At 41.3% G+C, this 54,958-nt stretch carries 50 protein-coding genes, 4 tRNA genes and 8 pseudogenes; 43 read left to right on the top strand and 19 right to left on the bottom strand.

The genetic code is table 11. From position 1 onward, the window contains the following. Nucleotides 1-196 precede the first annotated feature (196 nt). Nucleotides 197-451: pseudogene (locus IQ209_RS13250) on the top strand (tyrosine-type recombinase/integrase); the annotation flags it as partial. A 22-nt stretch (nt 452-473) separates the two neighbouring features. Here the strand turns inward: IQ209_RS13250 and IQ209_RS13245 are convergent. Continuing rightward, a tRNA-Lys gene (locus tag IQ209_RS13245) sits at nt 474-549 on the bottom strand. A gap of 233 nt (nt 550-782) precedes the next feature. Here IQ209_RS13245 and cycA point away from each other — a divergent pair. Beyond that, nucleotides 783-2,189, top strand: a complete 1,407-nt coding sequence (gene cycA / locus IQ209_RS13240; protein WP_193851742.1) for a D-serine/D-alanine/glycine transporter — start codon at nt 783-785, stop codon at nt 2,187-2,189. A gap of 56 nt (nt 2,190-2,245) precedes the next feature. Here the strand turns inward: cycA and IQ209_RS13235 are convergent, their stop codons facing one another. After that, entirely contained in the window at nt 2,246-2,632 is a 387-nt protein-coding gene (locus tag IQ209_RS13235; protein ID WP_193851741.1) for a DUF4440 domain-containing protein, read from the bottom strand. A gap of 237 nt (nt 2,633-2,869) precedes the next feature. Between IQ209_RS13235 and IQ209_RS13230 the strand changes: the two genes are divergently transcribed. Then, complete coding sequence (locus IQ209_RS13230; RefSeq protein ID WP_193851740.1) at nt 2,870-3,373, top strand: GNAT family N-acetyltransferase; 504 nt, start codon at nt 2,870-2,872, stop codon at nt 3,371-3,373. A 536-nt stretch (nt 3,374-3,909) separates the two neighbouring features. Here the strand turns inward: IQ209_RS13230 and IQ209_RS13225 are convergent. Both IQ209_RS13225 and IQ209_RS13220 read right to left on the bottom strand, forming a co-directional pair. Beyond that, on the bottom strand, nt 3,910-4,902 hold the full coding sequence (locus IQ209_RS13225) for a leucyl aminopeptidase (protein WP_193851739.1): 993 nt from the start codon (nt 4,900-4,902) through the stop codon (nt 3,910-3,912). 610 nt (nt 4,903-5,512) lie between these two features. After that, on the bottom strand, nt 5,513-6,427 hold the full coding sequence (locus IQ209_RS13220) for a LysR family transcriptional regulator (RefSeq protein WP_193851738.1): 915 nt from the start codon (nt 6,425-6,427) through the stop codon (nt 5,513-5,515). Between the two features lie 71 nt (nt 6,428-6,498). Between IQ209_RS13220 and IQ209_RS18780 the strand changes: the two are divergent. The 12 genes and pseudogenes from IQ209_RS18780 to IQ209_RS13165 form a co-directional block, all read left to right on the top strand. Next, nucleotides 6,499-6,914 (top strand): annotated as a pseudogene (locus IQ209_RS18780) (DMT family transporter); the annotation flags it as partial. A gap of 9 nt (nt 6,915-6,923) precedes the next feature. Next, nucleotides 6,924-7,478 (top strand): DMT family transporter, encoded by a 555-nt coding sequence (locus IQ209_RS18365; RefSeq protein WP_370588420.1) that lies wholly within the window; start codon nt 6,924-6,926, stop codon nt 7,476-7,478. Between the two features lie 43 nt (nt 7,479-7,521). Continuing rightward, nucleotides 7,522-7,884, top strand: coding sequence for a hypothetical protein (locus IQ209_RS13210; RefSeq protein WP_193851737.1), 363 nt, complete (start codon nt 7,522-7,524; stop codon nt 7,882-7,884). A gap of 179 nt (nt 7,885-8,063) precedes the next feature. Beyond that, the gene (locus IQ209_RS13205) at nt 8,064-8,465 is read left to right on the top strand and encodes a GFA family protein (RefSeq protein WP_193851736.1); all 402 of its coding nucleotides are present in this window, start codon (nt 8,064-8,066) and stop codon (nt 8,463-8,465) included. A gap of 342 nt (nt 8,466-8,807) precedes the next feature. Further along, complete coding sequence (gene uvrY / locus IQ209_RS13200) at nt 8,808-9,467, top strand: UvrY/SirA/GacA family response regulator transcription factor (RefSeq protein ID WP_193851735.1); 660 nt, start codon at nt 8,808-8,810, stop codon at nt 9,465-9,467. 23 nt (nt 9,468-9,490) lie between these two features. Then, complete coding sequence (gene uvrC / locus IQ209_RS13195) at nt 9,491-11,323, top strand: excinuclease ABC subunit UvrC (RefSeq protein WP_193851734.1); 1,833 nt, start codon at nt 9,491-9,493, stop codon at nt 11,321-11,323. A gap of 56 nt (nt 11,324-11,379) precedes the next feature. Beyond that, complete coding sequence (pgsA, locus tag IQ209_RS13190; protein ID WP_193851745.1) at nt 11,380-11,928, top strand: CDP-diacylglycerol--glycerol-3-phosphate 3-phosphatidyltransferase; 549 nt, start codon at nt 11,380-11,382, stop codon at nt 11,926-11,928. Nucleotides 11,929-12,070: 142 nt separating this feature from the next. Further along, nucleotides 12,071-12,146: transfer RNA gene (locus IQ209_RS13185), tRNA-Gly, on the top strand. A gap of 5 nt (nt 12,147-12,151) precedes the next feature. After that, nucleotides 12,152-12,225: transfer RNA gene (locus tag IQ209_RS13180), tRNA-Cys, on the top strand. 6 nt (nt 12,226-12,231) lie between these two features. Further along, nucleotides 12,232-12,318: transfer RNA gene (locus tag IQ209_RS13175), tRNA-Leu, on the top strand. A gap of 101 nt (nt 12,319-12,419) precedes the next feature. Beyond that, nucleotides 12,420-13,682 (top strand): integrase arm-type DNA-binding domain-containing protein, encoded by a 1,263-nt coding sequence (locus IQ209_RS13170; RefSeq protein ID WP_193851733.1) that lies wholly within the window; start codon nt 12,420-12,422, stop codon nt 13,680-13,682. Between the two features lie 603 nt (nt 13,683-14,285). Beyond that, nucleotides 14,286-14,492 carry an AlpA family transcriptional regulator gene (locus IQ209_RS13165; RefSeq protein ID WP_193851732.1) on the top strand — a complete coding sequence of 69 codons (207 nt, stop codon included), beginning with the start codon at nt 14,286-14,288 and terminating at the stop codon, nt 14,490-14,492. 143 nt (nt 14,493-14,635) lie between these two features. Here the strand turns inward: IQ209_RS13165 and IQ209_RS13160 are convergent, their stop codons facing one another. Further along, nucleotides 14,636-14,809, bottom strand: coding sequence for a hypothetical protein (locus IQ209_RS13160; protein WP_193851731.1), 174 nt, complete (start codon nt 14,807-14,809; stop codon nt 14,636-14,638). Between the two features lie 238 nt (nt 14,810-15,047). Between IQ209_RS13160 and IQ209_RS13155 the strand changes: the two are divergent. The 18 genes and pseudogenes from IQ209_RS13155 (at nt 15,048) to IQ209_RS13070 (ending at nt 38,900) form a co-directional block, all read left to right on the top strand. Then, a pseudogene (locus tag IQ209_RS13155) lies at nt 15,048-17,379 on the top strand (DUF5906 domain-containing protein). Between the two features lie 642 nt (nt 17,380-18,021). Then, complete coding sequence (locus IQ209_RS13150; RefSeq protein WP_193851730.1) at nt 18,022-19,833, top strand: non-ribosomal peptide synthetase; 1,812 nt, start codon at nt 18,022-18,024, stop codon at nt 19,831-19,833. Continuing rightward, on the top strand, nt 19,830-21,104 hold the full coding sequence (locus IQ209_RS13145; protein ID WP_193851729.1) for a hypothetical protein: 1,275 nt from the start codon (nt 19,830-19,832) through the stop codon (nt 21,102-21,104). Before IQ209_RS13150 ends, IQ209_RS13145 begins: the two co-directional genes overlap by 4 nt. After that, nucleotides 21,104-21,712 (top strand): thioesterase domain-containing protein, encoded by a 609-nt coding sequence (locus IQ209_RS13140; protein WP_193851728.1) that lies wholly within the window; start codon nt 21,104-21,106, stop codon nt 21,710-21,712. The genes IQ209_RS13145 and IQ209_RS13140 overlap by 1 nt, the downstream gene beginning before the upstream one ends. Further along, nucleotides 21,709-22,350, top strand: coding sequence for a phytanoyl-CoA dioxygenase family protein (locus IQ209_RS13135; RefSeq protein ID WP_193851727.1), 642 nt, complete (start codon nt 21,709-21,711; stop codon nt 22,348-22,350). Before IQ209_RS13140 ends, IQ209_RS13135 begins: the two co-directional genes overlap by 4 nt. 7 nt (nt 22,351-22,357) lie before the next feature. After that, nucleotides 22,358-22,582: a hypothetical protein gene (locus IQ209_RS13130; RefSeq protein ID WP_193851726.1), complete on the top strand. Its 225-nt coding sequence runs from the start codon at nt 22,358-22,360 to the stop codon at nt 22,580-22,582. After that, a complete protein-coding gene (locus IQ209_RS13125; protein ID WP_193851725.1) occupies nt 22,579-23,955 on the top strand; it encodes a 2-isopropylmalate synthase in 1,377 nt (458 codons plus the stop codon). The genes IQ209_RS13130 and IQ209_RS13125 overlap by 4 nt, the downstream gene beginning before the upstream one ends. After that, nucleotides 23,952-24,698, top strand: coding sequence for a class I SAM-dependent methyltransferase (locus tag IQ209_RS13120; RefSeq protein ID WP_193851724.1), 747 nt, complete (start codon nt 23,952-23,954; stop codon nt 24,696-24,698). Before IQ209_RS13125 ends, IQ209_RS13120 begins: the two co-directional genes overlap by 4 nt. Nucleotides 24,699-24,706: 8 nt before the next feature. After that, the gene (locus tag IQ209_RS13115; RefSeq protein WP_193851723.1) at nt 24,707-26,185 is read left to right on the top strand and encodes a fatty acid--CoA ligase family protein; all 1,479 of its coding nucleotides are present in this window, start codon (nt 24,707-24,709) and stop codon (nt 26,183-26,185) included. Beyond that, nucleotides 26,185-27,780, top strand: coding sequence for an asparagine synthetase B (locus tag IQ209_RS13110; RefSeq protein WP_193851722.1), 1,596 nt, complete (start codon nt 26,185-26,187; stop codon nt 27,778-27,780). Before IQ209_RS13115 ends, IQ209_RS13110 begins: the two co-directional genes overlap by 1 nt. Further along, a complete protein-coding gene (locus tag IQ209_RS13105; protein ID WP_193851721.1) occupies nt 27,777-28,730 on the top strand; it encodes a TauD/TfdA family dioxygenase in 954 nt (317 codons plus the stop codon). Before IQ209_RS13110 ends, IQ209_RS13105 begins: the two co-directional genes overlap by 4 nt. Beyond that, nucleotides 28,699-29,976, top strand: a complete 1,278-nt coding sequence (locus tag IQ209_RS13100; protein WP_193851720.1) for an MFS transporter — start codon at nt 28,699-28,701, stop codon at nt 29,974-29,976. The genes IQ209_RS13105 and IQ209_RS13100 overlap by 32 nt, the downstream gene beginning before the upstream one ends. Continuing rightward, nucleotides 29,973-30,599, top strand: coding sequence for an alpha/beta fold hydrolase (locus IQ209_RS13095; protein ID WP_193851719.1), 627 nt, complete (start codon nt 29,973-29,975; stop codon nt 30,597-30,599). Before IQ209_RS13100 ends, IQ209_RS13095 begins: the two co-directional genes overlap by 4 nt. Before the next feature lie 944 nt (nt 30,600-31,543). Then, complete coding sequence (locus IQ209_RS13090) at nt 31,544-32,170, top strand: integrase domain-containing protein (protein WP_193851718.1); 627 nt, start codon at nt 31,544-31,546, stop codon at nt 32,168-32,170. Between the two features lie 261 nt (nt 32,171-32,431). After that, nucleotides 32,432-32,701: a helix-turn-helix transcriptional regulator gene (locus IQ209_RS13085; protein WP_193851717.1), complete on the top strand. Its 270-nt coding sequence runs from the start codon at nt 32,432-32,434 to the stop codon at nt 32,699-32,701. 207 nt (nt 32,702-32,908) lie between these two features. Then, the gene (locus IQ209_RS13080) at nt 32,909-35,587 is read left to right on the top strand and encodes a DNA methyltransferase (protein ID WP_193851716.1); all 2,679 of its coding nucleotides are present in this window, start codon (nt 32,909-32,911) and stop codon (nt 35,585-35,587) included. Nucleotides 35,588-35,647: 60 nt separating this feature from the next. Then, the gene (locus IQ209_RS13075; RefSeq protein WP_193851715.1) at nt 35,648-37,654 is read left to right on the top strand and encodes a DEAD/DEAH box helicase; all 2,007 of its coding nucleotides are present in this window, start codon (nt 35,648-35,650) and stop codon (nt 37,652-37,654) included. A 1-nt stretch (nt 37,655) separates the two neighbouring features. Beyond that, complete coding sequence (locus IQ209_RS13070; RefSeq protein ID WP_193851714.1) at nt 37,656-38,900, top strand: GIY-YIG nuclease family protein; 1,245 nt, start codon at nt 37,656-37,658, stop codon at nt 38,898-38,900. A gap of 322 nt (nt 38,901-39,222) precedes the next feature. On the opposite strand, the pseudogene IQ209_RS13065 reads toward IQ209_RS13070, so the two are convergent. Continuing rightward, nucleotides 39,223-39,471, bottom strand: a pseudogene (locus IQ209_RS13065) (integrase); the annotation flags it as partial. Here IQ209_RS13065 and IQ209_RS13060 point away from each other — a divergent pair. The 4 genes and pseudogenes from IQ209_RS13060 to IQ209_RS13045 all read left to right on the top strand — a co-directional run. After that, nucleotides 39,468-39,629: pseudogene (locus IQ209_RS13060) on the top strand (phage holin family protein); the annotation flags it as partial. The pseudogenes IQ209_RS13065 and IQ209_RS13060 sit on opposite strands and share 4 nt — an antisense overlap. Beyond that, nucleotides 39,575-39,730: a hypothetical protein gene (locus IQ209_RS13055; RefSeq protein WP_193851713.1), complete on the top strand. Its 156-nt coding sequence runs from the start codon at nt 39,575-39,577 to the stop codon at nt 39,728-39,730. The pseudogene IQ209_RS13060 and the gene IQ209_RS13055, both read left to right, overlap by 55 nt. A gap of 226 nt (nt 39,731-39,956) precedes the next feature. Then, a complete protein-coding gene (locus IQ209_RS13050; RefSeq protein ID WP_193851712.1) occupies nt 39,957-40,442 on the top strand; it encodes a lysis protein in 486 nt (161 codons plus the stop codon). Further along, nucleotides 40,423-40,665, top strand: coding sequence for a hypothetical protein (locus IQ209_RS13045; RefSeq protein WP_193851711.1), 243 nt, complete (start codon nt 40,423-40,425; stop codon nt 40,663-40,665). Before IQ209_RS13050 ends, IQ209_RS13045 begins: the two co-directional genes overlap by 20 nt. A gap of 75 nt (nt 40,666-40,740) precedes the next feature. Here IQ209_RS13045 and IQ209_RS13040 read toward each other — a convergent pair whose 3' ends face one another. Beyond that, a complete protein-coding gene (locus IQ209_RS13040) occupies nt 40,741-41,142 on the bottom strand; it encodes a hypothetical protein (RefSeq protein WP_193851710.1) in 402 nt (133 codons plus the stop codon). Between the two features lie 190 nt (nt 41,143-41,332). On the opposite strand from IQ209_RS13040, the gene IQ209_RS13035 reads away from it, so the two are divergent. From IQ209_RS13035 to IQ209_RS18360, 3 genes and pseudogenes are all read left to right on the top strand, one after another. Further along, nucleotides 41,333-41,566, top strand: a complete 234-nt coding sequence (locus IQ209_RS13035) for a terminase small subunit (protein ID WP_228005875.1) — start codon at nt 41,333-41,335, stop codon at nt 41,564-41,566. A gap of 132 nt (nt 41,567-41,698) precedes the next feature. After that, complete coding sequence (locus tag IQ209_RS13030) at nt 41,699-41,920, top strand: hypothetical protein (RefSeq protein ID WP_193851709.1); 222 nt, start codon at nt 41,699-41,701, stop codon at nt 41,918-41,920. Then, nucleotides 41,901-42,125: pseudogene (locus IQ209_RS18360) on the top strand (PBSX family phage terminase large subunit); the annotation flags it as partial. The gene IQ209_RS13030 and the pseudogene IQ209_RS18360, both read left to right, overlap by 20 nt. Before the next feature lie 31 nt (nt 42,126-42,156). Here IQ209_RS18360 and IQ209_RS18595 read toward each other — a convergent pair. The 4 genes and pseudogenes from IQ209_RS18595 to IQ209_RS13010 all read right to left on the bottom strand — a co-directional run. Next, nucleotides 42,157-42,628, bottom strand: a pseudogene (locus tag IQ209_RS18595) (site-specific DNA-methyltransferase); the annotation flags it as partial. A 42-nt stretch (nt 42,629-42,670) separates the two neighbouring features. Beyond that, nucleotides 42,671-42,958 (bottom strand): annotated as a pseudogene (locus IQ209_RS18590) (DUF1367 family protein); the annotation flags it as partial. A 170-nt stretch (nt 42,959-43,128) separates the two neighbouring features. Further along, nucleotides 43,129-43,416, bottom strand: coding sequence for a HigA family addiction module antitoxin (locus tag IQ209_RS13015; protein ID WP_193851707.1), 288 nt, complete (start codon nt 43,414-43,416; stop codon nt 43,129-43,131). Between the two features lie 35 nt (nt 43,417-43,451). Further along, complete coding sequence (locus tag IQ209_RS13010) at nt 43,452-44,138, bottom strand: hypothetical protein (RefSeq protein WP_228005874.1); 687 nt, start codon at nt 44,136-44,138, stop codon at nt 43,452-43,454. Nucleotides 44,139-44,383: 245 nt separating this feature from the next. On the opposite strand from IQ209_RS13010, the gene IQ209_RS18775 reads away from it, so the two are divergent. Beyond that, on the top strand, nt 44,384-44,548 hold the full coding sequence (locus IQ209_RS18775) for a hypothetical protein (RefSeq protein ID WP_339378882.1): 165 nt from the start codon (nt 44,384-44,386) through the stop codon (nt 44,546-44,548). 585 nt (nt 44,549-45,133) lie between these two features. Here the strand turns inward: IQ209_RS18775 and IQ209_RS13000 are convergent. The 3 genes from IQ209_RS13000 to hxpB form a co-directional block, all read right to left on the bottom strand. Continuing rightward, on the bottom strand, nt 45,134-46,483 hold the full coding sequence (locus tag IQ209_RS13000; RefSeq protein WP_193851705.1) for an L-cystine transporter: 1,350 nt from the start codon (nt 46,481-46,483) through the stop codon (nt 45,134-45,136). A gap of 386 nt (nt 46,484-46,869) precedes the next feature. Next, the gene (locus tag IQ209_RS12995) at nt 46,870-47,463 is read right to left on the bottom strand and encodes a metal-dependent hydrolase (RefSeq protein ID WP_193851704.1); all 594 of its coding nucleotides are present in this window, start codon (nt 47,461-47,463) and stop codon (nt 46,870-46,872) included. A 182-nt stretch (nt 47,464-47,645) separates the two neighbouring features. After that, nucleotides 47,646-48,311, bottom strand: coding sequence for a hexitol phosphatase HxpB (gene hxpB, locus IQ209_RS12990; RefSeq protein WP_193851703.1), 666 nt, complete (start codon nt 48,309-48,311; stop codon nt 47,646-47,648). Between the two features lie 207 nt (nt 48,312-48,518). Between hxpB and IQ209_RS12985 the strand changes: the two genes are divergently transcribed. Beyond that, entirely contained in the window at nt 48,519-49,091 is a 573-nt protein-coding gene (locus IQ209_RS12985) for a YniB family protein (RefSeq protein ID WP_193851702.1), read from the top strand. A 151-nt stretch (nt 49,092-49,242) separates the two neighbouring features. On the opposite strand, the gene IQ209_RS12980 is transcribed toward IQ209_RS12985, so the two are convergent. The 5 genes from IQ209_RS12980 to IQ209_RS12960 form a co-directional block, all read right to left on the bottom strand. Next, nucleotides 49,243-50,106: a fructosamine kinase family protein gene (locus tag IQ209_RS12980; RefSeq protein ID WP_193851701.1), complete on the bottom strand. Its 864-nt coding sequence runs from the start codon at nt 50,104-50,106 to the stop codon at nt 49,243-49,245. A 132-nt stretch (nt 50,107-50,238) separates the two neighbouring features. Then, complete coding sequence (locus tag IQ209_RS12975; RefSeq protein ID WP_193851700.1) at nt 50,239-51,135, bottom strand: metal ABC transporter permease; 897 nt, start codon at nt 51,133-51,135, stop codon at nt 50,239-50,241. After that, on the bottom strand, nt 51,132-52,007 hold the full coding sequence (locus tag IQ209_RS12970) for a metal ABC transporter permease (protein ID WP_193851699.1): 876 nt from the start codon (nt 52,005-52,007) through the stop codon (nt 51,132-51,134). Before IQ209_RS12970 ends, IQ209_RS12975 begins: the two co-directional genes overlap by 4 nt. Then, nucleotides 52,004-52,915 (bottom strand): manganese/iron ABC transporter ATP-binding protein, encoded by a 912-nt coding sequence (locus IQ209_RS12965; protein WP_193851698.1) that lies wholly within the window; start codon nt 52,913-52,915, stop codon nt 52,004-52,006. The genes IQ209_RS12970 and IQ209_RS12965 overlap by 4 nt, the downstream gene beginning before the upstream one ends. After that, nucleotides 52,912-53,826, bottom strand: coding sequence for a metal ABC transporter substrate-binding protein (locus IQ209_RS12960; RefSeq protein ID WP_193851697.1), 915 nt, complete (start codon nt 53,824-53,826; stop codon nt 52,912-52,914). The genes IQ209_RS12965 and IQ209_RS12960 overlap by 4 nt, the downstream gene beginning before the upstream one ends. Nucleotides 53,827-54,120: 294 nt before the next feature. Here IQ209_RS12960 and IQ209_RS12955 point away from each other — a divergent pair, with 294 nt between their 5' ends. Continuing rightward, nucleotides 54,121-54,801 (top strand): transglycosylase SLT domain-containing protein, encoded by a 681-nt coding sequence (locus IQ209_RS12955; RefSeq protein ID WP_193851696.1) that lies wholly within the window; start codon nt 54,121-54,123, stop codon nt 54,799-54,801. The last annotated feature ends 157 nt before the right edge of the window (nt 54,802-54,958 follow it).

Below are 54,958 nucleotides of genomic sequence, written 5' to 3'. Positions count from 1 at the left end.
CCATAATTTGACAGGCTTTCGAGACATTACCGAGCTCCTTGGCGAGATTCAACAAACCGACTTGGTGTTTGATAATAGGATTGCTAGTATGAATCATGAGAGTTACCTCGTGTTTTGTATAAGGATTCGACACCCATATAGCAAAGTCGGTAACTCTCAACCTTTCAAGGTTCAGTGTCAGATCACGTCGTGACTAATACACATGAAACGGGCGGGAATAGAAGGATTTCGATTCCATGACCTGCGCCACACGTGGGCTAGTTGGCTGATTCAATCTGGTGTCCCACTATCAGCATTGCAAGAAATGGGGGGATGGGAGAGCATAGAAATGGTTAAACGATATGCTCATTTATCCCCAGTGCATTTGCAAGAGCACGCGAAAAATATTGACAGTATTTTATGCGTGCATGACACGAATATGGCACGCAAGAAAGTTGTTGGAAATAATTAACGCTATAACCTATTAATTTAATTGGTGGGTCGTGGGAGGCTCGAACTCCCGACCAATTGATTAAGAGTCAACGGCTCTACCGACTGAGCTAACGACCCAACACGATTAATTATTCTCCAATGGCAACTGAGCGTCAATGGCCTATATCCATTTCTTTACTAATTGAATAAAATACGCACAGCAAACTCTTAACTAATTGGTCGAATTGTAATCACTCTGTTTTTCATGTGAAATCCTTCTGTTAATAGCGCGGTTGTCTATGTCAAAATGTTCTATTAAACACAGCTTGAGGGTATTAAGGCCATGCTGTGAGAATAAATTGGATACAACTATGGAAGAAAAAATACAACCCACTCACACTACTGAAACTGGAAGTTCGCACTTGCAGCGAAGTCTCACCAACCGACATATACAGCTAATCGCGATTGGTGGTGCCATCGGTACTGGCCTGTTTATGGGCTCAGGCAAAACTATCTCTCTTGCGGGGCCATCGATCATTTTTGTTTATATGATCATAGGCTTTATGCTGTTTTTTGTTATGCGTGCAATGGGAGAGTTATTACTTTCTAATTTGCACTATAAATCATTTAGCGATTTCTCCGCGGATTTACTAGGGCCGTGGGCTGGTTTTTTTGTAGGCTGGACTTATTGGTTCTGCTGGGTAATTACTGGTATAGCAGATATTGTAGCCATCACTGCTTATGTTGGATATTGGGTACCTGGCTTTCCAGAATGGGGAACTTCGCTTTTGTGTGTTCTGGTATTGCTTACTCTGAATCTCGCGACTGTTAAGCTGTTTGGAGAACTGGAGTTTTGGTTTGCCATGATCAAAATTATTGCCATTATTGCCTTGATTGTGACAGGAGGCATTTTGATTGGCATTAACTTTAAATCACCAGCAGGACATGTTGCAGCATTTTCTAATGTCTGGAATGACGGGGGGATGTTCCCTATGGGGTTAAGCGGATTTTTCGCCGGATTCCAGATCGCGATATTTGCTTTTGTTGGTATTGAGTTGGTGGGAACTGCCGCAGCGGAAACTAAAAACCCGATGAAATCTTTACCAAAAGCGATCAATGCTATTCCTATCCGTATTATCACGTTTTATGTATTGGCTTTGATTGTCATTATGTCAGTCACACCGTGGCGAGTCATTAGCGCGGATAAAAGTCCTTTTGTGGAATTGTTCGTTTTGATCGGATTACCCGCTGCTGCCAGCGTTGTTAACTTTGTGGTTTTGACTTCTGCGGCATCTTCGGCAAATAGTGGGGTTTTCTCCACTAGCCGGATGTTGTTCGGTTTGGCGAAAGAAGGAGATGCACCAAAGCAGTTTAGCCGTCTTTCCCGCCGTTCGGTTCCGGCATCAGGGTTGATCTTTACTTGTTTGTGTCTCTCATTTGGGGTCATTTTGATCTATTTTATCCCCGATGTGATGCGGGTTTTTACTCTAGTGACAACCGTTTCTGCGATCCTGTTTATGTTTATTTGGAGCATGATCTTATGTTCCTATCTGGTTTATAGAAAGCGTCGCCCAGAACTCCATCAAGCTTCGGTGTATAAAATGCCATTTGGTATTGTCATGTCTTGGGTATGCCTGGTTTTCTTTGCTTTTGTTTTGGTATTGCTTTCCTTGCAGTCAGATACTCGCCAGGCGTTACTAGCCACACCAATTTGGTTTATTATTCTAATGATCGGGTTTCAGATTGTGAAAAAGCGTAAAATCCGTCTTGCTCATTAAGTAAAAGAAGCCTGCTAATTAATCTGGATGGCCCAAATATTGGGCCATTTTTTCTCTTAAACAGGTATGATCGTACCTTGATGGAATCTAAGCTGCCATTGACCAGTTAAAGATGATAATTGCCAAATTGATGAACGAAGTGCTTGATTGAAAAGATTACCAGTTAGATCTATTTCATAAGACTGATAAGTTAGTAATACAATATTCTTATCAAGATGGTTTATAGAAAAATTTTTTGAGAAAAGCTGAAAATTAGTTTTTATTTCTGTAGTTAATGCATCAAAAACATCTTTTTTAGTATAAATATAACCTGATTTACTAATTTCTAGAAAATCATCGTGTAATACTATAACTAGCCAATCGGGATTATTTCTTTTTTTACCGTGAAGACTCACTTCAAGATTTTTGAGTAATTCAAAAGTAGCTACATTTTCCTGAACCATATGAACTCCAAAAAAATGGGTATGAAATAACTTCAGTGGAAGGCTGAATTATTACTTTAAATTAATAAATAGCGTTTCAAAATGATAGGAATATTCCTTACCCCGCGCGCCGCGCGGGGTAAGGAACTCCAGCATCTGATACCCTCAGTATTATGAAAACCTATTTATTTAACACGTTATTTACATTTGTTTTTTTATCAGGTAGTTATAAAGAGGACAAGTCAAAAAGAGGTGTGTATGGGAATTATAATAAGGGCAACTGAGCCAGAGGATGCTGAGCATTATCAACGAATTTTTAGCCACCCTGATGTTTACTTCAATACGTTACAACGACTATGTCCTTCGCATGAAATGTGGCGTGAACGTTTAAAATTAAATAAAACACAAGGGCATATTGATTTTGTGGCTGAAGTAGATGGCAAGATCGTGGGTACAATAGCGTTATTTACCTATGCTAATCCGAGACGCAGACATGCCGTGGGGATGGGTATTGGTGTTGATGCGGCTTATTTTGGTAAGGGTGTTGGTTCAAAGTTGATGGCTTTTACCATTGACTATGCATTCAATTGGTTAGGCTGTATCAGAATTGAACTGGAAGTTTTTACTGATAATGAAAAAGCGATTGCGCTGTATAAAAAATTTGGTTTTGAAGCTGAAGGCATACGGCGTATGCAGTCGTTTAGAAATGGTCAATATTGTGATGTGATGGGAATGGCATTAATCAATAGTCGATTTGCATGATGTTTTTAGAGTTTATAGTAGTAAATAATAAATTGACTCTTGGCAAATGGGATTTTGCAGAAAACTTGAAATATAAGACGGAGAAATACCTCTCCGTCTTATATAATCATTAATATACTAATGCGAAGAATATATACTCTTTTAAATAGGCCACATGGCTGTTCCAACAGGAACAACAGCTTTTTCTTGCATAATTTCAACAGCCTCTTCAAAAGTTTCTTCTTCAAACCATTCGCTTAATTCGATAGTGATATCTTCCATATTAACCTCAATTTTACTAAGTTTATGATGATTAGACTATATGACGAATAATTTATCTATGATATGTTGCAGGTAACAATGCTATATAATAATGAAGTGAAATGGATTGTAAATAAATATGTTGTGCAAAAATAAAAATGCTTTCATTTGGTGTAATGGTACGATTTTATAAAGATTTTACTGTTTAGTTGATTTGTTTAGATTTTGAAGTAACTGTATTGTTGTTTTTATTGGTTTCCCTATATCAAGTTGAATTTTATGAAATTATTGTCAACCTAAATATTAAATAATTTATCATGAAAAAAGTTCTTCTTATCAAAGAATAGCTTTCCTCCTTGAAAAATAAGATCTAAATGGTGGCTACCTATTGCACCGCCACCTAATCCAAGATGCAGGCCAGGATGCCGTTCTTCAAAACCAGCGTTTAAACCGTACAGCCTTTTAACACCATAGTTTGTCCCAATCCCAAATTCTTCAATCACACTATTGCTTGGATTTGCGGATAAATATTTGTCAAAATCTTGGGAGAAAATAGGATCACGGCATGTAAAGTTAATGACTTGGCTATGTTTTACTTTTATTTTGAAAAAATCTTTTACGACACCATATTTAATAGCAAAAGGGATAGTACTGAGAAAAGTACCACTAAAAGTGATACATCCTTCTAGATTGTGCAGTTTTGTTGCTATTTCACCAGGAGTGATATCATAACTATTTTTACCATCAATTGATGTCCATGATTGGTTTTCGTTAATCGTTGCGGTAAGAATACAATCATTCCCTTGTTCAAAGATAATTTGTTTACTTGCCATGGCAAGATTTATGAGTGATTGGTTTCTATTACTCATTATTTCTATTTTCTCAGAGAAAGCTTCATAAAAATGATCACCATAATCCTTAAAAATAATTGATTTTCGCCAATTCTCTTGCATGACTTGCCTTATGGGAGACAAAAACTGAGGCCCAGATGATGTAAAAGGTTTTAATGTTGATGAAAGATAAAAAAACATGAAAACATCACATTTTTCAATTTGTTCAATTAAAATTGATGAAGGGGTAGAATCGAGAGGCAGTAAGTAAGTTTCCAGCAAAGGGTATTCTGTTGTGGCACTTGAAATATTTTCAATAATATTCTTATGTTGCTCATCCCATCCAATTAATAAGTTAATAATTTCTCCATTTTCTGTCTTTTTATTGACTGAAGGATGATGAAACAAGTTAGAAAACATGTTTCTTATGCTTTTGTTTTTTTCATCAATGATTAACATAATCACCTCGTGATTGAAAACGAGAAAGTATCTCCTCATTTTTTCTATATATGAGTATATTGGTATATTAATAATAAAGAATATATCCCAATTTTAGAGAAAACACTTGGCTGCCCGATAGTGAAGATAGTGATATCTTTCATATTAATCTCGAATTTACCTAAGTCTACGACTATTAGGTTATATTATAAGTTATACCAATCCAACTTCAAGATACGTGTTATATTTCCCCGCTGCGCGGGGAAATATAAGGCCTCGCCTTGCGGATTGCAATTTGAATTTTATTGAGTATATCATAACCACATCATAACGTGAATAAATAGATTGTAAATAATATGCATGTAAAATATTTTTGATTTATTAAAAATATTAACTTATTTGGTTTATTTTTGGGTTTTTTATTTGGATGATTTTACTTCTGTTTCAGTTAATTAATTTCTTATCAGAGTATTTGTTAACTTGCTTTAACAGGTAATCCTATAGAGACCGATATAATCGGATAGGAAAGATTTATTTATATTTAATATCTTAATATAAGTTTAAACGGGAGCCTGGCCGATAGCGATTGATTAGACAGGAACCCGGATTGAAATTAGTATATCCAGCATGGCTAACATAGTATGCCCGTTTGGTGTGACCGTCCTGACAGTTTATCCTGATTTTGAAAAACCACATCTGCCAAAAAATCTGCCACTTTCCGTATTCTGGGGGAATGGGCTAAATCAGATTGAATAACAAGCCAGATGGGTTTATCTATGCCTAATTCAGGCGAAATACACGTAAGCCCTGCACCATTGGCTGCAATATGAGGCAGCACGACTAATCCCAGGCCCGCAGTTGCTGCTGCAATTTGAGAACAAATCGAAGTTGTTGCGACTGAAAGAGAACGTCCTTGTAAGACTTGTTTAAGCCAGTTAACGGAAGGAAATTGCGAGTATTCACTTGTCCAGCCAATAAAATGGGCGTCGTTATATTCCCCTCTAAATATATCGGAAGTGCAGGTGGCTAAATAGGCTTCGCTTCCATAAAGGCCAAACCCCAGCGTTCCTAGTTGTCGGACATTGACATGGCCTTGTTCCGGTCTGATGATACGAAGAGCTAAATCAGCATCACGGCGGTGAAGGTTTACTGTGTAATTATCCGTTGTGATTTCTAATGTCAGGTTTGGATGATTTTTTTGTAAGGTCGGCAAGTTTGGCATAATTAAATAATTGGAGAGTGTTTCAAGTGTTGCAAGGCGTACATTGCCGGCAATAGTTGCTCGTAGATCGGCTTCAAACAGAAATGAATTTGCTGCCATCTCCATGGCTTTGGCTTTTCCCAATAGTTCTGCGCCATCTTCTGTTAGTTGATAACCTGTTTGATGCCGCAAAAATAACGGCATTCCAAAGGTATTTTCCAGACGTTCAATTTTTCTCGATACCGTTGCCACGCCAATACCAAGAAGCTCAGCCGCTTTACTGATAGTACCTGCTCGTTCGATTGCCAGGAATATTCGAATATCATCCCAAATAAGTGATTGCATGATTTGTTTTCCATTTCTGAAAATTTGATTATCAATTTTGCCTAACTATTTCAATTTTAAAAGATGCCACAATGATTTTACCAAGGATCACTTTGCTTAAGATAAATCAAGATAGGGTAATGAATATGAAAACAACTCCACAGTCAGCAGTTGTACTGACGTTAATTGCAACATTCTTTTGGGGATCAAATTTTCAGGTAACAAAATTTGCACTGGCGAGTTTGCCACCGTGGACAGCTTCTGTTGAGCGTTTTTTCTATGCAGTTATCTGTATTTTTATTTTTTTGCATGGAAAGAGGGGATTCACGGCAAGGTTTTGAAGCAAAACTGGTGGGCATTTATTGTTCTTGGGGCGATTGGTGTGGCGGGATTTAATGGGGCATTTTTTGTTGCTCTTCAAAGTTCCAACCCCGTTACGGCGGCGTTGATTGTGGCAACGACGCCTATCTCTGCCAACATTCTGGAAGCGATTATAAATCGTCGGTTACCTGGATTGATGAGAGTTATTGGTATGGCGATCAGTTTGTTGGGAGTTGCTTTAGTTATTACCAACGGTGAATTGATTTTGGGAGGTGTCTCTCAGATAGTAGCCGGCGATATAATCATTTTTATGGGAAGTCTTGGTTGGTCAATTTACACAGTGGGAACACGGATCTTTGTCAAAGATGCGACGCCATTGGCGACTACGAGCTGGACGATGCTTTTTGGTGCGATCATATTAGTGTTTATTGCGATTTTTGTGGAGTCGCCAATAACTGCATTATCTTCTGGAACATTTGAAAGCCATTTGGCCTGTCTTTATATAGGTATTGGTGGTTCTACAATTGCCTATCTTTTTTGGAATATGGGGGTTGCTATTCGTGGAGCAGGAAAAACGGCAGTATTTTTTAACTTTGTTCCCATGTTTGCACTCATTATACAGCTAATGATGGGAAATATCCCCAGCTTGCCACAAATGATTGGTGTTGTTATCACTATTGTGGGTGTGCTCTTGGGGCAGGGAATATTGAGTAATGTCCGGTTCATGAACATTGATAAAAATAAAAACTAACATACAATCACCATGGTAACTAATTTATTAGTGGAGATCTGGTATGGAAAAATTTACTGATAAATTAATTAGCTTTGACCGATTTCTTTTACGGATACTGCGCTTTCTTTTGCATGCATTCATTATCTTTCTGATCGGTATTATTCCTGGTGTGCTGGGTTTTTTCTTGATCGAAAGCCATGCTATTCCTGATGCAATACTAAATTCAGTTTCAATGATTGGAACACAAAACTTGCATATTGAACCCGTCAGTACCCTAGGAAAATATTTTGCGGCCATTTATGGACTGTTCCTTCAAGCTATCTTTTTTATCGCAGTGGGTATGGTGGTGACGCCTTTTGTCCACCGAATACTGCACAACTGGCACATTGATGATGAAGAGGATAACGAAGATATGAAAAAATAAATAACTATTTTTCTGCTATCTATCAAGCCATAACTTGAAGCTTCCAGAACTTATTTGTATCGCTAAAAATTAGAGAGTTATTATAGTGAATAGGGTATTTTTAATGAAATATAGTGGTAGATTTATTCGATCTCAGACATAAAATTTCCCCCTATAAACTTATTATAGAGAGTTAAGTAATGAATAAAGGTCATTGTTTATGCGGTGCGGTAAGTGTGAAAACCAATCAACGCATTGAAGATATTAACGTATGTCATTGTAAAACGTGTCAAAAATGGAATGGAGGTCCATTTTTATCTGTGGATTGTAAGGATGATCTAAAAATAGAGGGAGCTGAAAATATTTCAACATATTCGTCATCCGAATGGGCAGAACGCGCTTTCTGTAACAGATGCGGCACACATCTTTTTTACCACCTGCATCAACCAAGCGTTTATTATGTTCCAGTTGCTTTGTTTGAGAATAGTCATTCGTGTAAATTATCTCGCCAAATTTATGTGGACAGTAAGCCAGCATATTATAACTTTGTTGAAAAAACCCCTATGCTGACTAAAGCAGATGTCCTTAATTTATTTAAATAATCATTGCAATATGGGGGAAGTAATACCCTCATATTGTTCTGGATTAAAATGGATTGCTATAAATAATAATAGAGATATGTTTTTAACAAAATATTAAATGAAATCAATTGACGATATGTTTATTTCATTTCATTGATATGTAACAATTTTCTTTCTGTTTTGCACTAATGTTAGTATAATCTGCTATCTCATCCAAAAGGTTTTGATCTCACTCGAGAGAGAATGTTATTTTTTGTCAATTTATCTTATGAAAATCATAAAGATAAACTCAGCGTGGCCGTTTTGTTTTGGAGTTTATTAATTTTATCATTATTGTGGATATTACGTTAGTGGAGATGTTGTTTGATTAATGTTTTATTAGTTGATGACCATGAACTGGTGCGCATTGGTGTGAAAGGCGTCCTTGATGATATAAAAGGGATAAAAGTCGTAGGAGAAGCCAGTAGTGGAGAAGATGCGGTCAGATGGTGTAGATCAAACAGCACGGATATTGTCATGATGGATATGGGAATGCCCGGTATTGGAGGCTTGGAGGCGGCTAAAAAAATCATCCGTTATTCACCTGATACACGAGTGATTATGCTAACTATCCATACTGAAAGTTCTTTGCCCACAAAAGTGATGCAAGCCGGGGTTAGGGGATATTTGAGCAAAGCTGCAGCTCCTCAGGATATGATCAATGCAATTCGAGCTGTTTATGCTGGCCAGCGCTACATTTCCTCGGACATTGCCCAGCAGATGGCACTCAACCAGTTATCACCCGTAAAAGAAAACCCGTTGGATGAACTTTCGGAGCGGGAATTACAGATCATGACAATGATAACTCAGGGGCGCAAAGTGAATGAGATTTCTGAGTTGCTTAATCTGAGCCCAAAAACAGTGAATAGTTACCGCTATAGGATGTTCAGTAAACTAAATATCAAAGGTGATGTAGAATTGACCCATATAGCAATACGCTGTGGATTGCTTGATGCGCAGAATATGGTAACCCACGGTGGGTAATAAGATTTGATGGGTGATCAGTCATGGCGGAACTATTTAATTCAAAGGCATTTTTAAAAACCGTTACCAGTCAGCCGGGCGTCTACCGCATGTATGATATCACTGGAACAGTGATCTATGTTGGTAAAGCTAAGGATCTAAAAAAACGCTTATCTAGCTATTTTAGGGTACAAGTTAGTAGTCGAAAAACAGAATCACTAGTGAAAAATATCGTCCAGGTAGACGTCACCGTTACCCATACAGAAACAGAGGCGCTCCTGCTCGAGCATAACTATATCAAGCAGTATCAGCCTCGCTACAATGTATTACTGAGAGATGATAAATCTTATCCTTATATTTTCTTGAGTAGTGATATCCATCCCCGTTTAACCTTATATCGTGGCGCCAGGCATGCGAAAGGAGAATACTTCGGCCCATTCCCCAATTCTCATGCAATACGTGACACTTTGGCTTTATTGCAGAAACTATTTCCTATTCGCCAATGTGAAGACAATGTGTATCGCAATCGTTCAAGGCCTTGTTTGCAATATCAGATTGGACGCTGCCTTGCCCCTTGTGTTAAGGGATTTGTAACAGATGAAGAATATCAGCAGCAAGTTGAATACGTCCGCTTGTTTTTGGCGGGGAAAGATCAGCATGTATTGGATGCGCTGGTTGAAAAAATGGAAAAAGCGAGTCAACAACTTAAATTTGAAGAGGCTGCCCGTTATCGCGATCAGATCCAAGCAGTACGGCAAGTTACGGAACGACAATTTGTTTCCGGAGAAGGTGATGATCTTGATGTTATTAGCGTCGCTTTTGAAGCGGGAGTGGCCTGTGTGCATGTTTTATTTATCCGTCAGGGTAAGATATTGGGCAGCCGAAGTTATTATCCCAAAATTCCGGCTGATACGAAATTAGATGAAGTAGTGCAAACTTTCCTTGGTCAATTCTATCTCCAAGGAAGCCAAAACAGGACGTTGCCAACCGAAATTTTGTTGGATTTTGCATTACCTGAAAAAGACCTATTGGAAAAATCACTTGCTGAAATATCGGGCAGAAAAATCTATATCCAGGCACGGCCAAGGGGCGATAGAGCGCGTTACTTAAAATTAGCACGTACTAATGCCGCTACAGCTTTGATTACCAAACTTTCCCAACAATCGACAATTCACCAGCGATTAGAATCACTGACCACATTTACCGGCCTTGAAAAAATCCAACGTATGGAATGTTTCGACATCAGTCACACGATGGGAGAACAAACTGTTGCATCATGTGTTGTTTTTGATGCTAATGGCCCGGTTCGTGCAGAATACCGACGCTATAATATTACAGGTATCACTCCAGGGGATGATTATGCTGCGATGAATCAAGTCTTGCGTCGTCGCTATAGCAAAGCTATCGATCAGACAAAAATTCCGGACATTATTTTTATTGATGGTGGAAAAGGGCAGCTTGCGCGTGCGATTGAAGTTTTCGATTCTTTGGAGGTTGAATGGAATAAAAAGTATCCTAAGCTAATTGGCGTTGCGAAAGGCAGTGATCGTAAGGCTGGGTTAGAAACCCTATTTTTTGAAGCGGAAGGGGAAGGGATGGCACTTCCTCCTGATTCACCTGCGTTACACGTTATTCAACATATTCGTGATGAATCTCACAACCATGCCATTACAGGGCATCGTCAGCGTCGGGAAAAAGTAAAAAAGACCAGTACATTGGAGTCGATTGATGGTATTGGGCCAAAACGTAGACAAATGTTACTTAAATATATGGGTGGATTACAGCCTTTACGCAACGCAAGTGTAGAAGAGATCGCAAAAGTGCCTTCTATCTCTTATGCACTGGCAGAAAAAATCTATAATGCGTTGAAACACTAGAAGTAATGATGCACCATACTGATAAACTTAACTTGGCCAGACAGTTACTAAGCATTATGCAATTAAATATTCCAACATGGCTTACCCTATTTCGTATTGCCTTAATTCCATTCTTTGTTTTGGCATTTTACTTGCCATTCCAATGGGCACCGATGTTATGTGCCATTATCTTTATTATCGCTGCTGCAACAGATTGGTTTGATGGTTTTCTTGCCCGTTTGTGGAAACAGACGACGCGTTTTGGCGCATTTCTTGACCCGGTAGCGGATAAAGTTATGGTGGCTACTGCGTTGGTACTGATTGCAGAACATTACCATACGTGGTGGATCACGCTGCCTGCTGCGACGATGATTGCTCGTGAGATCATCATATCTTCTCTGCGTGAGTGGATGGCGGAATTGGGAAAACGCAGTAGTGTCGCTGTTTCTTGGATGGGAAAAATAAAAACTACAGCACAAATGGCGGCATTGGTTGCCTTATTATGGCGTCCTTGCATTGAACTAGAAGTGGGAGGGTTCGTCCTATTATACGCTGCTGCGGTCTTGACATTCTGGTCAATGTTTCAATATTTGAGCGCTGCATGGGACGATTTGCGTGAAAGTTGATCCAGATGACGTAAAAATCATCGAACGAACGAGTTTTATAAATAATTGTGTTGACTCATTTCGTGAAGTAAGTAGAATGCAACGCATCGAACGGCACATGAGATTTACGAAACAAGTTAAGTAAATCAAGCGGTTCGGAAAGGCGGGAATAGCTCAGTTGGTAGAGCACGACCTTGCCAAGGTCGGGGTCGCGAGTTCGAGTCTCGTTTCCCGCTCCAAGAAAGGCGCGTTGGCAGAGTGGCCATGCAGCGGATTGCAAATCCGCCCACCTCGGTTCGACTCCGGGACGCGCCTCCAAATTTAGCCCAGGTGGTGAAATCGGTAGACACAAGGGATTTAAAATCCCTCGGCTGTAAGGCTGTGCGGGTTCAAGTCCCGCCCTGGGCACCATAATAAGTTTACTAACGTCTACTCTAGTCTATTGCAATCAATATGCACATCGGGGCATAATCAGGGGCATCCTCACTTCTATTTTAAATGTGCCCCTTATAATGAAACTAAACGCACGACTTATCGAAACAGCAAAACCTAAAGAAAAAACCTACAAACTCGCTGATGGCGGCGGCCTATATCTGGAAGTTACTGCTCGCGGCTCTAAGTACTGGCGCATGAAATACTATCGCCCCACGGATAAAAAAGAAGACCGACTGGCTTTCGGTGTCTATCCTATCGTCTCCTTAGCCGATGCTCGCGCCAGGCGAGATGAAGCCAAGAAGCTGATTGCTCAGGGCATTGATCCCAAAGCTGAGAAAAAAGAGGCACATGCTGGAGCAAAGGGAAAACATACCTTTGAAAAAGTCGCCCGTGACTGGCACGCCAGCAATAAACGTTGGAGTGAAGATCACGGCAACCGTATCATGCGCAGCCTTGAGCATTATATTTTCCCGCATATTGGCAGGCTAGATATTTCCACTTTGCGGACAAGCCAGCTTTTAGCCCCGATCAAAACCGTTGATGTTGATGGTAAACATGACATTGCCCAACGGTTACAACAACGTGTGACCTCCATCATGCGCTACGCCGTCCAGAACGATATTCTTGAATCAAACCCGGCTAATGATATGGCTGGCGCACTTTCTACTGTCAAAGCCAAACACCACCCCGCTCTGCCTCACGAACGTTTACCCGAATTTTTAACTCGCCTTTCTCGCTATCATGGACGTTTGATCACTCGCATTGCGGTAGAACTGACATTACTAACCTTTGTCCGTTCCAGTGAACTGCGATTTGCCCGTTGGGAAGAAATAGACTTTGAAAATGCGGTCTGGAAAATTCCCGCCACAAGAAAAGCCATTGAAGGGGTTAAATTCTCTGAACGGGGCATGAAAATGAAAACTGAGCACATTGTTCCGTTGAGTCGTCAGGCTGTCGCTCTGTTCAAATCATTGCGTGAATTAAGCGGCGATTGTGAAGTGATGTTCCCTAACGATCATGATCCGCAAAAAGTCATGAGCGAAAGCACCGTCAATAATGCCCTGCGTGGCATGGGGTACGACACCAAAACAGACGTTTGCGGTCATGGATTCCGAACAATGGCTCGCGGTGCAATGGGGGAATCGGGATTATGGAACGATGATGCCATCGAACGCCAGTTAAGCCATGTGGAAAGAAAGAACGTCAGAGCCGCCTATATTCACACCTCTAAACATCTGGACGAACGGCGGCTGATGGTGCAATGGTGGGCGGATTATCTGGATTCAAACCGGGAAAAACATATCACACCGTATGATTTTGCGAAAAAACGCCGGAAATAACATGGAGTAATGCTCAGGACGTATTGAGTTCATGATGATTTTTTAGACTTTGTTGGCACTGCCAACAGAGTCTACTTTTCACACAATACATAGCCAGCTAAAAACTCCGCATCCTACCCTTTATTATGGCAATCATCATGTGATGTTTTTTTAACTTTTGCTGGCAGTGCCAGCATAGCCTGTTTTTTATGCAGTGCATAAACAGGTAAGAATTCCATATTTTGATCTTGTCAATGAATTATCTTATCTTTCTTTTGATTAACCTTTATGCAAAAGGTGTTTTTTTAAACTTTGTTGCCCAGGACAACAAAGACTATTTTTAATACAGTGTGTAATCAACTAAAAATCCTATACTCCAACCACTCATATATTTTCCTTATTTTTCATTTAATTAAATTTACCATTACATCTATATATGGTGTTTTTTTAGTCTGCTGTGCCCGTGGCACACAAGATTGCTTTTTATACAGTCAATAGATAGCAATTAATTTTACGAATTGGTTAAAGAGTTTACGCTTTCAATTAAACAGAATTTTTAAATAATCCTCTGTCATCAAATAACGTCTACCAAGATATTTCAAGGACTCGATAATAGGGGGTAACATGCCAACAATGACAACATCTAAAGAAAGTCTTATTCGCCTGCCAGAAGTTCAGCGCAGAACGGGCTACAGCAAGGCATGGATCTACAGGCTTATTAAAGAAGATAAATTCCCGAAACAAGTCAAAATTGGTCCTCGTTCGGTTGCGTTTGTTGAATCAGAAATTGATGGCTGGGTCGATCAGCGTATTGCTGAATCCCGTTCCTGATAGCGTGCTGACTGAATTTTGGTGCATCAGTTCACGATGCAGGTAATCCATTCATTGAGAGATAGACAAATCTTGCAATTGTTATTTAAACGAAAAAAGGATAGCGGTATGGGAGCTATCCTCCTGACTAACTGTTGGTTGGTTCAACCTTTGGGGTCAATACCACGCGATTGGAGTTCTTTACGGAGTATGCGCTTGATCCATGTAGCAAGGGAAGCATCACCATCGGCTTTTGCTTGTTCTTCAATTTGTTGCCTGAATGCTTCCGTTAATCTCATTTGGTATTGTGGAGATCGTTTTTCTTTTTGTGTTGACATGGTAATTACCCAAGGATATTTTAAATTACATGGTAATGACCATTTTAATTTTAGTAACCAAATAAAACAACGCCCCGTAGTGCTCGCAACACATACAGGGCGTCTGACCAATAACCGTTGAGAGATAACGATAATGGCTGATACGCAGCATAACCAAACTCGCCCTAAATTTACATCTTCAGATAAAACAGACGGACAAAAACCGCCTGATCTGATTCAGACCGTGAAAAGATCCGCTATGTATCATTGGGAAAATCTGTTGCCTGAATGCGGCATCGACATTCCCACAAAGGGGAAACATGGCGCTTGCCCTGTCTGCGGCGGTACTGACCGTTTTCACTTTATTGACGACCATCATCACGGCAACTGGCACTGTCGCCAGTGTGATGCCCCGAACTATGGAGATGGTCTGGATTTAGTGGCAAAAACCAAAGGGATCTCGATTCTTGAAGCAGCAAAAGTTATTGCGGATACGCTGGCATTGCCTTTGCCAGAACCCAAGCCAACTAGGGAAAGCATTCAAACAACACAGTCGCTTGTTGAAAGAGTGACGGCACTGATGGCGCAAACTGTCGCCGGACAATCTCCCTACCTGACCGCAAAAGGGCTGCATTGCCTTGGTCAGCGGCTGCTGTCCGATAATTCGATAGTGTTGACACTGACAACATTGGATAAAAAAGTCACAGGCGCACAGATCATTAAGCCCAATGGCGAGAAAAAATTACTCTCTGGCAGCCAGAAGAAAGGATCATTTATTGCCTTAGCAAAGCTAGAAGAATATTCCGATACAGTAATCATTACCGAAGGTTATGCCACTGCGCTCACAGTTAACCAACTCTATAAAAGTATTGTTCTGGCGGCACTGGATGCAGGTAATTTGCTCTCTGTCGCTCAATCAGTTCGGGAACGATGGCTTGACACGAAAATTATCTTTGCTGCTGATAATGACTGGCACAGCCCCGGCGAGCTAGATAAGAACGGCAAACCAAAAGTGAATATCGGCAAGATCTCGGCAGAAAAAGCTGCCCTTGTGGTTAATGGTTGGGTCACATTGCCACCTACAGAGTATAAAGCTGATTGGGACGATTATCGCCAACAACACGGTGTGGAAATGGCAAAGCTGGCCTTTTCTCAGGCACTTTATCAACCGATATCAACCAAGAAGAAAGCAACCACTCAGCCCAATGATGCCGGGCCTTCAAAGTTGACATTATGCCAGATGGGAGCCAGCCAGCGCGGGGAAGTGCTACTGGCACGTTATGACGGCAATTTGGCACTGGATGGCGCTTCGGAAAGCGTTCATCACTATGATGGTATTGTCTGGTGTCCGGTCAGTGACCGTGATTTAAAACGGGAAATGGTGGCGGCCTTTATGGAAGAAAAGCTGCCGTACTCACCGCATGGTATTAGCTCTGCCGTGGATGCCCTGAAATTACAGCTTCCCATGATGCAACCGCCAAAACGCTACTTAATCGGGTTCAATAATGGCGTGTTTGACCTGAAAACCTGCCAGTTCCGGTCGCATCGTAAAAGTGACTGGCTGCTACTTGCTAATGATGTTGAATTCAATTCCCCCATTTCGGGGAACCCTGAAAAACCATGCACCACGGTTCTGGCACTGGCTGAATCGGGCAACAGCCAACTGTGAAAACAAGTTTAGTCGTGTATTGGCGGCACTGTTTATGGTGCTGGCGAACCGTTATGATTGGCAGTTTTTTCTGGAAGTCACTGGTGCCGGAGGCAGTGGCAAAAGTATCTTTGCTGAAATCTGCGCTATGCTGGCAGGCAAAGGCAACACCGTTTCCGCCAGTATGGCTGCTCTGGAAAACCCACGGGAACGGGCGTTGATTGTCGGATATTCGCTGATTATCCTGCCAGACCAGACTCGCTATGTAGGTGACGGCTCCGGCATCAAAGCCATTACAGGCGGCGATGAAGTTGCCATCGATCCGAAGCACAAACAGCCCTATTCAACCCGTATTCCTGCTGTCGTGCTGGCAGTGAACAATAACGCAATGAGTTTCAGTGATCGCAGTGGTGGTGTGTCGCGGCGTCGGGTGATTTTCAACTTTTCCGAAGTTATACCGGAAAATGAACGTGATCCACGCCTGCGGGATAAAATTGCGGCGGAATTGCCTGTGATTATCCGACATCTGCTGCATCGGTTCGCTGATCCACAGATAGCGAGGCGTTTACTGACGGAGCAACAGAAATCAGAAGAAGCGCTGGATATCAAACGCGGCACCGATCCACTGGTCGATTTCTGCGGCCATCTGATTGCGTCCGATGAAGCTGACTGCCTGTTAATCGGCAATGCGGAAATTATGCCGTTCAATCCCCGCAAATACCTTTATCACGCCTACCTTGCTTATATGAAAGGCAATAACCTGAATAGACCTGTTTCCGTAACGCGTTTTGGCATGGATATGCCGGGCGCACTGGCAGAGTATGGGCTGCATTATCTGCGCAAGAAAAGCAAATACGGCATTCGCAGCAATATGAACCTCAATGTCGACACCGCTAATGAATGGATGCCAAAACTAACAAGGAATGACCAGCCAGAAGAATAATTTTTTCTTATACAGGCATTTTTCAAAGAAATATAAAAAAGTGTTCACCATTATTCACTCTGTAATTTAAACCAGATATATCAACCTATTATAGGGTTGATAGTTATTTTTAAACTGTTCGCAAGTATTCAACCCTGTTCACCATTTTTTCAAGTTTGAGGTGAAGGGTTAGTTGAAGAGTAATGATGAGTTTGATTTCAGGTTATCACCACTTAATGGCATGAATTTAAACAAAAATATTTAAAAGTGAATAGGTGAACAGTTTTATCACTAATTCTTTAATAGGGTGGGTTAAATAAGAATTTTTTCTGGCAGGTGTTTTTTTAGCTCTCCGAGTTACCGGGCTAATACATTACCCCGGTAACTCGGAGAAGACAAGCGCAGCGCGTCAGTGACGTCATCAGTAAAAATGGTTATTACCCGATTAAGCGAGAAACTTTTTCTGGCTGGCCATTAGTTTTGTGCCACTGCAGTTCCAAATTTATGCAGTTAATAGCATTCTCTATGTATGTATAAAATCATTTAAATAACATTTTCTTAACAAAGGTAATGACATTTATTTAAAGTTTGTTTAATTAACCAGCTCTTATTATATGGATTGTCTCTTTAGTTTTAATTAAGATTTCTTCCGGGCTAAAAAGATTGAACTATATTGTTACTGGGAAAATGGATAATTATAAATCAATAAATTTTATAATATCCCATATTGTTGATCTTTATGGGAACTCACAGGCTGTTATTGACGAAACAGAATCCTTAAGCTATTCGCAGCTATATGCTGCGGCAAGCCAGCTCTGCGTGCATTTGGCGAATATCCAGCAAGGTAAAGGGAAGTGTATTGCTGTCGCAGGTCCTCATAATGTCAGAACTATTGTTGCTTTATTGGCAATCGTCCTTTCCGGAAATTACTATGTCTATGTTGATTTAAATCAACCAAAAACTTGGCTTGAACAGCAACTTAGTCGGCTAGATTGCCATATAATGCTCTATTCCACAGGTAGTTACCCTACAAATATACCTAACGGTATTACATTGTTTTCTGTAAGAATTAAGAGCGATAGTTGCTTTGTTCCAAGTACTTTTCCCGATGTACCAACTCATCAGGCGGCTTATGTTAACTTTTCATCCGGCAGTACGGGTGAACCAAAAGCAATTGTTTGTACTCACGCGGGTATTATCCGTCTTTGTCGCCAACAAACATTTCTCGACTTTGACTCTCGTCCAGTATTTCTATTTCATTCCCCTTTATCTTTCGATGCTGCTACTCTGGAAACCTGGGGAGCATTGCTCAATGGCGGCACTTGTATCATCCATCAAGGAAAAATACTGACCCCACAGGCTCTACAAAAAACCATTCACTATTATGGCGTTAATACCCTGTGGCTGACTACAGCCCTTTTTAATGCTTTCGTTGATACTGATATTCAATGTCTACATGGATTACATACTGTACTAACTGGTGGAGATATTTTATCAGTTTCTCATGTACGTAAAGCCATTACTGCCCATCCAAAAATCAATTTTGTAAATGGCTATGGTCCAACTGAGAACACTACGTTTACTTGTTGCCACATAATTCGGGCTAAGGATTTAACGGGGCATGATATCCCTATCGGACAGGCAATCAACGGCACGCAGGTATTACTTTGCGATTTGCAAGGTGAACATATAACTGCCCCCAGTGTCAGTGGTGAAATATATGCTATTGGGGAAGGATTAGCATTGGGATATTTCGGTGATCCAGAACGTACAGCACAAGCCTTTGTTACTATTACTTGGCAGGGAATATCCCAACGAGCTTATCGTACAGGTGATCTTGCATATTATGATGAAGAGGGAAATCTACATTTTATTGGTCGAGCGGACAGTCAAATAAAAATTAATGGCTACCGCATTAATTTAAGTGAAATAGAAAATAGACTGCGCAATATTCCGGGAGTAGAAGATTGTTCATTATTGGTGCAGCAATATCATGGTAGTAAACAGCTGATAGCCGTACTACAAGCAGAAGATGATCGTCCAGCTCGTCAAGCTATGCTGAAATTTCCTTCTTGGGAACGTCCGTCCTCTTGGTTTTGTGTCCGTTCACTACCTTTGATTCAACATGGAAAAGTGGATCGTCAAGCGCTTTTTTCGCAATGGCAAGCATTACAATCACAATCATCAACTATGGAAATGAGCCAGCAAGAAGCAGCCTGTGCCATCTGGTGGTCAGAATTGCTGGGCTATCCAGTTACCTCTCCAACACACAATTTTTTTGAATCAGGTGGTAATTCATTACATGTTTTGCGCGTATTGGCTACTTGTTTTCAATACTATTCTGATGTGGCACTTTCCCTCCAGGAGCTTTATCAGCATGCGACTCTTGCTGATTTTGCTTCCTTGTTAACCCGCAAGGGAATTGATGTCAATACATTACAGAATCCTGTTCCTGAGGGGGTTCTGGTACTATGAATGAAATCTTTGAGAAGTTATCTCAGCGGCAAATTTATTGCTTACCATTTGGTAATCGGCTGGTTATTTATGGTCAGTGGCAACAGTTAGATCAAGAGGAACGTTCCTGGCTACAGCAAGGAAAAGAACAGCTGCTTACCTCTTATAGTGATAGCTCCTGCATTTTGCCACTTCCTTGCTGGCTTAATGCAATGGTACTGAGTGAGATTATTTCCGGAGACTGTCCACAATTCGGATTGTTCTACTTGGCACCAGATTCGATCCCTCCAGAATCTTCCAAACTAAAAAACTTGATCGAAGGTCTATATAGAACCTTTCCACTTCTCAATAGTGCAGTGGAGTGGGGAGATAGTGGATTAGAATTACGTCTTTTTACTTCACCATATAATGCTGAACCTGAATATCAGGAATCTGTGCAGTATGCAGATGCCCAGGCTTTTATTCGCGAACAACTACAGCACTCTCACTCTGTGTTTAAAAGAGGAATGCTGCGAGTCGTATATGCACGTTGTGGTAAGGATATGCGGTGGGGAATATGGCTGCATCACTTGGTTGCAGATGCCGACTTTGTTCAGACATTGCTTTCTCGGGTACAAGTTTGGTTAAAGACAGCTGCATGGCCAGAGCCTGATCTGGATTTTATTCAACAAATTTGGGTTCTAGAACAACAAATCACAGTACACCGAGAACGGTTGCAAACTTTCTGGCGCAATCAAAAAACGTTTTTCAGCACACTGGCCATGCCCCCGACACGGGAGTTGTTACCCGAGAGCTCATTGATGAGCTTCACATTGCACGATGAACCACAAATGTTTACCCGTATGATTCTGTCGCTCTCACGGACATTGGTTAAGCTGAATATTAATGGTCCTCAGTTAGCAGTAACTCCGGTTACTTTGCGCCGTATAGGGCGAAATACGAGCAGTGGATGTTATGTCAATCTGTTACCGATACTGCTGGATACTCGTTATGAAGTAACGGAGTTTGACCAGCTACGTTTGTCGTGGCTAGAGCACGCACAGCTGCCCCAGGAGGAAATTACTTCTCTGTGTGAGCTTAGTTATCGTGATGCTATCGTGATGATCAACTTCATAGATACACCAATAGTAATGGAAGGATTTCAGCATCATCCTGAATTTCGTAGCAGGAAGCCTATCACCATAACCGTCACTCATGGAAAACCAGGATTCTGGCACGTTAAGCTAACAACCCGCTGGGGAGAAACATTTAGCAACGCTTTACACAGTGCCTTGGTGGAGGAGCTGACCTGATGATATTTTTGCTTCCTGATTTCATCGGACATCCCAGTTGTTTTCAGTCCCTGCTTTCCCATCTGCCTGAACAGGTGGAAAGCGTTAATTATCACACATTAGCTATGAAAGAAGATCTTTCTGAACTGGCTGATCTTATCGCTGATGGATTGAAATATAAGCCGACTTGGATTATTGGCTATTCGTTCGGTGGTGCTCTGGGATATGAACTCTGCCAACGCAATTTTCCTACTGCCCGCTTAGTTATGGTGGACAGCCATTTGCCTTCGTCTTCGTTACGTGAAATGCCTATCGACGAACAGTACCAACACTGGCTAACAACAGATATACAAGACTGGCTTTCCTTGATGCAGGAGCTTAATGAAATAAAGTTACCTGTCATTCTAAATAACATTAGCCTATTCAGCCAATGGCAACCAAAACCAGCCTTGCAACAAGCATGGTGGATACGTTGCACTCGAAATAATATCAACGTAAACACTGACTGGCATTTATTGATCAAGCACATACACCAATTCGATGTCTCGTTATGTCATCACGAGGTGATGAAAGAGAGTAGCGTAATTTCTTACCTTATCCAATTAATTCAAGAGGTTACCTTTTCATGATATTTCATAGGCAGGCAATTTCACTTGATTTTCAAAAACTGGCGCTGGATTGGATTCTTGCACAATCCGATTCTCCATCTGCAGGGCTAGAGCCTGAGTTCGATATTGGTGATGATAAACTGCGTTATGCAAAAAAAATCCGCAATATCTCTAATCATGACCCGCAGTTCTGGCAGGCATGGAGTTATGGTTCTGGTCTGACGAAAATTGTAAGTCAATACCTCGATAACCCGCGTTTGTTACGTCATGCAGCCTTTATTAAACGTCATGCTGATGAATCGTTTATTCCTCTACATCAGGACATTGCATTGTGGGAAAAACCCTTTAATACCGCTTGGACATTCTGGGTAGCTTTGACCCCCGCATTTAAAGAGAACGGAGGTATGTTTTATCTGCCCGATACTGATGTGGTTTACCCGCACGAGTTCGATCTAAATTATCCCATGTTTAAGTGCATCGACCTCGAAAAAAACCAAATTTCTCAGGAAGAACTAAAGGATGTATCACTTCAAGCAGGAGATATCTCGGTATGGCCTGCAAAAACCCCGCATGGTAGTTACATGAATATCAGCGGTCAATTGCGTATAGGCATGCCAATAGTGTTTGTTGAAGAGAACGAATATCAAAGACTAATGTGAGGCAAATATGAAAGTATGGGTAATTGATAATCTAAGAATTATTTTCCCTGATAGAGATATTTCAGAAGCCAATATTGATGAATCCCTCAAGGAACTATTAAATCATTCAATGAAAATGGTGACTTTTCTAGCACGCTTTGCTCGACAATTTAATCATGCACCAAAAATTATGGATTTTCAGGCTGCTCCTTGTTTTGAAACCTTAGTCAGAAGTATGGAGCACCCTACATGATACGTATTATTGATTGCACCTTGAGAGAAGGCATGCAAACTCGCCAGTGTTGTTTTACTACTGAACAGTCGGTATTACTTTCCCGAGAAATAGCGGCATTAGGGGTAGATACGATTGAGTGTGGACATCCTTTTATTTCGTCGAAAGAAGCAGAACGTGTTCAAGCTGTGGTAGCAACCTCACCTGTGCCAGTGTTAGCTCACGCCAGAGCTCGTTTGGAAGATATCGATGCCGTGTTACAAACTGGGGCTCATTGGGTTGGATTGTTCGCCTCTATTAATGAAATTTCAATGGCAACGAAGTTTAAAGGTAAGAGCCGCGAAGAATTGTTAACGATGTTTGGTTCTTCTATCCGATATGCCCGTGAACAAGGGTTGCTAGTTAGGGCAACCATTGAAGATGCCGGGCGTACTGCAGTCCCTGACTTGGTCAGTATGATTATAACTGCTCGTGAAGCAGATGCTAATCGTATTTGTTTCGCTGATAGTGTAGGTATTCTACTACCTGATGAAACTTTTGATGTGTTATCGCTATTACGCTATGAGTTTCCTGATATTGTTCTTGAATATCATGTTCATAACGACAGAGGACTCGCGCTCGCTAACACGTTAAAAGCGATTGAAGCGGGAGTTGAATGGATCTCTACGAGTTGCAATGGCATAGGTGAACGTGCAGGTATCACTGATACTTTCCAATTGATTACGCTGCTTGCTACACGTTTTGAACAAAATCGTTTTGATATTTCCCGAATTTTGGCACTCTCTGAATTGGTAGAAGCGTATAGCCGAATACCCATGTCTCCAATGCAACCGGTTGTAGGTAAAAATGCTTTTGTGCATGTTGCTCGCTTACACCAACTTGCTATGCAGAAAGACAGTGCTGCTTACAGCATTTTTGATCCAAAACTCATCAAGGGACACATTTCTCTGGAGCATTTTACTCCCTTACAAGAACAAGAGCTTTTTCTGGTTCCGTTGGAAAAATCTTCAACAGAACTGAAGTATCACCGCCACGGCCCAGGAAAACGCTTTGTGATGTTGGATAAACGATTGGTAGATGGGTCTCCCTACTATTTTATTGCCCGCCAATTTTCGATGATAGGCGCTGATGAGTCTGCAGAGACAGGTCATGTTGATAGCCACACTCATAATTGTGACTCCGTATTCTTGTTCTTAGGAGATGGTCAGGACTATATCGGCCTAGAGGTGGAAGTCGATCTTGGGGGTGATATTCGTCATATACATAGCCCAGCCAGTGTTTTTATCCCAGCGGGTGTGGCTCACTCCTATCGCTTTATTCGCGGTTGTGGCACCTATATTAACTTTGTCCATAAAGGCGATTATCATGAAAGTTTATTGGAGATAACACAGTGAAACAATTTAATAAAAATGCAGAATCTTATGATGTCGTAAGGGGAAAGATCACCTACCCCGATGAGTTATATCGTTCACTCTCTGTCCGAGCACCTTCAAATGAAGCTGCATTGGATATTGGCTGCGGCAATGGGGTTTCTACCATTCGTCTGAAAGAGTATTTTGTTTATGTTCAAGGATGTGATCTTGGTGATGCTCTCATTGAGCGAGCGTGTCATAGCTATCCTGATATAACGTTTAGCGTATCTCCAGCAGAAACTTTTTCTCCGCCACGCAATTATGACCTGATAACCAGTGCAACTTCATTTTACTGGATGGATCGTCAAGTAGTGTTAATGAATTTACAAAAGTGGTTAAAATCCGGAGGGCTTTTTTGCGCCTATAAATATGATTTTCCAATGGTTTATGGGCCATTGCGCGATTATATCGAAAAAGAGTTGATCTCGCGCTGGGCAAAACACCGAGATCCCCGTCTGACACAATATGATGATACGCTCGAACTGATGCGTAATTGTCCACACCTGCATAACACACAACGTGAGGTGTTTGCCAATATTATTTTCCTTTCCGCGGAAGAAATAGCCTTGTTTTTTTTGTCGACTAGCTACGTGACTCGCTATATTGAACTGGAAGGCGGGGAGGCTTACGCTCATGAATTTATGGAAAATGTCATGACAATTGGTGGTGCTAATTCGATTGCTGTTAACTTTGATATTCATGCTTTTACTGCGGTAAACCGCTAGGAGGACAGATGGAATATCTGCCCATCACGCTGGATACTACACTCCGTAAGAAAGCCCTTAGTTCGCCACAGCAATCTCTGTTAATTGATGCCTTAAGACCCGAATCAGTTATTGAATATCGATGGAAAGAAACCAATATGCTTGTCGATGCTCTGGCTTGGCAGTTTGCAGATTTACCCAGCAAAGGCATTGGTGTGATACTGGACAACAGCTATAACTGCCTGTGTATGATTTATGGCGTTATCCGTTCAGGAAAAGATTTGGTCCTAATCGATCCTGAATGGGGTATTACAGCAAAACAGGCAATTATTGATGAAATGGCGCTACAGATATTGGTAAGTGCTGTCCCTATTCAGGATGAGTTTGCCACATTGCAATTTATTCCTGATTTTTCATCCGATTCTGTTGAGATGTTTGATGAGCACGCAGCCGCAAATAGCAGAATGATTATTTTTACCTCAGGGACCACAGGTAAACCTAAAGGTATCGTTCTCAGTCAGCAAGCGATGGTGAGCGCCTATGCCATTGGTCAGCGCTGCCTAAAGATAGGAGAACATACTCGCGCCGGCTGCTTTTATCGAGTTAGCGGATTAGGGATACTTGGTATCAACTTCCTGTTTCCCTTACTGTATGGTGGCAGTGTAGTACTACTTCCACAACATTGCTGGTCTGACTGCATACAATTTTGGCAGCTAGTAGAACGATTCAATATCAGTTTTCTCTATATGGTTCCACCCATTGTCAATTTTATGGTTAAGGAAGGGGTTCCGCTCACGGTTCCTTTCCCATTATCCCGCTTATTGTGCGTGTCTGGTTCAGCTCGCTTGGATGCTGGTTTACAAGATGAATTTCAGCGTAATTTTGCTCCGTTAGCTAACATTTATGGACTGAGTGAGTGTGGCTTTGCCTTTTTATTTGGTCGCTTAAATAGAAATAGATTTGACAATACGGTAGGACCTGCTGTTGGCCTGACACTACGTTTGACTGATGAACAGGGTCATGAAATTACCCAACCTGATTCTCGCGGGCGATTATGGGTGAAAACACCCAGTCTGTTTTCAGGATATGTAAATCAGCCCGAGCTAACGGCACAAGTGGTACATGATGGCTGGCTGGATACCCAAGATATTGCCTATTTCGATGATCAAGGTGGATTTTATGTATTGGGTCGTGTGGATGGAACAATAAATAAAGGGGGAAACCTGTTCCACCTTAACGAATGTGAACAATTGTTGAATACTCGTAGTGATGTGATAGATGTATGTTGTCTGAAAGTGCCCTGTGATATTTATGGTGAAGATTATGTTGCGGTTATCCAAGGAGAATTTGGGCAAGAAGGTGTTCTGCTAACTTGGTTACAACAGCATTTAGGTATATCCCGTGCCCCGCGTTCTGTTTTTTGTCTCAATAAAAAACTCCCACTAAATGGTGCCGGTAAACACGACCGACGCGCTATTACCGAACTTATTACCCAGGGAGTATCATAATGTGCGGCATTTTGGGTGATATTGGACCAGGGTTTGATGGTGCTCGTTTTCGTCAAGCACTTCAGAATCTTCATCATCGGGGTCCTTATGGTAATGGGTTTGTTGACTTGCCTACAGGTGCATTAGGAATGACACGCCTGCCAATGTCTAGTGCAGCCTCACTACCGATACCAGTGAAATATGGAGAAACTTATGCCGCATATAATGGTGAAGTTTACTCCCCAAATGTGGGAATTGAGGATGAAGTTCGCTTGCTCTGTGAGGGAATAGAAAAAGGAATACTACCAGATGGAATGTTTGCACTGGCATTATGGCAACCGCATAGTGCTTCATTGACACTACAACGTGATAGTTACGGTATCAAACCTCTCTACTATTTTTATCAAGCAGATCGTGGACGGCTGATATTTTCATCCGAGCTTACACCGATACTGACTTTGTTGGGTGGGTGTGCACCAAATATCGCTGCGATAGCTCAGGTTGTGACAACAGGAGTCACTTTAGAAGGCGAAAGTTTATTTTCCGGTATACGCCTTGTATCCCCTGGGGAGCAGTTAATATTTAGGCTTAGTGAAGGGCAAGCACAGTTGATTCAACGCCAGTATTTTTTTCCTCAAACTGAACCATCATCGTATTCAATTGAAGAAACATTAGGTGAGGCTATCAGCCGTTGTAAAGCGACATTTCGTCCATCAGCACTGTTACTCAGTGGGGGCATAGACTCAACTCTGCTTAATACCTGGATGAAGCCTGATATAGCTAAATTCACTCTGGCCTTAGAAGGTGCCGAGGAGTCAGTGCGCCTACAGCCCAATTTGCATCGGATTTCTCTGGAACAAACAGCTTTTATGCCTGTGTTGCGAAAGGCGGTAAAAAACTTTGGTGCAGCAACCCGTATGTCCAGCCTGCTAATGTATCAACAATTAGCGGATGCAGTCGGAGATGCAGGATACCACTGTGTATTGCTGGGAGAGGGGGCTGACGAGTTGTTCTGGGGCTATCCACGCCACCTTGACCTACAACAATCAAAGCTACATGATGCAGGCAGCTTTGCTCGCATTTGGTTCGGCGACTATCAAAACAAAGCAAAGTTATTTTCTTCTAAAATTGCCTCTGAACTGAATGATCAAATTGAAGAGATTTCTAATTCAGCCCTAAAGAAAGGGTATGAAGCAGCTATTGACCATTTCGATCTGCATTACTCTTTGGAGCCCCTGCTGCGTCGAGCTGATCATCTCCTGATGTCACGCACAATTGAAGCTCGAACACCTTATTTACATGCTGGACTCGGTAGGCTGGCAAGTCGTTCTACACGCCTTGTGGATGGTATCACTAAAGTCCCACTGTGTAATTTACTCAAGAAACGGCTACCAAACTGGCAATGGAAACCTAAGCAGCACTTCCGATTACCCTTCGCCTATTGGCCTAAAGCAGTACAGGAAATGCGTCACTATCTGCAGGAACACTGCGAGGCATTACGCAATATCGGTCTGGTGAATTTAACACCTGCATATATAGAAACGGCGGATAATACTCAACTTTTTACTCTAACTACGCTTTCCCTTTGGCAACAAGAATATGAGGTGAATTTATGAGTTTTTCTTCCTACCCGCGCCCGATTGCCTGGCGAGGAAATATCGTGTTTGAACGTTCGGCTCGTTTTAATCAGTCGCTGGAAGCTCTGCTTAGCGCAATGGCGGAAGGTTATCAGCCCGATAAGAGTGATGATATATTGCGTCGTGATTTGCATCGAGAACTTGAGCTGGAAAGTGGTGTAGTAGTGCATGATTCCCCAACGCTCAAATCCCTATCGGCTGAACCATTTCGAGCGCTGTTTAATAAGTTTTGTCTTTGGTTTGGTATTCCAGTTTCAATTAACAAACAAGGGCACTACTTAAAAGAAGTTCGTGATCATGGTGTACGCGATAATCTTAATATGCCACAACGTGGACACTTAACTAATCAAGAGCTCGCTTTTCATTCTGATAGGGCAGATATCACTGTGCTGGGTTGTTGGAGCCCTGCTGCTCGCGGAGGTGCTTTTCGCATTCGTTCTTCTGCCGATGTAGTATTGCAAGCAGAACAACGCCAGTTTACTTGGCTTTCTCACCTAAAAAAGCCCATTCCTCATGATTTGCGTGATGAAGGTGATCAATCTTGGATTGCTTTGCCGCTATTGAGTGAAAATCATGATCAATTCGTTTTACGTTATATACGTAAATTTAACGACTCAGTAGTTCGCCATGGCATAGAGCAGTCACAAGAAATCAAACAGATGTTAACAGATATAGATTCAATTGTTGAACAACCTGGTCATTACGCTGAACTGAACTTCAGTAAAGGAATGTTGGTAATGGTCAATAACCACATTACATTACATGCTCGCACTTGTTTTGAAAATGATGAAAAACATGAGCGTTGCTTGTTGCGTTGTTGGCTTAGCAGTGAATTTACTCGTCCATTACCCACAAGTTTTTTGCCTTTGTTTCATAGCGTAGACGCAGGAACTTTGCGTGGTGGCGTCCTGGCAGATAAGACATGGTGATCCGATGCAGAGTAAAACCTTTACCTTGGCACGTTTTCGTGCTCTACCTGCAGAAATTCATTTGATGTTGGTAGGCACCCTGCTAACGCGGGGAGCCTATTTTATGATCTGGCCTTTTTTAGCAGTGATACTGTACCGCCAGTTCAACTTCTCTGCGACTACCATCGGTGCCTTACTCTCCATAGCTATCATCTTTGGTGCAATCAGCGGCGTCTATACTGGTTGGTTATCAGATCGTTTTGGTCGTAAACGCCTTATACTGTGTGGAACCACATTGAGTGCACTGGCTTTTGTCTTGCTAAGCTATGGTAATAACCCCGCACTGTATGGCATTGGTATTGCTGGTGTCAGTATCGGTTGTGCTCTACTTGAATCCAGCTGCAAGGCATTGATAGGAGATCGTATTAATGATAAGGCTTCGCGTGAGCTGGCACTCTATTGCCGTTATTACGCTATCAATGCCGGCGCTGCGGTAGGCCCATTATTTGGGGTGACCTTAGGTGTTGACAAACAAGGCTTAACCTTTTTAATCACTGCCTCAATCTATTTTATTTATGGTCTGTTACTATGGCGCTTACTGCACTATACCGTATGGCGAAGTACTACACCAAAGCAAACTAGTACCACATCTTCCACGTTTTTTGCCGCCTGCGGACAAATGATCCGTCATCGACTTTTTGCTTTGTTGATGCTTTGTAATATGTTAGCAGCCTTAGTATACGCCAGCTTTGATTCCACATTGGTCCAATATCTCACTCGTAGTCATGTACCAAATGTTATGTCGCTGATTGCTACCCTGATTGCGATTAATGCTCTGACTATTATTATCGCTCAGTTTCCCTTATTACGTCTGTTACAACGTTATTCGACTGGAGTTAGGCTAATAACAGGACTATTAATGATGTTACTGGCACAGCTGTTATTCGCTTTTGCTCCTGTTACACAATTTTATATGCTCGCTATAGCAACCATCATCCTTAGTCTGGGTGAATTGGTAGTATTCCCTACCTTCAGTGTGGAAGTGGATCAGATAACCCCAAATGCGTTACGTGGGAGCTATTTTGGTGCCGCTAACCTTTACCTACTGGGCAGTGCCCTTGCTCCATTGTATGGTGGTTTAATGTTGGATCTTGGCAACCACCAGATACTTTTTCTTAGCTTAGCCGGGCTTTGTTTGCTCACTATGATGCTACAACGCACTGTAAACGCGATGAAACGGACACAAAGTGAGGTAACTACACCATGACTGCACGTATTCTGGTTTCAGGTTTTTTTTTACGTCGTAGTGTTTGGTCTCCAAATTTGATTGGGGAAGATGTAGATGATATCAGAGACCAATCAGAGTGTGACCTCCAGCATTGGCTAGATGAAGCGGAAATGCTCGCCTCGACTTTTAATAAACCAATAGAAATTATTGGTCACAGTTTCGGAGGATATCTAGCACAATGCCTAGCAGCACGATTGGGAGAAAAGGTTAGCCATTTATGGTTATTGAGTGCGCTGATTAGCCAAGGTGGCAGTGCTCTTGAAAGCTATCAAGAGAGTGGACAAGAGGCGTTATCAGAAAGTTGTAGGTTGGATATAAGTAGTGGCCGTATCTACATACATAAACCTGAACTCTTCCTCACACTTTTAGGCCAATCTGTTCCTTTAGCACCAAGTGAGCCAGTGCAGTTATTACTTTCTCCGCCACCACCACGTATAACTAACTTGAGCTGTCCAGTTAGCTATGTAATCACACAGCAAGATTTGCTAACACCTCCTTTACTACAACATATTTTTGCCAGCCGACTAAATGCACGGTTAATTAATTGGATAGGAGGACATATGTCCCCTTTAATGGAGAACGAATGGCTGTATAGCAGATAAGTATAAGGGAATCACAGACCTCAATAAGAAAATTTACTTTGAAAGCGCTAGGAAGAGCTGTTACCTAGATTATCCCTATCGTTTTTTCTTAATTTCATATCAAATAAAAATTTGACCCTACTCGTTCCAACCGATAAAGTATTTAATTGTTATCAAAGATCCATCGCCTGTCAGGATCTCCTTAGGGTGGCGAAACAAAACTCTCGTAGCCTGAAAGGGAGAGCAAGATTGTGGTACATCTGCCCACCTTTGGAAGCAGATATTGTCAGACATAAACCCCTTGTCTGGTGATGAAGGTTTCTTAAACTGAAAAATACACCCAAAAAGTGTTTTATCTTGTTACTGTTGGATGTTGGTTCATGCACTGACTTTTCATATCAGTACCAGATCACATTTCATTTATCTTCAATAAACAACTGGATGTCTTTCACGCATCCCTTTCATGTTTCTGACTATTCCTGTTTGAAATATTCAGCAGACTACTTTCTACACCTAAACGATTAACTCATTGCTCCCGTTTGAACTCTAACCTTACGGCGTTTTGCAGTGCCTACTGGCATTTTAACGCTTGTACGACTTTTGCTGACTGTTTACGGATTTAAGGCGTCACTTTTTGGCGGTTTACCGCTGAAAGTGACGCCGCAGCCAAAGCACCACACAACTCTGACAGGCTCACGCCTGCTTCACCACGCAGTGAATCTGACACTGCATTTTTAGATTGAAAAAGGAGAACTTGACGATATCGAGGCTGGCATTTTGCCGGTGGGGATGACCTGTAAATACAGGCGGCAGTACCGCGTACTCAACCGATACCCCGCAATACCTCAACCTGCGTTCACTCTGGCGCACAGATATTCGTCAAGGGCAAAACTGGTGCTTTCTGTTTTGCCGCACTGACACGCGCCAGAGATCGTAGATTGTCGGATATCAGTGGAGAAAAATGGATGAGTCGATTGATGAAAGAATTAAAGTTTTTTGCCCGGCAAGGTGGCGGTAGTTATAAAACCTGCCATGATCGCATTCGGATTGCCAGACGCTTGGGCGCGTTGTTATTGAGTCTGAATATCCAAGTTAAAAGCCTCAGTCATTTGAAAACCAAACACGTGGAACAATATGTTGATGCCCGTTTATCTCAGGGGATCGCCAAGCGAACGGTGCAATGCAGTGCTTCACTGAAAAGCTGGCGTAAACAATTAGAACAACCAGAACCGAAACTGCATGTTGTTTTCGGTACAAAAGGCGGCCGACCAAGGCAAACCCGTGTATTGGATATTGCTGCGGTCAAAGTTGCTGTCGAGCAAGCGATTATTATCGCAGAACAACGTAACGGCAGATTGATTGATAAACTCGATCTCAAACAGGCCATGAACTACTGGCGAACGCATACCACAAGGATTGGTTTAACAGGCCGGTACTCTCCCCATAGCTTGCGCTATGCGTGGGCACAGGATGCTCTGCGTTTTTACCAACAGAATGGCTTTAGCCATCAAGAGGCGCGAGCGCTGGTTGCAATGGATTTGGGGCATGGTGATGGTCGCGGGCGTTATGTTGAGCGGGTTTATAGTCGTTAAACTTAGTCGTTCGGTTATTGTGTTAGGTAAAACAATCAGTTAAAGTATTTCTGCCATTAGCAAAATCTAATGGTCAGGGTTTCGCAGCCTTGAATTAACGTCCACACTGGTAGGAATTTTCTACCAGTGTGCTTGCTATCACCCTTTCAATGGTGATTCAGGCAGGGGAGGCTTCGGCCTCGCCGGTTGGACGTTACCGGTACTGCGAACCCTGTCTGGATTACCACCATCAATGATTGATTAATGGAAGGGGTAGTAGAAATGAATAACAACAATGTTCACAATGACTGGCATCAGGCCGATATCATCGCCGCATTACGTAAGCGCGGTACAACCTTAGCGGCTCTCTCTCGTGAAGCTGGACTTAGTTCATCAACATTAGCAAATGCACTCAGCAGAGAATGGCCGAAAGGTGAATGGATCATCGCTAACTATCTCGAAATTCATCCTTCAGAGATCTGGCCTAGTCGGTATTTTGATAAACGTGGTCAGCTTATTGAGCGTAAGGTTCGCGCTAATACACAGGAATGAGCAGTTTTAATTTGTGAATGATGTCGTAAAATGAAAGAATTTAATATGAAGCCTTGAGAGTAAAATGGCAGCCAAATTGACCATTTTTGACCCTCACGGCTTTTTTATTTGATGATAAAATAAATCTAATTGACTGTAGCAACAGCTATAGAGGAATTAAAATTTATTCAGATGTAGGCGTTTTGATCATGAGGTTAGAGGGATCAGATGGCAGTTAACCAAACAAAAATTTTTGATACACTTGAAGAAATCGTATTTTCTCTTAATCAGGAAGAGTTCATATATGATTTCTTTTCTGCCTACAATTTACCCAAAGCGACGATTACTCAGTTACGACAAGGTGGAAGCAGAAATATTGCGAAAGAAAGTGGTCACATCGGGTTAAAAAACAAGATCTACTTTGAACCAACACATTCTGATGATGACCTTGATGAAAAGCTATCCCTGCGCCTTACCGATCCGCTTATTACAAAAAATAAAATTCGTTTTGTCATAATCACAGACTTCCTCCGTTTTATTGCCTGGGATACACAAATAGGGGAGCGGTTAGACATTGATATAGATGAACTACACAGTTATTACGCCTTTTTCCTGCCATTGGTTGGGTTAGAAAAAGCACTAACCAGCAGTGAAAACCCAGCTGATGTGAAAGCAGCCGAAAAAATGGGTAAATTATTTGACTTAATAAAAATTAATAATAATTTAACCAATACTGAAGATATTCACATATTGAATGTTTTTTTGACAAGAATTCTCTTTTGTTTCTTCGCTGAGGACACGGGGATTTTTAGTGATACACAATTTACTTCTGCAATAAAAAGCTACACTGAAGACGACGGGAGTGACCTGGGCACCTTCCTTTATCAAATATTCTCTGTATTAAACACACCAGAGGATAGCGATAAAAGAAAGAATCTACCTAAACATATTAGTGATTTTCGTTATGTTAATGGGGGATTGTTTTCATCTGATGAATCTATTCCTGAGCTTGGTAAAAAAGGAAGAAGAATCCTCCTTGATTGTGGATCGATGGACTGGAGTGAGATTAATCCGGATATTTTCGGGAGTATGTTTCAGGCTGTCATTGATATAGAACAAAGAGGTCGTTTAGGGCAGCACTATACCTCCTATAGCAACATTATGAAGGTGATTCAGCCTTTATTTATTGAACCTCTTAGATCTGATTTCGAAAAAAACAGAAAAAGTGCGAACGGATTGACGAGATTGTTGGTTCGCATGGGAAAAATCAAAGTTTTTGATCCAGCTTGTGGTTCAGGTAACTTTTTAATTGTTGCTTATAAAGAGCTCCGTAAGCTTGAAATGGAAATTATCATGGCTTTGGAGGAGATAGACCCTCAATCCATACCAATGAGTGGGCTACACTTGTCACAATTCTATGGTATAGAAATTGATGATTTTGCATGTGAGGTTGCCCGATTATCACTTTGGTTGGCAGAGCACCAGCTTAACAATCAGTGGGAGAAAGAGTTTGGTGATGCACCTCCAGCTCTGCCCTTGCGCGACAGTGGATGTATTGTTCATGGTAATAGCCTACGTGAAGATTGGAGTAAAATCTGTCCTAAAAGCGTTGAGGATGAGGTCTATGTTATTGGCAACCCACCATTTCTGGGAACTTTAGGGCGTAGTGATGAACAACGTAAAGACATGCAAACTGTCTTTAGCGGCTTTAAATCATTAGGTTCACTGGATTTTGTTGCATGTTGGTTCTGGAAAGGGGCCCAGTATATTAAAGAATCCAGAGCGGAATTATCACTTGTTGCCACAAACTCAATTTGTCAGGGTGAACAAGTTGCTACACTCTGGCCTGCCATTTTTAAATTAGGATTGAATATTCATTTTGCCTATCCCACTTTTACATGGGTTAACAATGCCAGAGATAAAGCGGCAGTTCATGTTATTATTGTTGGATTGTCTTCAAAAGAAGTAAGCCGACGTCTTTATCAAAAAGTAGGAAAGGAATGGCACAGTAAAATAGTAAAAAATATTAGTCCTTACCTTATTGAAGGAACTAATCTAGTTGTCGCTCCCGTTAGCAAGCCACTCACTGAAGACATTTCACCATTATTATTCGGAAACAAACCCACCGATAATGGTAATCTTCTGATGGATCGTTATGAAATGGAACAGCTTTTGTTAAAAGAGCCTAATGCTGCAAACTGGATTAAAAAGATTGTTGGTGCTGATGAGTTTTTGAATGGAAGTGAAAGATACTGTTTATGGCTCGTAGGAATAACAAATGACGAATTAAAAAGACTTCCAATGGTAACAACTCGCGTGAATGTTGTTCGTGAATTCAGAATGAAAAGTAAGAAGGAAGCGACGAGAAGAAAAGCTGATACTCCACATTTATTCGATGAGATTAGACAGCCTTTAAATGGGGATTACATATTAATACCTCGTGTATCTTCTGAGCGAAGGGTATATATACCAATCGGATTTTTTAGATCATCTATAATAGCCTCAGATAGGAATTTCATATTACCTAATGGAACACTTTTTGATTTTGGATTAATTACATCACTTATGCATAACGAGTGGATGCGATTAACAGCAATGCGTCTTAAAAGTGATTATAGCTATGGGAATAAAATAGTTTACAATACATTCCCATGGCCTGATGTGAACGATGAAAAGCGTACCATGATTGAAAAGCTTGCCGAAGAAGTACTGCTGACTCGTGCTGAATTTCCGGGCAAAACCTTGGCAGAGCTTTACGATCCAGAAAAGATGCCTGAGTCGTTACTGCAAGCACATCAGACACTGGATAAAGCAGTAGACCGCCTTTACCGGGAAAAACCATTCAAAGATGTAGACGAACGTTTAGGCTTTTTACTCGCTCGCTACGAAACTTTGGTTTCCCAATAAACCCTTTAGACCGCTTTACTATGCACCGTGAGGTGGCTCAGTTATTCCTGGAGTAATGGAATGAATAATCTTTTGCATGTGGAATACAAACAGACTGGACAAAGTGCAAGCCTTAACTCAATGGGGATGCGAGAAATGCAATCTCGTGCTTATGCTGAACGCAATAGTCAGTATCTGCTGATCAAAGCTCCCCCAGCCTGCGGTAAATCTCGTGCTCTAATGTTTCTGGGGCTGGATAAGCTCGAACATCAGGGCTTGCGTAAAGTGATTGTTTCTGTACCTGAAAAATCTATCGGCGGTTCTTTTAAAAACACAGCATTGACAGAATTTGGATTCTTTGCTGACTGGCAGGTTAGTCCCCAAAACAACTTATGCGTTGATGGTAGTGATAAAAGCAAAGTTGCTGCATTCCAGCGTTTTATGGCCGGGGATGACCTGATTTTGGTCTGTACGCATGCCACTTTACGTTTTGCCTTCGATAAGGTCGATATTGCAGAGTTTAACAATTGTCTAGTTGCTATTGATGAATTTCACCATGTTTCTGCTGACGGTGATAATCGACTTGGTGGACTTATCGATGAACTGATGGCTAAATCAACTGCACATATTGTGGCAATGACCGGCTCCTATTTCCGGGGAGATACCATTCCCATCCTCCTGCCGGATGATGAAGCTAAATTTACCAAAGTAACCTATACCTACTATGAGCAGCTCAATGGTTACAATTATCTGAAATCACTAGGGATTGGCTATCATTTCTATCAAGGCCGCTATATTGATGCCTTACCTGATGTGCTCGATACTCATAAAAAAACCATCATTCACATTCCAAATGTTAACTCTGGCGAATCCACAAAAGATAAGCATAGCGAAGTTGATGCGATTCTCGATGTTATTGGTGAAGTGGTACTTCGTGACCCAGAAACAGGAATACTCCAGGTCAGGACAAATGATAGAAGAATTCTCAGGATTGCTAACCTAGTTGATGACACTTCATCTGAACGTGCAAAAGTGCAGACCTATCTTCGTAATATAACCTCATCTAACGATATGGATATCATTATTGCACTTGGTATGGCGAAAGAAGGATTCGATTGGCCTTATTGTGAGCATGTACTGACCATAGGATATCGTAGCTCTCTGACAGAAATTGTTCAGATTATTGGCAGAGCAACCCGCGATTGCGTTGGAAAAACACATGCACAGTTCACTAATTTGATTGCGCAACCTGATGCTCAGGATGAAGATGTCAGAACATCTGTGAACAACATGCTGAAAGCCATAACAACTTCTCTATTGATGGAACAGATCCTTGCCCCGACCATTCAGTTTAAGCCTCGTTCTCTGTGGGATGGCAAGGAATTACCTGCAAATACACTCCTTGTTGACGACACCACTTCAACACTGGTTTCACAAAAAGTTCTCGATATTCTTAACGGCGACAGAAACGAAATTATGGCCGCGTTATTGGCGAACCAACAGCTTGTGCAGGAAAGCATCAGTAAAACCGTACCACCGGAGACTGTGACACAAGTTGAACTCCCTGCCATCATCCAGACTTTGTATCCTGACCTGACAGAAGAAGAACAGGAACAAATTCGCCAGGGTATGCTGCAAAGTATGCTGATTACTCAACAGGGAGGACTAGTAGACGGAAAAGACCTGCCACCCGATGCAATTATGGATTTGAGCGAAAGCAGTGATGAAAGTGATAGCAATGTTACCGGGAAGCAATTCCTGAAAATGGGCGATAAATTTTTGTGTATTGATAATCTGAACATTGATTTAATCGACGCCATTAATCCCTTCAGAGGAGCTTACGAAATTCTTTCGAAGCAGGTCGATGCCGCCATGCTGAAGACTATCCAGGAAGCCGTTAGTGCCAGCAAATCTCAGGTTTCAGAAGAAGAGGCTGTGATTTTATGGCCCCGAATTAAGCAATTTACTCAGGAGTTTCGCAGAGAGCCATTACTGAATTCCAGCGATCCCATCGAAGTCAGGTATGCTGAGGCACTGGCCTTTATTCGCCAGAAAAAACAGCAACGCTTGGCACAGCAGGGGCAGTGAAATGATTAGGTTATCAACACAACGTTTATCATCAAGGATCAATCTTGACGATATATTCAGTGAAAGCGATGACTTGGGGCTACTAAATGTTCAGCCTCTGAAAGCACGTCAGAACGTGACCAACATATCCGAAGCACAGTTTGCTGAAATCAATGCCTTTTACAAAGAGCATGGAAGACAGCCTGCAGAAAACAGTTCAGCAAGCCTCAATGAAAAAATACTTGCTCGCCGGTTGCATAGCCTGAGATCCAGTGCGGAGCAATCCCAGCACTTACAACGTCTGGATGAGTTCGGACTTTTAAAAAATAGTGATATGGAGGAAGTAGTAATTTTCCATGCGGCTGAGACTTCTGCTAATTATTTGAATCGAGCTGAATTAGTGACCTCGTTGGATGATATTTTTGCAGATGATGATGGTCTTCTCGATTTTGATACTCCTGATATTTTTACATTGAAACATATTCAAGTAGAAAAAAAGGAACAGCCAGCCGAAATCGCACAACGTCAGCCCTGTCCTGACTTTGTGCGTTATGAACCAATTTTTAAACGAGTACAAAACGACCTGCAGAGTGGACATTTGGGTACTGAGCGTTTCAGTCACAAACTAAAAATCAACACGGGTGATTTTTTTATACTGAACGGTCTGATGGGGTATGTTGCCAGTATTGGAGAACGCCTTGAGCAGTACAGCAGCTACAATGCCAGATTGCATTTAGTTTTTGAAAACGGTACTGAGATGCACATGCTATACTTGTCACTGACTCACGGACTGGTTAGAGATAAAGAAGGGCGTAAACTAAAACTCAGCGGTGAAATAATTAAACCATCCGAAGAAGCAATACCGACAGGTCTTGTATATATATTAGCGACGTCAAGTGTTGATCCTGTTCTTGCTCCCTATAAGCACAATCTTTACAAAGTTGGTTTCACAGAGTCCACAGTAGAGAACCGAATCAAGAACGCTGAAAAAGATCAGACTTTTCTGCAAGCCCCTGTGAGAATTGTATCAACCAGTCAATGTTTCAACCTCAATGCACATAAACTGGAAACGTTGATACATGGTTTTCTTGCGCCACGCAGATTGAATGTCACACTGAAAAGCCATACCGGGCAGATATATATACCCAGAGAATGGTTCTACGTCCCATTATCGACAGTATTGGCAGTTATTGAGCATGTTGTAAATGGAACAATATCTCAGTATCGCCTTGATAATACGACGGGAAGAATAGTTCAAAAGAAATAGTCATCATATCTTTGGGTGATCGCTTACAGTAAAATATATACATGACGATAAAATAAATTAATTAAAATCAGCCAATTATGTGAATTCAGGAAGCAAAAAATTCTAGGGGCATTAACAGGGGCATAAAATAAATAAGTGAAAATAAATTAAATATATTCAATATAAATTAAATATATTCAATATGTTATATTTATTTACTAGTCCCGCCCTGGCCATATAAAAACTTGATATAAAACATCGAGTTAGGGTTAGAAAAGACCACCTTCACGGTGGCTTTTTTATGACACAAATCACATTCCTAATAAATTCCTAATATCTTTTCCTAATATCCTTCGGTGTGTTGACCGCCAACAACCGGAACCACTTCAATTTTTCTGTTGTATCTTGCGGTCTGGGTAATGTTTTTATGACCGGAAATCACCTGTTTCTCTGCCAGTGTACCTTCCAGATCGGAAATACCTTTTGCCTTTAAATCGTGAAAAGTGAAATTAAAATCCAGATCTGGGAATGCCTCTTTTGCTGCCTGCTTCGCTTTTTTCCAGCGACTGTTAAAACCATCACGGGTATATTTCCGGTGCGATATTAGCCGCAGGCATTTGTTACGGTCGCCTGATTTATGGCGGCGTGGAACGTAAAAACAAATGGATCGAAGGTGTGCTTTGTGGCGCGTTGTCATGGGGAATATCGAGCGGCTTATCGCCAATAGTACAGTCATTGATATCGATAGTGAAGTGATGTTGATAAAACTGGCACAAGCTATGATCCAGATGGAGAACGGCAAACAGCCGTATCCGGTGGAAACGTTTAAAAAGGCATTTGAATTGCTATGAGGTATTGATAGATGAGTATCATTCTGGGTTCAATGTCTTACGTTATCGGTATTATTGTGGCATTCACTATTTTTGCATTGTTAGAAAAACGAAAAAGTAATCCAGAGCATTTCTCTTTCATTTTGTTGTTTTCATTTCTGTGGCCGATAGGAGTTATTTTGGTGCCGATTGTTTTTAGATTATGTTTTTTAAGCAAAAAATATAATCAATTTGTTGGCAGGCAATCATGACATGGCAATTGAAATTTGTCACTCTGATTATAGTCATCGCGTTGATTAGTTCTGCTACATATTCCATTTATTCGGTTTATACAGAGAACAGAAAGCTCAACCAACAAAACCAATCACTGACTACTCAGTTATCAGAACAAACCGCTATCAATGCCAAACAGCAAGAAAGCATTCAGGCATTGCATGAATTGGAGGCGAAACATATTCAGGAGCTAAATCATGCCAAAACTGAAATCAATACGCTTCGCGCTGATGTTGCCGCTGGTCGTCGCAGGCTGCAAATCACCGCCACCTGTCCTGTGTCTGAAACCGTTACCACCGGCGGCGTGGGCGATGCAGAAACCCCACAACTTACCGAACCAGCTCGACAAGATTATTTCCGTCTCCGGGAAATGATGGCGGAGAATGAGCGGCAGACGCGGTATTTGCAGGACTATATCAATATTGAATGTAGAGGAAATAATGGAAAATCAACACCGTAAGATCACGGGCTATCGTGAATTATCCCAAGATGAAATTGATTGCATGAACAGGATTAAGGCGATAGGCGAAGAATTAGGTCAGCGCTATCACTATCTGGCGGTTACACACACTCAAAGCGGAAATTACCAAGTTGATATGCGTTGGCTGAACGAAGGTCGCACTGATTTGCAAAAAGGGATCATGTGCTGGGTTCGTGCAGTGGCTCAACCAACGACATTCTGATTTTTTACCACCTCGGAACAAATGACAAATGATCTGAGGTGGTGAGATAACACTTAACGGCTCAGAAACTAAAAATCAATAAGGTGGATGAGCAGTCCATGCCCTTTTTATTGCCGGTAAAACATTTTCTTCATAATCGGCTAAGCTACGAACATTAGGGTAACGGGTCTGTACATATTTAACTCCGTTTAATGCCAGCGTTGGGGTGAACCCAAGTAGATTCAAGTAGCTTTCTATATTCAATAAATTAATAGGTCCATAAGCTAAGTCAGCAAATGCGGCTCTGATAGTCAATCTTCCGAATCCATCAACACTTAGGAATCTACATTGGATTAAATATTCTAGATATATGCTAAGAATATCAGCGCCTAAAGAAGGATAGCCAGAATACTCAATAGCGGCTTGAGTACGAAGAACTGGCCTGCGTCTGACTAAGGGAAAGCTGGTTTTAAATGGATCTTGCGGATTTATTGGCATAGTTACCTCCAAAAGCATCTGTACACATACTTAATCCCATTTGTTTCCAGCAACAAGCGAATAATGCTTAACAATTAGTTACCCTCTGAAACTAAAGGCAATATTTTTATATCCATTCCCTGAGTGGCTACAGCAATATCCCATGCCACCAGTTAGCGCTGGTGGTTTTTCCTTTTCAAGGAACCAAATAATGGCACAAAAGAAAATCCAGTTCACTGATGAGCAAAAGATTCTCTTTGATGCCTTAACTCCACTACAGCAAAAATTCACACTGGGTATCCTGAAAGGGTTAAATCAGGTGGATGCTTATCGTAAGGCAGGAGGGAAGGCGAAAGGAGAATCTGCCCGAACTCAGGCCAGCCGAATGATAACATTTGATAACGTTAAAACCTTTCTCGACGCCATGAACCAAGAAGCGGTATGAGCCGTCAGGAAGCCTTAGAACGCTTATCGGCAATGGGACGATGATATCGCCGACTTCCGTAACAACCAGATAGGGGAAGACGAGGAGGACAAACCTGTATTTCAGGCTACATGGCAATTCAAAGATTCAGCGTTGCAGAACCCGGCAGCATTCAGTGCCATTTCAGAACTGACTACTGGCAAAGACGGTATCAAGTTAAAACTCCATGATCCGAAATCTGCCATCAAGCAGTTGGCGGAACTACTTGGTTGGGAGTCAGCGAAAAAAGTTGATTTGAGTTCTACTGACGGCTCAATGTCCCCCGCCAAGATAATACTGGTACCCGGAGGACAGCGTGACGACAGCGAGGATTGAACTCCCGCCGAAGCTCATTCCGGTATTCAGTGGTGACTATCGTTATCGATGCTCATACGGCGGGCGAGGCTCAGCCAAGACAAGAACCTTTGCACTAATGACAGCCATTCGCGGTTACATGGCTGCTCAGAACGGGCAATCAGGCGTCATACTTTGTGCGCGTGAATATATGAACTCCCTTGAAGAGTCATCAATGGAAGAGGTTAACGTCAGGTGAGATTCCACCAGCTCATTGTAAGGGATATTCAGTTCCCAACGTTGTTGTTTTTCTTTAGCAATGCGGTCAAATAACGCCTGTAGCTTCTGGTAGTTAACTTCATTGAGTAACTGCCACTGGCTATCACTGAACCAGTGACTGGTCATCTGTTTGCCGGTGGCAGAGTGAATGTCTTTCGCCGTGACGCCTAATGCTTTTCGGGCATCACGAAAATAATCGATCAGCGGTTTAAATACCGACTGTTTCAGTTCGCGGCATTGGCGAAAGTAGCCATCGCCTTTCGGGTGATACGGCCTTTGATAATGTTCGGCAAAAATAATACGTTTGGTTGCCGGGAAATACATTCGCAGGCTTTCTTTATTTTGCCTGCGTCACGGGCCAGAGGGTTTTGCCCAAATAATATGGTTCAATACGTTAAACCGTTCACATACAAGCAAATCGATATCAGACGCCAGACGCGAACCACAAAACATGTACAGGCTGCCATTAGGCATTTCATACGTATCGTAATGCCTGGCTTCCACGGTGACCCAGCGCCGGAAAGCATCAAAGGATTTGGTGGCGGTGATGTTATGGGCACGGTTTTTCGACAGGCCAACAAGGTATTCATCAGCGGCGGATTGTAAGGCATCTTCACTGCCGGCGAAGTGCGCCAGATATTGTACATAGCCGCATACAAGTGATTTTTCTTCAGGGGAACTCGTGCCGCCGACAGGCTCCCAGTATTTAAAACCGAGATTCAGCAAGGCAAAGTATTTGCGGTGAAAACGGGGATTACGGGCTTTCTTAAAATCTGCATACAGCACATCGCCGCATTTGATTTCCGAATGCAGGTATTCTCTGGCGGCTGGAGTCGCAAGCCGTAAGGTGTCGTCGGAAATTTGAAACTATGCTGCGCCATTCTTGATCCCTTAAGGTAATGGCACAGCAGCTTGGGTTTAGGTTATCGGATGTTCAGGCCGATGTGAAAATTCAAGCGGGTTACTGCCTGTTACGCTACTGGCAATCGCTGCAAGTGGGAAATATCGAGGTTTTGCTTAATATGCCAGATATCATAGGCATTCTGCATTCCCAGCCACACATTCGATGCACTGCCGATAACCACAGAAAGTCGAACTGCCTTTTCAGGGGAAGCATGCGACTGACAGCTTATCAGCCGTTGTACCGTGGAAGGCGCCACATCCAATGCCTTTGCCAACGCCCTGGCATTCATGTTCAAGGCTTCCATCGTTCCCTTGATCAGTTCGCCCGGATGGGGAGGATTAAGCATTGTGCTCATTAGTGGTCATTCTCATATGATCAGGCTATCACCTTCTATCTTGATATTCGTTCATTAATAAAAGCCTCAAATCCACAGTCTGAACCTGAAAGTTGAGGATAGTACCACCTATACAGCCCATAGGCGGGATCATGTCGCCGTTGTCTGTCCCCCTCCTCTGGAAAATAGTAATTATTTCCATCTGGTTTATCAATAAAATGCCGATTTATATTAAGCGTTGGACGTAAGTTAGACGTTGAATATATTCTCGTCCCTCCTAACGAACCTTTAACTGGCATATTGAGATGATTAGCTAATCGTTGAGCAAGCCCATTTGCTCCAGTCCAGCAAGCTATTATTCTGATACACTGAATATTATGTCCTTTATTTTTTAGACTGTTTAATAAGTTATGAACTGTTTTGCAAAAGTTATTTAAATTCATCCCATGTGCATATTCACATGTTCCCCAAAATAATATCGGAGAACCCACTGGAGATGAATGCCCCACAATATTGAGTCTATATTTGGGCTTGTGTTTCGGTTCGTCTAAAAAGTAAAAAAATCTGCCCTCCTCATACTGGTACAATTGGGTCGTTTTCTGCCCCAACTCATTACCCGTCATTGCCATAATACTGGATATCGAGTGTCGGTACTGTCCCATAATTCCTCCTGCATTCAACACTATTTTTAATGCATGATAGGTCCAATCTTCAAGAACAACGCCATTTATACAGCTTGGCATAATTCTTCAGAAGTAACTCCTTATAACGCTAATTTCAATTCATGCCAACCCAACGTATTCCAACAGGCCGCTTTCCCCGAAAAACAGCATTCTGTCACTGGTAAGGATTCTCCACATTTTTCACAGCATTGCTACTGTAGTTTGGCAAGCTGTATTTTTAATGAACAGTCATCCATTCGGATTAAGATCGTAAGATATTCGTTCACGTCGTAAGGATCTCTGTACGGTCGTCGGAGGACGCAATTTTGCTTCAGCATCGCCAGTTCCTGATTATCCAGGAGCAATTCTATTCTGGTCACACCAGCTTTCTGCTGGAAATTGCCGCGGGTCTCATTGCTTATACATTCCAACCTAAAAAACCGAGCTTGAATTTACGGGATAATGATATCGCTATTCTTAAACGAAGCTGAGGTTGGGATATTTTCCCAGACGATAACCGCTGGCTGTTTTCCGTTTCGGGAGCAAGCAAATTATATTTGCAGCGACTGTGGTAATTGCAGAGCTAATGACTCTAGCAAAGAAGAACATATGCATTTAGAGGACGTTGGTATGTCTGAACCACATAGATTTGTCATGAATATTGTTTATGATGTAAGCTTCTTTTTTCCTGATTTCGATTGTTGGTGGATAATGTTAACTACAAAAAATCTCCGTGTATATACAATAAAAAGTAATTTCTATTGTAATATCTCCCCTAATGATAATAGGGATATTTTGCTAACGCTTAGCAGTGATACAATGTATATGTATGTAGAATTATCCTACTCTACTAATTGCTCGCAGTCTATTTATGAGTTATGAATTTAGTTAATAAACATTTCAGTAATAGTGTTAAGTTTTATTTAATAACCTTTATATTAAAACCAAAAATCAAACAAGCTAACGAATAAGGCAGTTAATATATCTGCCTTATTCGATAAAAATATATTACATTTATTAATTCTTATTTTGAATTAAGATTGATTTAATGCCACTTCTTCGTCTTGTTCAAATACTTATTTATTAGTTTTTCTCATCAATTGACTGGTGATTGTACCTGCTGTCATCGCGCCATTAACATTTAATGCTGTGCGTCCCATATCGATCAGAGGCTCAACAGAAATAAGCAGTGCTACTAGGGTGACAGGTAAGCCCATAGCAGGTAAAACAATCAATGCTGCAAATGTTGCGCCTCCACCAACACCAGCAACCCCCGCAGAGCTGATAGTCACAATTCCGACAAGTGTTGCAATCCACACTGGATCAAAGGGATCAATACCTACGGTTGGAGCCACCATCACTGCCAACATAGCTGGATAAATGCCAGCACAGCCATTTTGCCCAATGGTCGCACCAAAAGAGGCGGAGAAGCTGGCAATAGACTCAGGTACACCGAGGCGGCGAGTTTGTGTTTCGACATTCAAGGGAATACTTGCTGCGCTTGAACGGCTGGTAAATGCAAATGTCAGTACGGGGCCTGCTTTTTTAAAGAATTTCAGAGGATTGATACCCGTGAATGCCAAAAGCCCGCCATGTACTACAAACATCAGACCAAGGGCAATGTAGGAAGCAACAACAAAACTACCTAATTGAGTAATGTCATTGATATTGGAACTGGCGACAACTTTGGTCATTAAAGCCATCACACCGTATGGAGTGAGGCTCATAACTAACCTAACCAGCTTCATAGCCCATGCTTGCATAGTATCAATGGCAACGAGAGCCAGTTTACCGCGCTCCTGATTATCTTTAATCATTTGTAGCGCAGCAATGCCTAAAAATGCCGCAAAAATTACCACACTAATAATGGAAGTAGGGCGTGCTCCCGTCAGGTCAGCAAAAGGATTTTTAGGGATAAAGGAGAGAATGATTTGAGGCACACTCATATCTGCAACTTTGCCAATATAATTGCTTTCAATTGCTAATAAACGAGCAGTTTCTTGCGTGCCTTGAATGAGACCTGATGCACTTAACCCAAAAAAATTGGCAATGATAATGCCGATTAAAGCGGAAATTGCTGTAGTGAACAGTAATGTACCAATGGTAAAAAAGCTGATCTTTCCTAAGGAAGATGCTTTGTGTAAACGAGTGACGGCGCTTAGGATAGAAGCAAAAACTAACGGCATAATAACCATTTGTAGCAGTTGTACATAACCATTACCTACAATATTGAACCATTTAATTGATTCTTTTACGGTAAGATTATCTGTTCCATAAATGATGTTTAGTGCCAGCCCAAAAACGACACCCACGACTAGAGCCACAAGAACTTTTTTGGACAAGCTCCATTTATTTGAGTTCGTTTTTGCTAATAGAATAAGCAGTGCTACAAAAACGAGCACGTTGATGATGAGTGGTAAATCCATCTCTAGTCTCCAAAAATGATATACTCTTTATATTTCGAGTTGCGGTATGTAGTTTGGAATATAGCTTTGTAAGCTGTATTCCAATTTGAATCTATCGTCTACGTACCATGAAATACTTAAAGTAAAATATTATCAGTATAAGAGATTGTCTTCTTATAATTAAATGGAATTTAATATAATTATTTTTCACTAGCTAGTTTAATTGATTATATATCCTAATCTATTTCTGTTATTTTTTGTTCAATTACAACTGTTCACTTTGTATTTTATTGAGTTAAAAGTTTTTTTGAAGGCGACAGGAAGTGCATAAAAAGTGATTTATATTTTGCAGGTAACCCCGTTTTAAAATGGGGTTACGATATTTGCTGTATGTGAATATTGAGCAGTTACTTGTAGAGATTCTGTAGCTTATCAATAGGTAATTTATCAAACTGTATTTTGTTAAATTGTAAGCTGTCGAAATAGCGAGCGAATGAGAAATTGATGTGTTGTGGAAGGATAATAGCGATCACTACTACCAGTACGGCAATAAAACGTTCGGCTTTTTTACGTTCCTTACCTCTAAGAATAGGTATGCAAAAACGTATTCTTAGTGGCCATAATAGTGGAATACCAGCGGGAGTCAGCATATCAGCAATAAGATGGCTGATGTAACCGATAACCATTGCATGGACAAAGTCAGTTGGAATGGGCCAATTAGACGGTATTTCAGTCTGGAATAGAGTAACCCCCACGAGCAGCGCTAATAAACTATGTGTAAATCCACGATGTCCACATAATCGCGCGATTGGAATGGATATAAAGCGGAACAATCTGCCTAAGGTTGAACTTGGATGGTCAATATCTGGCAACAATGAAGCCAGAAGTACGCCGGGAAGCATGTGTAACCAGTCTCCCTGTGCTATTTCTGGTGTGATTTCTAGCTGGTGAGCCAATACAAGGCTGGCAACGGAAAAAAGAAGATGCCCTTCTGCTGTCATAATGATTTATACTGATTATTTATGCTGATTGCTGTTTATACATACAGTGAGGCAGTATAGAGGGTTTTGACTGAGGAAGATAGAGGGTAATCAGGAAAATTTTTAAACTGTGTCTTGGTTGGTTGAAAGGGCGGTTGATATTCGCGCTGCCTTATACGAGAAATAGGGCAGCGCGGTGGCTATTAAGTAATATTTTCTATTGTTAATTTTTCCAGAGAATTCAGTTTAATGTCAGCCAATGACCAGCGGGGATCATCAAAATGGTGGGAGGCTGGGACGACAATTGAGCGCATTCTTGCTGCTTTGGTTGCTATCATACCGTTAAATGAGTCTTCTAATGTAAGACAGTGAGTTGGGGTGACTCCAAGTTGACTGGCTGCCAGTAAATAAACTTCGGGATGTGGTTTACTGTAAGGTAAGTGTGCAGCAGAAACGACAACATCAAAGTAATGTCGTAGGTTAAACAATTCGAGCACTTTTTTGATCATTTCATAGGGTGAGGCGGAGGCAAGGCCAATTTTTAATCCACGTTCGCGACAGAGATTTAAAGCATGTTCTACTCCAGGTAGTAAAGGGCGGTTTTTTTCAACTGATTGAACTACGTAATCGATGATGCGTTGCCCAACTTCACTTTTAGAGGCGCCTTGCCAAGGTGATGCTTGATACCATAGCTCAACAACGTGATCGATTCGTAACCCCAATGTGTCAGGTAGGTTTTTGGCTAAATTTAAATCTAGCCCTAATTCACTGAATACGCTTTTTTCTCCCTGTTTCCAATAAGGTTCAGAATCAATCAGTAAACCATCCATATCAAAAACAGCGGCTTCCATAGATAAACAAGATGACATCTCAAATCTCTCCGCGATGATAACAGTGATTAAAGAGATTTGATTGTAACAATTTCAATAAATTAAATCTCGTTATGGGAGATAACAAAGAAAGAGATAGTTTCATCGGTAAAGTAAGATAATGACTCCGTAAATAGGATTAAAGTGAGTTCGTTATGAGCTATTATTGAGTAAAAAATAAAATTATTTATGCTAATGGAGAATGTAATGACGTATCAACAAGCCGGATATATTGCCGTCGCTAAGCGAATTTTTGGTTGGATTATTTTTGTACCCTCTCTGTTGTCGACTTTTGTCTCAGTGATTAATCTAGTTGCAGGGCAGCATGGTGTTAAAGGTGACGGTGTTAAAGGTGATGGTATTGGAGGTGGCGGAGTTAACGCGGTATTGAATGATTTTCTTCAGATGATGACAGAAATGATTAAATTCAATACACCATTTTTGGATTTTTTCTGGAAGCATTCTCCAACCCCTGAGCGTGTTGCTGGAATTACTGGGGAAAATATCAGTTTTTTTGTCATTTATATGCTGATGTTTGTGGGGTTGGCAATGAGTGCATCTGGCTTGAGAATGTATCGTCAATTTAAATTCATCAAAGAACGTATTGAAGATCAAATGGTCTTTGAACACGCGCAGGAGAGTGGAATAACTAAGGAACAATTGAAAGCTAAAATTGCGTTCCCCTCTCATTCTTTATTTAGCCAGATTTTTATCCTTTACATATCACCAATCATTATCGGTACAATTGCTTACTTCTTGTTTAAATTTTTAGGGTGGTAATGCGATAGTTAATAACAGCGCAAGGATGCGCAATATTGTATTTGGTTTTAAATAAATTTATATTTTTAATATCATAAATTTCACTTTTGTTTTTGAATGATTGAGCTATTGTCAATAATTAAATATCATATTAATTTAAGTTCTCTTATACCTATTCAGATAAAAGTTTATCAATCATCTTTTGTATTAAAATAAAATTCTCTCCTCCGAAAAGATTGCATCTATTTAACAAATAGTAAAGTTGGTAAATGGGTTGACGTTCAAGAAAATCTTTAGGCAATGGCCAAATACTCTGGTAACCATCAAATATTTGCAAAGGAAGATCTGGGTAAAGTGGCAACATCGCCAGATCGCATTCGCGATCTCCCCAATAGCAGGCAGGATCAAAAGTGACGGCACAATTATCGTTCAATGATGCACAGTTCATGGGCCATAGATCGCCATGCAGGAGAGAAGGTTGAGGGTGATGATTGTGCAGTCTATCGCTGATTACTTGAACAATTTGGTTAATATTTCCAAACACCATCCCGTTATCAGCGGCAAGTTGCAGTTGCCATCCAATGCGTTTTTCGGCATAAAAATGGGCCCAACGCTTTTGCCATCCGTTAGGTTGTATGGTCGTTGCCAGCATGTTATCAAAATCAAAACCAAATTTAGGTTGTTCGCTCCATTGATGTAGCTTCGCAAGGTGTTGACCAAAAAGATACGCACTGTGTGGGTTAAAGGGTTTTATGGGCAGATGCTCTAGCAACAGGAAGCTATAGTTGCGGTCGTGACCTACACCATAAACATAGGGAACTCGGGTTGTTTTGCTGCGAGCTAATAATTCCAATTGCTCTGCTTCTGCTTTGAAAATTGGCAGCATTTCCTTCACGTTGGATTTGATAAAGATATGTTGTTCACCATATTTAACATGCCAGGCACGGTGAATATCTCCTCCTGTCAATTCCTCTTTATCGTGAATTTCAGCATCACCAAAATGCTCACTTAATAGTCGGCTCACTGTTTGCCACATGTTTCACCTCATTAAGTTGACAGTTGCTATGCTTATATTACAGACAGATGTAACATTTGAACAGGATAAAAGGCGTTTTAATAGGAATTAATAAGGCCATATCTCAAATTTGATATGGCACTCTATTATTTTTTAATTTGATTTTTCTGGAATTGATACCTCATGGGATGAGATTTTCTCAAACGATCTTTTGTTTGCTTTCTTGCAAGCTAATTTTATTTGATCATAAGTCAGTGCAATAGCAAAGAAAATTGCCTGAATGATGACGATACAGGGGCCTGTTTCACCATCAATATGGAAGCTGATGATAGTGCCAAGTACACTGGATGATATAGAAGCAACCATTGCCACAATCAGCATGCGATCAAAGCTCCGGCAAAGTATAAAAGCAATAATGCCGGGGGAGATTAACATCGCAATGACGAGGATGATACCGACGGCTTGCAAAGATGCGACAATTGTTAGGGCCAGCAGCGATAATAACCCGTAATGGAGAAGTTTCACAGGAAGACCAACCACTCGTGCCTGATTGGGATCGAAGCAGTAGAGCATGAAATCTTTTCTCTTTAGCAGCACAATAGCCAGCGTGATCCCGGCAATACACAAGGTTTGGAGTAATTCATGCTGGGTAATGCCGAGTATGCTGCCAAATAAAATGTGTGTCAGGTGTTGATCCGTATCTATACGAGTAAACAGGACTAACCCAAATGCAAACATACCTGAGAAAACGATTCCCATGACTGTATCTTCTTTGATTCGGCTATGTTCTTTTAGATAGCCTGTCGCGAATGCACAAGATATACCAGAAAGGAAAGCACCTATTGCAAGTGGTATGCCTGTTACAAAAGCGAGCACTATACCTGGCAAAACAGCATGGGAGATGGCATCTCCCATCAATGACCAACCTTTTAAGACTAAGTAACAGGAAAGTATAGCACAAACAGCGCCCACCATAATGGCCGCATAGATAGCTCGTCGCATAAACTCATGCATGAAAGGTTCAGTCATTAATTCAATAAATGTGTTCATGAGCGTTGCTCCTGAATCAATGCCAGAGATTCCTTTCTGGCTCGTCTGCGAGAGGCTAACGTGCCATGTTTAGGGGCAAAGAAGAACGCAAGTAAGAAAATCACTGTTTGTATGGTGACAATGACTCCCCCAGTTGCACCGTTGAGGAAATAACTCACATATGCACCGATACCACTTGTGAGTGAACCGATAGCGACGGCAATAATCAACAAATGTTTAAATTTATCTGTTAATAAATAGGCGGTTGCACCAGGCGTTACAACCATTGCGATAACTAGGATAGCGCCTACTGTCTGTAATGCAGCAACGGTACAGGCACTTAATAAAGTGAAGAAAATGATTTTCAACCGTAACGGTGATAATCCAATAGAGCGTGCATGAGTTTCATCAAAGAAAACAACCAATAAATCTTTCCAAAGTCCCATTAAGATGATGAAGGAAACGGCAATAATGATTTCCACTTGTAAAACATCTTCATCAGCGATCCCGAGAATGTTGCCTAATATAATGGTTTGTACATTCACGGATGTAGGGTTTAAAGAAACGATCAATAATCCGACGGCAAAAAAAGTGGAGAATATAAAACCGATCACCGCATCTTCACGTAACCGAGTGATATGACGTACCAATGTCATTGATAATGCCGCGAGCATTCCTGTAAAAAAAGCCCCACCTGCATAAGGTAAACCGAGAGCATATGCACCTGCGACACCGGGCACAACAGAGTGGGAGAGGGCGTCTCCCATTAGCGACCAGCCTTTTAGCATCAGATAAGCGGATAAGAAAGCACAGACACCCCCAACAATGGTACTTACCCACATGGCTTTCACCATGTAGTTGTAGCTGAATGGTTGTAAAAGCAGTTCCATCATGGTTGATTTTCCTTTTGTTTGGGGTTTTTCCGCGGTGGAATATGGTGATTATGTCCGTAAAAGACGGCTGCACGTTCATCATCGGTTATGACTGTCAGTGAGCGTGGATCATCATCTTTATGTAGCTCAGGAGCGGAAAGATTAATATGACGCAAGACACCACCGAAGGTCATTTCCAGATTTTTTTGAGTAAACGTGTTTTCAGTTTGGCCACTTGCGAGCACCGTGCGATTGATCAAAATAACGTGATCACAAAATTCAGGTACACTGCCGAGATTATGCGTTGACACTAAGACCAAATGCCCTTCGTCACGTAAATCACGAAGTAAGTCAATAATGGCATTTTCTGTTTTAACATCGACCCCAGTAAAAGGTTCATCCAGTAGCAAAACTTTCCCTTCTTGAGCCAATGCACGGGCTAAAAATGCGCGTTTTTTCTGCCCGCCAGAAAGCTCACCAATTTGGCGATCACGCAATTCGGTCAGACCGACACGTTCAAGCGCTTTATTGACGATTTCATGATCACGCTTGCTGGGACGGCGCAAAAATCCCATTTTTCCATAGCGTCCCATCATTACTACATCGGAAACCAGAACCGGAAAATTCCAATCTACATCCTCAGTTTGAGGAACATATGCGATGATATTTTGTTTTAATGCGGCTCTAATAGGTTGCTTGTTGAGCGTCACTTTTCCTTGTGAAGGTGTTACTAATCCCATGATTGTTTTGAATAATGTGGATTTGCCGCTGCCATTCATACCTACCAGCGCACAAATTGTGCCGCCAGTAATGTCAAAACTAGCATCATAAATAGCAGTATGCCCATTGTTGTAAGTGACAGTGGCGTTATCCACAATTAAATGAGGATGCTCAAATAACGATTGATGGTTTAATGATGAGTGATTCATTGATTAAATCCTTTTGCGATAGTGTCTACAGTGGTGTTAAGTAGATCAATATAAGTTGAAACTGGTCCTTTTTGAGTGGAAAGAGAGTCTACATAAAGTACTCCGCCGTAACGAGCTCCTGTTTCTTTACTGACTTGTTTTGCTGGTTTATCTGAAACAGTGCTTTCACTAAAGATAACTGGGATCTTATTAGCTCTTACTGTATCAATGACATGGCGAACCTGTTGCGGGGAACCTTGTTCCTCAGCATTAATTGGCCACAAGTAAACTTCTTTGAAACCATAATCTTGTGTGAGATAGCTGAAAGCGCCTTCACTGGTGACCAGCCAGCGTTGTTCTTCAGGAATGCGAGAAAGACGTTCTCTAAGAGGCGCATCCAATTGAGCCATTTTCTCTGCATAAGCTTTGGCATTACGATTATAAATTTCGGCATTCTCAGGATCGTATTTGACAAAAGCTTTACGGATATTTTCGATATAGATCAGCGCATTTTTTGGCGACATCCAGGCATGGGGGTTAGGGTTTTTATTGTAAGGCCCTTCACGGATCGGTAAAGGAGTAATACCTTCGGTTATAACCGCGGCAGGGATAGCTTGCATGTTTTCAAAGAAGCGTTCGAACCAGCGTTCTAAATTTAGGCCATTCCAGAGGATAAGGTCTGCACGCTGTGCCTTGATGATATCTTTAGGAGTGGGTTGATAATCATGGATTTCTGCACCAGGTTTAGTGATTGACTCGACAATTGCTGCGTCTCCTGCGACATTTTGGGCCATATCTTGAATAATAGTAAATGTTGTAACCACTCTGAATTTTTTCTCGGCATGAGCTTGCTGGCTGAATAACGCCATTGTGAATAGAACAAGGACCAGATTGAATATCGGAAAATCAGAAAGAGAATGTTTTTTATTCATTATGGTAAACCTTACTTGTTGTACATATAATTATTGATAATGATTATCAGTATCATTTATGTAAAGTCAAGGCGATAGAGACAAAATTGATGATAAATTCGATAGACTCTCCTTAAATTCTTACTGATTGATATGACAACGACACACCTCATGCGAACAAAAAAACAGCATGTTGTCTAGCGTTAACCATGAGCAATAAAGATATTTATTTTGATAAGTGATAGAAAAATATTTTTGGTTTATCAGTAAAATTATATATCCTTTATAAGATAAATTTTATTTAGGGGAAGCAGCGTGAAATTAAAACTCCGTTACATTGCGGCGGCATTGTTATTGTCAGGATGTGCAAGCCAACAAGTACACCAATCAGACAGTAATAGACAAACAACAGCAAAACGTATGCTTGACGGCAATAAGGCTGCTTTTGGTACCCGTAAATTGACAAATAAGTTTAACTCCACCCCATTTGATGGTTTTATTGCGCAAGCCGCAAAACGTTATGGTGTTGATGAAACGCTCATTAAAGCGATTATCCAGGTGGAATCAGGTTTTCGTCCAGAGGTCGTTAGTAAATCGAATGCAGTTGGGCTAATGCAGATTAAGGCATCTACGGCTGGACGAGATGCTTACAGAGTGAAAGGAAAATCAGGGCAACCAACGATGCGTGAATTGAAAGATCCTGAAACCAACATCGACCTTGGTACCGCCTATATCAGCATCTTGAAAAAACAACATTTGGAAGGTATTTCCAATCCAGAAACGCTGTACTATGCAACGATAGTTGCTTATGTAAATGGTGCAGGGGCATTATTGCGAACGTTTGACTCAAACCGCGTTTTGGCAATTAATAAAATTAATCGAATGACTCCGAATGAGTTCTATCAATATGTTCAAAATAATCATCCTGCACCACAGGCTTCGCGTTATTTATGGAAAGTTCAAAATGCTTATCATTCTTTAGGTGTAACTTATTAATTTCAATCGGTAAAATTTAATTAGGATTAAATAAACTTGATAGCCTGAGTTTTTTATCGGGCAAAACAGTTTTTGTAAACTATAGATATTACAATTTTGTGATAAATATTTTACAAACAGTATTAATTATTAAGTTTTAATTAAAAACAACCCTGAT

Origin of the sequence: Xenorhabdus sp. BG5 (assembly GCF_015163665.1) — a bacterium.
Classification (GTDB): Bacteria; Pseudomonadota; Gammaproteobacteria; order Enterobacterales; family Enterobacteriaceae; genus Xenorhabdus.
Note: the sequence above shows the minus strand (reverse complement) of the source record. Positions and strands in the feature narration are given on the sequence as shown.

Coding starts and splice junctions, on each gene's coding strand:
- IQ209_RS13075 (WP_193851715.1), top strand. CDS start 35,648: ATGAATAATCTTTTGCATGTGGAATACAAACAGACTGGACAAAGTGCA.
- IQ209_RS13165 (WP_193851732.1), top strand. CDS start 14,286: ATGCCAACAATGACAACATCTAAAGAAAGTCTTATTCGCCTGCCAGAA.
- IQ209_RS12970 (WP_193851699.1), bottom strand. CDS start 52,007: ATGATGGAACTGCTTTTACAACCATTCAGCTACAACTACATGGTGAAA.
- IQ209_RS13040 (WP_193851710.1), bottom strand. CDS start 41,142: ATGCCAATAAATCCGCAAGATCCATTTAAAACCAGCTTTCCCTTAGTC.
- IQ209_RS13125 (WP_193851725.1), top strand. CDS start 22,579: ATGATACGTATTATTGATTGCACCTTGAGAGAAGGCATGCAAACTCGC.
- IQ209_RS13080 (WP_193851716.1), top strand. CDS start 32,909: ATGGCAGTTAACCAAACAAAAATTTTTGATACACTTGAAGAAATCGTA.
- IQ209_RS12965 (WP_193851698.1), bottom strand. CDS start 52,915: ATGAATCACTCATCATTAAACCATCAATCGTTATTTGAGCATCCTCAT.
- IQ209_RS13135 (WP_193851727.1), top strand. CDS start 21,709: ATGATATTTCATAGGCAGGCAATTTCACTTGATTTTCAAAAACTGGCG.
- uvrC (WP_193851734.1), top strand. CDS start 9,491: ATGGCGGAACTATTTAATTCAAAGGCATTTTTAAAAACCGTTACCAGT.
- IQ209_RS13170 (WP_193851733.1), top strand. CDS start 12,420: ATGAAACTAAACGCACGACTTATCGAAACAGCAAAACCTAAAGAAAAA.
- IQ209_RS13205 (WP_193851736.1), top strand. CDS start 8,064: ATGAATAAAGGTCATTGTTTATGCGGTGCGGTAAGTGTGAAAACCAAT.
- IQ209_RS13110 (WP_193851722.1), top strand. CDS start 26,185: ATGTGCGGCATTTTGGGTGATATTGGACCAGGGTTTGATGGTGCTCGT.
- IQ209_RS13000 (WP_193851705.1), bottom strand. CDS start 46,483: ATGGATTTACCACTCATCATCAACGTGCTCGTTTTTGTAGCACTGCTT.
- IQ209_RS13145 (WP_193851729.1), top strand. CDS start 19,830: ATGAATGAAATCTTTGAGAAGTTATCTCAGCGGCAAATTTATTGCTTA.
- IQ209_RS13090 (WP_193851718.1), top strand. CDS start 31,544: ATGAGTCGATTGATGAAAGAATTAAAGTTTTTTGCCCGGCAAGGTGGC.
- IQ209_RS13045 (WP_193851711.1), top strand. CDS start 40,423: ATGGAAAATCAACACCGTAAGATCACGGGCTATCGTGAATTATCCCAA.
- IQ209_RS13010 (WP_228005874.1), bottom strand. CDS start 44,138: ATGCCAAGCTGTATAAATGGCGTTGTTCTTGAAGATTGGACCTATCAT.
- cycA (WP_193851742.1), top strand. CDS start 783: ATGGAAGAAAAAATACAACCCACTCACACTACTGAAACTGGAAGTTCG.
- IQ209_RS12985 (WP_193851702.1), top strand. CDS start 48,519: ATGACGTATCAACAAGCCGGATATATTGCCGTCGCTAAGCGAATTTTT.
- IQ209_RS13070 (WP_193851714.1), top strand. CDS start 37,656: ATGATTAGGTTATCAACACAACGTTTATCATCAAGGATCAATCTTGAC.
- hxpB (WP_193851703.1), bottom strand. CDS start 48,311: ATGTCATCTTGTTTATCTATGGAAGCCGCTGTTTTTGATATGGATGGT.
- IQ209_RS13085 (WP_193851717.1), top strand. CDS start 32,432: ATGAATAACAACAATGTTCACAATGACTGGCATCAGGCCGATATCATC.
- pgsA (WP_193851745.1), top strand. CDS start 11,380: ATGCAATTAAATATTCCAACATGGCTTACCCTATTTCGTATTGCCTTA.
- IQ209_RS13095 (WP_193851719.1), top strand. CDS start 29,973: ATGACTGCACGTATTCTGGTTTCAGGTTTTTTTTTACGTCGTAGTGTT.
- IQ209_RS13015 (WP_193851707.1), bottom strand. CDS start 43,416: ATGAGCACAATGCTTAATCCTCCCCATCCGGGCGAACTGATCAAGGGA.
- IQ209_RS13035 (WP_228005875.1), top strand. CDS start 41,333: ATGGCACAAAAGAAAATCCAGTTCACTGATGAGCAAAAGATTCTCTTT.
- IQ209_RS13230 (WP_193851740.1), top strand. CDS start 2,870: ATGGGAATTATAATAAGGGCAACTGAGCCAGAGGATGCTGAGCATTAT.
- IQ209_RS13210 (WP_193851737.1), top strand. CDS start 7,522: ATGGAAAAATTTACTGATAAATTAATTAGCTTTGACCGATTTCTTTTA.
- IQ209_RS13220 (WP_193851738.1), bottom strand. CDS start 6,427: ATGCAATCACTTATTTGGGATGATATTCGAATATTCCTGGCAATCGAA.
- IQ209_RS13140 (WP_193851728.1), top strand. CDS start 21,104: ATGATATTTTTGCTTCCTGATTTCATCGGACATCCCAGTTGTTTTCAG.
- IQ209_RS13160 (WP_193851731.1), bottom strand. CDS start 14,809: ATGTCAACACAAAAAGAAAAACGATCTCCACAATACCAAATGAGATTA.
- IQ209_RS13225 (WP_193851739.1), bottom strand. CDS start 4,902: ATGTTAATCATTGATGAAAAAAACAAAAGCATAAGAAACATGTTTTCT.
- IQ209_RS12995 (WP_193851704.1), bottom strand. CDS start 47,463: ATGACAGCAGAAGGGCATCTTCTTTTTTCCGTTGCCAGCCTTGTATTG.
- IQ209_RS13115 (WP_193851723.1), top strand. CDS start 24,707: ATGGAATATCTGCCCATCACGCTGGATACTACACTCCGTAAGAAAGCC.
- IQ209_RS18365 (WP_370588420.1), top strand. CDS start 6,924: ATGAGAGTTATTGGTATGGCGATCAGTTTGTTGGGAGTTGCTTTAGTT.
- IQ209_RS13105 (WP_193851721.1), top strand. CDS start 27,777: ATGAGTTTTTCTTCCTACCCGCGCCCGATTGCCTGGCGAGGAAATATC.
- IQ209_RS13130 (WP_193851726.1), top strand. CDS start 22,358: ATGAAAGTATGGGTAATTGATAATCTAAGAATTATTTTCCCTGATAGA.
- IQ209_RS12960 (WP_193851697.1), bottom strand. CDS start 53,826: ATGAATAAAAAACATTCTCTTTCTGATTTTCCGATATTCAATCTGGTC.
- IQ209_RS13050 (WP_193851712.1), top strand. CDS start 39,957: ATGACATGGCAATTGAAATTTGTCACTCTGATTATAGTCATCGCGTTG.
- IQ209_RS12975 (WP_193851700.1), bottom strand. CDS start 51,135: ATGAACACATTTATTGAATTAATGACTGAACCTTTCATGCATGAGTTT.
- IQ209_RS12980 (WP_193851701.1), bottom strand. CDS start 50,106: ATGTGGCAAACAGTGAGCCGACTATTAAGTGAGCATTTTGGTGATGCT.
- IQ209_RS13235 (WP_193851741.1), bottom strand. CDS start 2,632: ATGGTTCAGGAAAATGTAGCTACTTTTGAATTACTCAAAAATCTTGAA.
- IQ209_RS13055 (WP_193851713.1), top strand. CDS start 39,575: ATGGGGAATATCGAGCGGCTTATCGCCAATAGTACAGTCATTGATATC.